Here is a 44401-nt window from a genome sequence, read left to right as displayed (position 1 = left end):
GGCGCCGCCGCCCGCCGCGCCCGCGCCTTCGGGAGCGTCGCCGCTGCCCGCCGCGCCGCCGCCGGGTCCCGCGAGCGCCCCGGCGCCTAATCCCGCCGCGCCGCAGGTCCGGGTGGAGAACCTGGGCCAGGCCGGGATGTTCGTCTCCGGACCCGAGTCGGTCTCCGAGTTCGTCACGCGCGCCACCAGGGTAATCGCCTGGGCGGACGCCACCCGGCACGGCACCGCGAACGGCCCCGGCGAGCCGCCGCCGGTCGAACCGGAACGGCCGGGTTCGGACGGCTCCGGCAACAACGTGCTCGGCGACATGGCGCGGCACAGCCGGTCGGTCACGCTCGACCTGCTGGCCGCGGGCAACCGCATGTGGCAGCGCAAGGAGCAGGCCCGCTACGAAAAGGCCTACGCGGAGTGGCAGAAGGCCTACGCCGAATGGGAGAAGCGCGAGGCGGCCCGGATGACCGCGGGCACCAAGCAGCCGAACCCGTTCATCCTGCTGGTCGGGGAGGCGAACACCGGCCAGCGCCGGTTCACCCGGGCGCTGAAGGCGTCGCTGACCGAAGCCGAGGTCGGGTTCGACAACGCCGAGTTCTTCGACTGCGTCGCCCTGCTCGCCGAGTACGGCGACGACCCGGTCGAGCGCTCGGTGCCCGCGACGATCAACGAGATCGAGAACGGCGGCTCCGCGCTGATGCTCGCGGAACGGGTCGACGCGCTCTTCGAGAAGGACGTCGCCGGCACGATCCGCCTGCTGCGCCGATACGCGCGCGACCAGGACAGCTGCCGGCTGATCGTGCTGGACGGCACCGAGAAGGTGCTCGAACAGCTCAGCACCGAGGCCCCGGACCTGGTGCAGACCATGCTGCAGTACCGGCTGCCCCGGTTCGACCGGCCCGCCGAGGCGGCCGCGCTGCTCGACGTCCTCGCCCGGGAACGCTCGTTCGGCCTGCCCGCCGACGTGCGCGACCGCCTCGCCCCGCTGGCCGCGGAACCCAGCGCCCGCACGGTGGAGACGCTGCTGGACGCGGCGTCGCGGCAGGCGATCAGCCGGGGCGCGACGCCGGGCAGCCGGATCGAGATCGGCCACCCGGACATCGAGCCGCTCGTCGCCGCGGCCGGCCAGCGCGGCGGATCCTCTATCGAGGAACTGCTCGCCGAGCTGGACGCGATGATCGGCCTCTCCGCGGTCAAGCAGCGGGTCCGGTCGCTGACGTCGGAGATGGAGATCGACGCGCGGCGCCGGGAAGCGGGCATGAAGGTCGCCGTGCGCAGCCGGCACCTGCTGCTCACCGGGAACCCGGGCACGGCGAAGACGACCGTCGCCCGGCTGCTCGGCAAGATTTACCGGGCGCTCGGCGCGCTTCCCAAGGGCCATGTCGTCGAGGTGACCCGCACCGACCTGGTCGGCGAGTACGTCGGCGAGACCTCGCTGAAGACCCGCGCGGTGGTGCAGCGGGCCGTCGGCGGCGTGCTGTTCCTCGACGAGGCGTACAACCTCGTGAACGACAAGGACGACGACTTCGGCCGGGAAGCGGTCGCGGAACTGCTGGTGCAGATGGAAAACCACCGCGAGGACCTGGTGGTCTTCGCGGCCGGCTACCCCAAGGAGATGGACGCCTTCCTGGAGTCCAACTCCGGCCTGCGCTCGCGGTTCGCCGGGTCCATCGAATTCCCGGACTACTCCAACGACGAGCTGGCGCAGATCTTCCGCGCGATGGCGAAGAGCCAGGGGTACGAGCTCTCGGAGGACCTGCTCGCCGCGCTGCCCGAGGCGGTCCGGCGGATCCCGCGCGGCCGCGGCTTCGCGAACGGCCGGTCCGCGCGCGTGCTGCTGGAAGCGGCGATCGGCAAGCAGTCCACCCGGCTGACCACCGACGGCGGCGCGGACCTGGTCACGCTCGTCGCGGCCGACCTGCCGCAGCCCGGCGAGTCCGGAGTGGGCGCGGTGGACGACTCCGGTCCGCGGCGCAGCCTGCCGGAGCTGCTGGCCGAGCTGGACGCGATGATCGGGCTCGATTCGGTGAAACAGCGCGTGCGGTCGATGGTGGACGAGATGGCCGTCGACGCGCGGCGGCGGGAAGCGGGCATGAAGGTCGCCGTGCGCAGCCGGCACCTGCTGTTCACCGGCAACCCGGGCACGGCGAAAACGACCGTGTCGCGGCTGGTCGGGCAGATTTACCGCGAGCTGGGCGTGCTCCCGTCCGGGCACCTGGTCGAGGTCGGCCGCGGCGATCTCGTCGCCGAGTTCACCGGCCAGACGGCGCCGAAGACCCGCGAGGTGTGCGAACGGGCCGCGGGCGGCGTGCTGTTCATCGACGAGGCGTACAACCTCGTGCGCGACGACAACGACGACTACGGCAAGGAAGCCGTCACCGAGCTGCTGGTGCAGATGGAGAACCACCGCGACGACCTGGTGGTGTTCGTCGCGGGCTATCCCAAGCAGATGGACGAGTTCCTCGAGTCCAACCCGGGCCTGCGGTCGCGGTTCTCCGGCCGGATCGAATTCCCGGACTACACCAACGAGGAACTCGCCGGGATCTTCACGGTGATGGCGAAGAGCCAGGGCTACGAGCTGTCGGAGGACCTGCTCGCGGCGCTGCCCGAGGCGATCCGCCGCATCCCGCGCGGCCGCGGCTTCGCCAACGGCCGGTCCGCGCGCGGCCTTCTGGAAGCCGCGATCAGCAGGCAGTCCAGCCGGCTCGCCGCCGCGCCGGACACGCCGCCGGACCAGCTGGCCGTGCTGGTGGCCGCGGACCTGCCGGGCGAGGCGGGGGTCGCGGTCAGCGACGACGCCGGGCCGCGCCGGGGACTGGACGACCTGCTGGCCGAACTCGACGGCATGATCGGCCTGGACGGCGTGAAGGAGCAGGTTCGCGCGCTGGTCGCGGAAACCCGGCTGGACGCGCGGCGGCGCAAGGCCGGGCTGCCGGTCGGCGCGCGCAGCAGGCACCTGGTGTTCACCGGCAATCCGGGCACGGCGAAGACGACCGTCGCGCGCCTGATGGGGCAGATCTACCGCGAGCTGGGCGTGCTGCCGTCCGGGCACCTGGTCGAGGTCGCGCGGCCGGACCTGGTGGGGGAGTACATCGGCCAGACCGCGCCGAAAACCCGCGAGGTGTGCGAACGGGCGATCGGCGGGCTGCTGTTCGTCGACGAGGCCTACACGCTGGTCCAAGGTTCCGCGTCGGGCGCCGACTTCGGGGCCGAGGCGATCGCGGAACTGCTGGTGCAGATGGAAAACCATCGCGAGGACCTCATCGTGATCGCGGCCGGCTACCCGGCGGACATGGACCGCTTCCTCGACGCCAACGCCGGCCTGCGGTCCCGCTTCGGCGCGACCGTGCACTTCGCCGACTACGACAACGACCAGCTGGCGGCGATTTTCACCGCGATGGCGGGCAAACAGGGCTACCGGCTCGACGCCGCGCTCACCGAAGCGCTGCCCGGGTTCATGGCCGGGCTCGACCGCGGACCGGGCTTCGCCAACGGCCGTTCGGCCCGCGGCCTGCTCGAACGCGCCATCCGGGCGCAAGCGATGCGGCTGGCCGGCCCGGACGTCGACCTCGAAGCTCTGGACGACGCGGAGCTGACGCTGCTGACGGTCCCGGACCTGTCCGCCGCGGAGTGACGCGGGCCGGGACTCGCGCCAGGCAGCTCGGCAGGTCCGTGAAGGACTCCTTGCGGGAATCAGATTCCCGCAAGGGGCCCCTCACGGACGGCGGACGCCAGCCCGAGAGCCGCGTCGGCGCACCTCGACCGCGTCCCCAGCGTCGCCGGGCGCCCCGGCCTCGGCGGAGCGACCCGGCCGGAGAAGGCCGCGTCACCGCACTGGGCGACGCCGTCGCGGAGCGGTCCGCACGCGACGGCTACCCTGAACGTCGTGCCTTCTCCAGCCGCTGACTCCGCTCGTGCCCGCCGTGTCTCCCTCGTGACCTTGGGCTGCGCCCGCAACGAGGTCGATTCCGAGGAGCTGGCGGGCCGGCTGGCCGCGGGCGGCTGGGAACTGGCCGCCGAACCCGAGGACTCCGACGTCGTCGTGGTCAACACGTGCGGGTTCGTCGAATCGGCCAAGAAGGACTCGGTCGACACGCTGCTCGCCGCCGCCGACACCGGGCGCAAGGTCGTCGCGGTCGGCTGCATGGCCGAGCGCTACGGCAACGAACTCGCCGACAGCCTGCCCGAGGCCGACGCGGTGCTCGGCTTCGACCACTACGCCGACCTGTCCGCGCGGCTGGACGACGTGGTCGCCGGCCGCGCGATCGCCGCGCACACCCCGTCCGACCGGCGCAAGCTGCTGCCGATCAGCCCGGTGCGGCGGCCCGCCGCGGCGGCCGAGGTCGAGGTGCCCGGGCACGCGCAGCACGGCTGGGGCCCGCGCGTCCTGCGCACGCGGCTCGACGATTCCCCGGTCGCCGCGCTGAAGATCGCCTCCGGCTGCGACCGGCGCTGCTCGTTCTGCGCGATCCCGTCGTTCCGCGGGTCGTTCGTGTCCCGCCAGCCGGACGAGATCGTCGCCGAAGCGGCCTGGCTCGCCGAGAACGGCGCGAAGGAACTGTTCCTGGTCAGCGAGAACTCGACGTCGTACGGCAAGGACTTCGGCCGCGACGGCGCCCGCGCGCTCGAACTGCTGCTGCCGCGGCTGGCGGAGATCGACGGCATCGAGCGCGTCCGCGTCTCCTACCTGCAGCCCGCCGAAACGCGGCCGCAGCTGGTGAAGGCGATCGCGACCACGCCGGGGGTCGCGGACTACTTCGACCTGTCCTTCCAGCACTCCAGCGAGCAGGTGCTGCGCCGGATGCGCCGGTTCGGCTCCACCGATTCGTTCCTCGCGCTCACCGAGCAGATCCGCGAGTACTCGCCCGAGGCGGGCATCCGCACCAACGTGATCGTCGGCTTCCCCGGCGAGACCGAGGACGACCTCGCCGAGCTGGAGCGGTTCCTCACCGGCGCCCGGCTGGACGCGGTCGGCGTCTTCGGCTACTCCGACGAGGACGGCACCGAGGCCGAGACCTTCGACGGCAAGCTCGACCCGGCCGAGGTCGCCGAGCGCGTCGCACGCGTTTCGGCGCTGGTCGAGGAGCTGACCGCGCAGCGCGCCGAGGACCGGATCGGCACCTTCGTGGACGTGCTCGTCGAACACGACGGCACGGACGGCGACGACGCGGTCGGCCGCGCCGCGCACCAGGCCCCCGAGGTCGACGGCGAGTGCGTCATCCTCGAGGACGAGAACGCCGAGCCGCTCGCGGTGGGCGACCTCGTCCGCTGCGAGGTCGTCGACTCCGCCGGCGTCGACCTGGTCGTCCGCCCGGCGCCGGACGCCGGCCGGTGAGTGCCGCGCCCAGCGGGGCAGGCGAGGGCGTGCCCCGCGCCGCGTCCGAGGGCGGGGACCGGCTGCCCGAGGCGACCGAGGTCCCGACGCTGAACCTGGCGAACCTGCTCACCATCTCGCGGCTCGTCCTGGTCCCGCTGTTCGTCGTCGCGCTGTTCACCGGCCACGGCGAGGACACCACGTGGCGGGCGATCGCCACCGGGCTGTTCGCCATCGCGTCGGCGACCGACCAGGTCGACGGCTGGGTCGCCCGCCGCTACGGGCTCATCACCGACTTCGGCAAGATCGCCGACCCGATCGCGGACAAGGCGCTCATCGGCGCCGCCCTGATCGGGCTCAGCGCGCTGGGGGAGCTGTCCTGGTGGGTCACGATCGTGATCGCGGTGCGCGAGATCGGCGTGACGCTGCTGCGGTTCTGGGTGATCCGGCACGGCGTGATCCCGGCCAGCCGCGGCGGCAAGGCGAAGACGATGGCGCAGATCGTCGCGATCGTGACCTACCTGCTGCCGTTGCCGGCCGGCGCGGACCCGGTGCGCTGGGCGCTGATGGGCCTGGCGGTCGCGCTCACCGTGATCACCGGAGTCGACTACCTGATCCGCGCGATCCGGTTGCGCGCCGCCGGCCGGCGCGCGATGGGCGCGTGATGACCGAAGCGCGCGAACTCGTCGAGACCCTCACCCGCCGGGGGGAAACCGTGGCCGCGGCGGAGTCGCTCACGGCCGGTCTCGTCTGTGCCACGCTCGCCCAGGTGCCGGGTGCGAGCGCGGTGCTGCGCGGCGGGCTGGTGGTTTACGCCACACCGCTGAAAGCTTCGCTCGCCGGCGTCGACGAGCAGTTGCTGGCCGAGCACGGTGCGGTGCACCCGGAGGTCGCCGCACAGCTGGCCAGGGGCGCGCGGGAGCGCTGCGGGGCGACCTGGGGACTCGGACTGACCGGCGTCGCCGGGCCGGATCCGCAGGACGGCGTGGCCCCGGGAACGGTGTACCTCGGGCTCAGCGGACCGGGCGTGGACACGGTGCGTGAGCTGGCCGAGACCGGTGACCGGGACACGATCCGGACGTCCTCGGTGCGCGCCGCGTTCGCGCTGCTCCGGGAACAACTAGACTGAAAACGGCGTTCGCCCTTGGCGTACGCACGTGTCAAGTCCTGCACTCGGGGCACCGCTCTGGGTAACGTAGGAGGCACCAGTTCGGGAAGGGAGGCGCGTGATGACCGTGCTGTTGCGCGAGGCGATCGGTGATCGGCTCCGTCATGCCCGCACCAACCAGCGTCGGACGCTGCGTGACATCTCCCGCGCCGCCCGGGTGAGCCTCGGCTACCTCTCCGAGGTCGAGCGCGGCCAGAAGGAAGCTTCCAGCGAGCTGCTGGCATCCATTTGCGAGGCGCTGGAGCTGCCGCTGGGCGAGCTGCTGCACAAGGTCGCCGCGGACGTGTCGGCCCTCGACAAGGTCGAGGTCGCGCCGGTGGCCGAAGAGGTGGAGACCGCTCCGAAGGAGACCGTGCCCGACCGGGGCGAGGCCGGGTTCGAAGGCGGCCGCCTGGTGTCGGAGCTGATCGGCGACGACCTGTCCGACCTGCGGCTCCAGCCCGCGCCGCGGATGAACACGACGTTGCGGACCACGATCGGCGCGCCGAAGCTGGCGTCCACGATCGCGGCGTAACGCCGGCGCTGCTTCGCTGCACGGCCCCGGGGAGATCTCCCCGGGGCCGTCGGCGTGCGCGGGATCCCCTGCGGGCCGGTCCCGACCGGCGGTCAGGGCTGACCCTGAATTCCCCCGGGGTCGCCTGGAACGGCGGAGGCCGACCTGACACGATGGAACCCAACGCCGGGGTCGGTACGTTGTGCGACTAGGGGAGCGACGCCCCGCCCCGAAGCAATCAGGGCCCGTGGGACGCAAGAAGGCAGGCGGAGGAGATGGCCAACCCGTTCGTGAAGTTCTGGAAGTACATGATGGCGGCGTTCTCGTCGAAGATCGACGAGCACGCCGACCCGAAGGTACAGATCCAGCAGGCCATCGAGGAGGCGCAGCGCAACCACCAGGCGCTGACGCAGCAGGCCGCCTCCGTGATCGGCAACCAGCGGCAGCTGGAGATGAAGCTCAACCGCCAGCTCGGCGAGGTCGAGAAGCTGCAGGCCTCGACGCGCCAGGCGCTGGTGCTGGCCGACGAGGCCCGCGCCAAGGGCGACGAGGCGAAGGCCGCGCAGTTCGAGACCGCGGCGGAGAGCTTCGCCGCGCAGCTGGTCACCGCCGAGCAGAGCATCGAAGACCTGAAGACGCTGCACGACCAGTCGCTGCAGGCGGCCACGCAGGCCAAGCAGGCGGTCGAGCGCAACGCGACGATGCTGCAGCAGAAGCTGGCCGAGCGCACCAAGCTGCTCTCGCAGCTGGAGCAGGCGAAGATGCAGGAGCAGGTCTCCGCCTCGCTGAACCAGATGAGCCAGCTGGCCGCGCCGGGCAACACGCCGTCGCTGGAGGAGGTCCGGGACAAGATCGAGAAGCGCTACACCACCGCGCTCGGCTCGGCCGAGCTGGCGCAGAACTCGGTGCAGGGCCGCATGATGGAGGTCCAGGAGTCGGCCACCCAGATGGCGGGCCACTCGCGGCTGGAGCAGATCCGCGCGTCGATGCGCGGCGACTCGGTCGCCCAGGTCACCGACGGCGGCGCGGGCGCGGCGGCGGCCAAGCCGGCCGCCTCGGGCGACATCCAGCGGGAGATCCAGGCCCGCGTGCAGGCGGAACAGGGCAAGAACCCGGCCTGACCGGCCGGGCGCGAGCGCAGGGGGCTGCGGGATGACCAAACGGCGGGACTTCAGCGAGTTCAACGCCAAGCTCGAGAAGCACATCGAGCGGTTGCCCGATTACGCCCAGCGCGCTCAGGAAAAGCTGCAGCGGTACTTCCCGCCGGCCGACGAAGCCGGCGGGAAGCCGCAGCAGAACGGCCGGACCCAGCGCGGTCCGGTGTCCCCGCCGCCGGTGCCGCGCCGCCCGTCGGCTCCGGCCGCGTCCGCGGTGTTTTCGACCGTCGCCGGACAGGTGCCCGCGGTGGCCGAGGTCCGGGCGAAATGGCAGCGCTGGAACGAGCCGAGCGCGAAGCACCAGCGCCGGATCCGCCGCACCTCGCGCGTGCTGACGCTGTGGGTGCTGGTCACGATCCTGCTCGGGATCCTCACCGTGCTCACCGCCACCGGCCTGCTCGGCGGAGCGGTGGCCGGTCCGGAAATCGGGCAGGCGGTGTTCTCCGGGTTCGCGACGCTGGTGTTCGGCACGTTCAGCGTCCGCACGGCGATGCGGTTGCGAGAGCTGAAAAAGGTCGAACTGCCCGCCGCGCCGAGCGGCCCGCCGCCGCTGCCGGCCGCCGGTTCGGCCGCGCGCGAGCCGATGGAGCGGCTGGCCGAGTCGGAAGCCTCGTTGCGCGAACTGCTGAAGCAGCTCTCGGTGCCGACTTCGCTGGGCACCACAGCCGTTCCGGAGGTGTCGGTCGCCGACGCCCGCGTGACGGCCGACGAGGCGGCCCGCGCCCTGCGCGGCCTGGCCGACCGGATCCAGGCGATCGAACGCGGCCGCGATTCCGCCCCGGAACGCGAACGTTCGGCGCTGCAGGCGGCGGTCACGAAACTGCGCGAACAACTCGACGACGGCCTCGAACGCTACGGCAGCCTGGTCGCCGCGGCCGGCCGCGCGGTGGCGGCGAGCAGCGACGGGATGGTCACGTCGCGGGAAGCACTGACGGACGCGACGGACCGGCTCGCCGGGCTGGCGTTGGCGCTGAAGGATCTTGGCTGAGCTGGCTGTTGGTTGCGGTGCCCCGGTTCCCCTGGGGTGAATCTTGGGGGCGCGGTTTCGCGGGGTTGGCGAGCTGTCCTGACCAGCCTGGATGGTCTGCCGCGATACCCGATCGCTGGGTCTGGTGCGGGCGGGTGGCTTCGCGGGGATTGTGGTGGGGTCGGTGAGTTGTGATGACCGGCTTGTCGCCGGGTGGTCCGCGGCGTGATGCCGGGTCCGTGGGTGGGTCTGGTGCGGGCGGGCGGCTTCGCGGGGATTGCGTTGGGGTCGGTGAGTTGTGATGACCGGCTTGTCGCCGGGCGGCCCGCCGCGCGATGCCGGATCCAGGGTGAGTTCGGTCCGGGCACGCGGTTTCGCGGTCACTGAATCGGCCCGGGTTGGCGAGCTGTCGAGCCCTGCGTGTCGCCGGGCGGTCCGCCGTACATTGGCGGATCGTGGGGACGAGTCTGGTCGAGGCCCGCGGAATTGTGCTGAGGTTGGCGATCTGCCATGACCAGCCTGGATGGCGGATCCCGGGGTGGGTCTGCTGCGGGCGCGCGGCTTCGTGGTCACTGAGGGAATCGCTGCGGGTTCAGCGAGTGCATCTCGGCGTTGGCGCGACACCGAAGGACCTTGGCCGAGCCGCTGGTCCAGGCACATTGCCGAACCAGGCCACCGGATAATCCGTCGCGCCACGCCCGGCCCCGGGGGTGAATGCGGTCCGGGCGCGTGCGTCGCGGCGACTGCGGGAAGCGCGGTGCCCGGCCCGGAACGCCGTCCTGATGGCCGAGTTTGGGATTCCGGTCGGCGCAACGGGACTGTCCGGCCGCGACGGTGCGTGAGTTTCCCCCGAACACCGCAACAATCGCGTAATCCGATCCTGCTGGTGACGGAAACGTCTGCGGTTTAACGTTTTTCTCATGAGGTCGGTGTTGGCACCCGCCAGGCCCGGCGTCGCGGGCTGAGGTTCGCGGCGCCGGACGTACACAGTGGACTCCTCCGATCCCGCCGAGGAAAGGACGCCCTCGTGACTACGCTCCCGCCGGAACCTGATCCTGTTCCCGTCCCTCCGCCCAGCTCGCACGAGCGGGTCCGCACCGCGTTCGAGCGGCTCGCGAAAGCCGACCGCCCCGAACTCTGGGTCTCGGTGCGCACCATGGAGGAAGTGCTCGTCGAAGCGAAAACCGTCGACGAACGCGTCCACGCCGGAGAAGACCTGCCGCTGGCCGGAATCGTCTGCGCGACAGACTCGGACGCCCCGCCCGCGCGCCTGATCGACGCCGGCGCGGTACTCCTCGGAACCACCGTCGCCGACCCGGAAAACGCGGCCGTCGGACTCGAGATCGTCGATCTGGCACTGAATTCCTCCGCCCGCGAGATCGCCGCCCCGCCCGGGGTGCTCACGCTCAAGCCGACGCGCGGACTGATCCCGGGGCCGACCGTTTCGGTGTCCGCGCAGCGCCTCGCGACCGCCCAGCGCGCCGTCGCGGCGATGCTCGGCCCCGATGGTCTGGACCCGGCAGTCCGCGAATGGCCCGCCGACGTCCGCCTCGCCGCCGGGCAGCATCCGCGCCTCGGCATTCCCGCCGAAGCCAGCCTTCCGCTGCCCGCGAGGAGGGTTTTCGACGTCGCCGCCGCCTCTCTGGAGGCTTCCGGGGCCGTGCTGGTCCCGGTAGACGTCAGCGCGCTTTACGGCGCTGGAAACGTCCTCGGCACCCGCTCTCTGCTGGCAGACCTGGACGCTCTGCTCCTGCCGACCGTCGGCGTCCAGGACACGACGCTCAACGCCTTGGACCTAGCCGCGGTGACCGTCCCGGGGGACCGGCGGCCGTACGGGATCACCATCGTGACGCGCGCGTTCGAGGACCAGATCGGGATCGACCTGGCGTCCGTGCTGACCGGGGAAACGTCGCCGGACCCGTATCCGTGCGAGAGCGTTGACGTCGTGGTGTTCGGGGCGCACCTGTGCGGCCAGCCGTTGCACGACGAACTGCACGGGGCCCGGTTCGGCGGCCTGGTCCGGACCGCGGAGAGGTACCGGATGGTCCTGCTCGACGGCGTCACCCCGCCTCAGCCCGGGGTGCTCCCCGGCTCGTCCGGGGTCGACGGCGAGCGCTGGCGCTTGTCTCCCGCGGCGTTCGGCCGGTTCGCGGCAGGCTTGGCCTCGCCGTTCGTTCTGGGCCCGGTCGAGCTGGACGACGGGAGTTCGCCGCTCGCGGTGCTGTGCGAACCCGCGGCCGCGGCGGGCGGGGAAGGCCTGGACCGGTACGCGTCCTGGCGCGGGTACCTGCGGTTCATCAGCACCGGAGGACCGCGGTTCGCCGGCTGAGGCGGGTGCCGGCACGGTGGGTTCGCTGCCGCGGCAATGGCTGGGCCGGGTTGCTCTCCGCCCTTGGCACACTGCTCGGGGCCGAGAGCGGCCGGGCGACGCCCCGCCTTCGTTCTTGACGGGCGCGTTTTCCGGTTGAGCAGCCCTTGGACAGCGGCCTTGACCGGTGCTGTCGAGACCTCTGTCGGGCTCAGGTCCGGCGGCTACCGGGCGGCGAGGCCGCGGCCGACGCGGCGGACCAAGCCCGGCCCGTGCAGGGCGAAACCGGTGTAGAGCTGGATGAGGCTGGCGCCGGCGTCGAGCATGCGGCGGGCGTCGTCCGGGCCGAGGATGCCGCCGACGCCGATGATCGGCAGCTTGCCCTCGGTCTTTTCGTGGACGAAGCGCACGACTTCCGCCGAGCGCTGGGTCAGCGGGCGGCCGGACAGTCCGCCGGCCTCGGAGGCCAGCGCGGCTTCGGCGGGGGCGATCCCGGCGCGGGAGAGGGTCGTGTTGGTCGCGATGATTCCGGCGACCCCGTGCTCCAGGCAGACTTCGAGGAGTTCGGCGAGCGCGTCGTCGGTGAGGTCGGGGGCGACCTTCACCAGCAGCGGAGTGCGGCCGCCCAGTTCGGCGCCGGTCTTGCGGAGTTCGGCGAGCAATTCGGCGAGCGCGGCTTTGTCTTGCAGCGCACGGAGACCCGGCGTGTTGGGGGAGCTGACGTTGATCGCGAAGTAGTCCGCGTAGGGGTGCAGGGTGCGCAGCGAGAAGCGGTAGTCCTCGACGGCTTCGTCCAGCGGTGTCACCTTCGACTTGCCGATGCTGATGCCCAGCGGGACCGCGGGTTTCCCGTGCGCGGCCAGGCGGTCGGCGAGGGCTTGGGCTCCGTCGTTGTTGAAGCCCATGCGGTTGATGACCGCGTCGGTCGCCGGGAGGCTGAAGAGGCGGGGCTTGGGGTTGCCCGGCTGGGGGTGCCGGGTGACCGTGCCTACCTCGACGAAGCCGAAGCCCAGGGCGGGCCAGGCGTGGAGGGCGCGGCCGTTCTTGTCCATGCCCGCGGCCAGGCCGACGCGGTTGGGGAAGGTCAGGCCCAGGACGGTGGTCGGGTCGTCGGTCCGGTACGCCCTGGAGAGCGGGCGGAGGGCGGTTCCGGCTCGGCTCAGCAGGGCGACGGTGCGTTCGTGCACTGCCTCCGGGTCGTGGTAGGCGAGCCGGTACATCGCGGGGCGGACGATCCTGTCGAAGAGCACGTCGTCCATGCTGCCGTATCGGGGGTGGGGTGGGTTGGGGCGGCTCGGGGTTCTGTGGTTTGGGTCGCGCGGGGCGGCTCGTCGCCCTGGCGGGCGACATCGCTTTTGAGGGGTGGCGTGGGCACCCCGAAGCCCGATTGTGCTGACGGTTCGGGGGTGCTTGTCAAGGCGGGAAAGCGTGCCTTGACAAGCACCCCCGAACCGCAGTTTGGCTTCGTATCGGGGTGCGGGGGAGGGGCTGGGTGCCTCGATTTTTGGGTGCGGCGGCTGCGGTTGGGGCGTGAAGGGCTCCTTGAGGGAATGCAAGGCGCTCGAGTCAGCGGAGGTGCGGTGAGGGAAGCGGGTTCCCCGCCCCCGGCACCTGGTGCGGGCTCGGAGCGGGTGAGGGCCAAGGCTCGCCCGGCTCCGCGGAACCTTCGGCGTAAGCGCCTCGCGAGTCAGTTTCCCTGGGCAGCTCCGGCTTTCCACTCGTCTTCCAACATGGCGTAGACCAGTTCGTCGGCCCATTCGCCCTTGACGATCTCGTTCTCCCGCAGGCGCGCTTCCTGGCGCATGCCCAGGCGCTCCATCAACGCCGCCGACCTGGTGTTGCGGCCGTCGCAGCGGCCGATGACGCGGTGCAGGCCCAGGTCTTCGAAGCCGAGGCGCAGGAGTTCGCGCGTTGCTTCCAGGGCCAGGCCTTTTCCGTGGTGGTCGGGGTGGAAGACGAAGCCGATCTCGCCCTGGCGGCGTTCGGCGCTGAGGTATTCGAGGTTGAGGTCGCCGATCAGCTGACCGGTTTCGGCGAGTTCCACGGCGACGGCGAGGAACTGGCCTTCCTCGGACAAGGTCGAGCTGTGGACGCGCTTCGCCAGCGCGGCCGCGGATTCGGCGCGGCTGCGCGGTCCCCAGTACAGGTAGCGGACGACGTCCGCGCGGGACTGGAACGCGTTCAGGGCATCGAGATCGTCGTCCCGGAACGGGCGGAGGAGCAGGCGTTCGGTGGTGATCGGGTAATCCGGCCTGAGCATCCTCCCAGCCTAGCGACTTCCGCGAGCCCGCCGGAACCGCCGCGGCGATCATCGGCGGACAGGGAAATCCCCGGGGCGCCTCCTGGACGCCGTCCGCGTCCAGGCCCGAGCCGGACCGGTGCTCGGGAACCCCGGGAATCCGGTGACTGCCTGGTATTCGTCAGCAGGCAGCACGTGAAGCAGGCGATGAGCCGAAGGTGGCTCTTGTTGTATCGCTGCTCAAAGTCCCAACACGTGCCATCCGCTAGCGGACAGCCACCTCACGAGTCCTGTGTGAATACAACTTAGGACCACCTCCTCTCTCGTGTACTGCCACGCTAACCGCGAACCTCGCGGTCCGGCAACATCATTTGCCCGGCGGTCCGCCGGCCGGGACGGGACCGGGCTGGCAGCGCGGGCAGCACCAGGTCGGACGCTGGTACTGGCCGTCGCCCTGCTGGCGCACCAGCAGCGGGCCGCCGCAGCGGAAGCAGCCTTGGCGGGTGCGTTCGTAGACCCACGTACGGCGTCCGCGGCGGAGGTCTCCGGTCGTGGCTTGTTCGTGCCGCCACGCGTTGGCGACGAGCAGCTTCCGGGCGAGCGCCACCGCGCGTGCCGTGTCCACTTCGGACACTGGGGTCCACGGGGAAACGCCGAGCAGGAAACAGATCTCGCATTTGTACAGGTTGCCGACGCCGGCCATGATCCGCTGGTCCAGCAGTGCGTCGCCGAGTTCGCGGTCCGGTTTCGCGGCGAGGTTCGCGGCGGCCCGCGCGGCGTGCTCGTCCGTCCACTGTGGATCCAGCAGGTCCGGGCCGAGGTGGCCGACGAGCGTGTGCTCCTCCGCGGTGGGCAGCAGTTTCAGGTCGTGCAACCGGAAACCGATCGCCTGGACGTCCTCGGTCCGCAGCACGACGCGCGCGTGATGAGGGGGCATCGGCCACTTCGCGCCCGCGGGCTGGATCTTCCACGAACCGTCCATCCGCAGGTGGCTGTGGAGCGTCAGGTCGCCGGAGAAGCGCGTGAAGAGGTGTTTGCCGACGGTGCCGACACCGCGCACCTCACGGCCCGCGAGGTCCACAGTGGCCAGTTCGGGATGCCGGAACTCCCCGCGCACCAACATTTTCCCGGCGAGCGCGCGGTCGAGCAGCTTTCCGGCCAGGAATACGGTGTCGCCCTCGGGCACGGGATCAGCCCGCGGTTTCCGACACTTCTGCCTGCACCGCTTCCTCTTCGGCGCGCACGCGGTGCCGTCCGGCGCGGTTGGAGCGCAGGATCTTGGCGAGAACCATGTTGAAAGTCAGCGCGATCTCTTGCGCGCCAGGGGAATGCCACTCGTGGATGGGGCTGCACGCGCCCTGTGCCTGCTGCACGGCGAGCCGGTCCGGGATGGCCGTCGGCATCACCAGCGAACCGAAGTTCTCGCGCAGCTCCGCGACCCGGAACTGGTGCTCGTAGGACCGCACGCGCAGCTTGTTCACCAGCACGCCGATCGGCCGCAGCGACGGATTGCTGTCCTCGCGGATCCGTTCGATCGCTTCGAGCGCGCGCTGCGCGCCGGCGACCGCATACATTGTGGGTTCGGTCACAATGAGCGCGCTGTCCGCCGCGACGAGCGCCGATTTGGTGAGCCGGCCGAGCGACGGCGGGCAGTCGATGATCGCCAGTTCGTACGGTTCCTCGCGCAGCGGATGCTGATGCAATTCGTCGAGGGCGCGGGAGAGGTTTTCCAGGCGGCGGCCGTCGGAGTCGGGTTCGTTGAGCGACTCCAGCTCCTCGGCGCCGACCAGCACGTCGATCTCCTCGCTCCAGACGCTGGGCGCGATAGCGCGTTCGAGGACGGCCCGCGCGGGCGTCTCGAGCACGTCGGCGAGCGTCGCGTCGGTGAACGGCGGGTCGAGCGAGGTGGTGGCGTTGCCCTGTGGGTCGAGGTCGGCTACGAGCGTGCGGGTTCCCCTACGCAGCGCGGCCGACGCGATACCGAGCGCGACCGTCGTTTTGCCGACACCACCCTTGAGGCTGAGAACGGCGACCGTGTGCACTCGACACAGCCTACGGGCCGCGCGCCGGGGCGGTAGCCCGGAAGGTGGCGAACGCCGCTGCGGCGCCCACGCGGGTCACGGCAAGTGACCGGCGGCCATTACCCTGTCGGCCATGAAGACCGACACCGTGGCCGCCCGGGGTTCGGGCGCTGTTCGCCGGGCGCTCGAGGCCGAACTGCGGGCCGCCCGCGCCCGCGGCGTGGAGCAGCCGGTCGTCGTCGACGTCGGCGGCGGGAGCGGCGGCTGGGCGGTGCCGTTCGCCTCGGCCGGATGCCTGGTCACCGTGGTCGAACCGAACCCGAACGCGCTCGCGACGCTGCGCCGCCGCGCCGAGGAGGAAGGCGTCTCCGGCCGGATCACGGTGATCGCCGACGACTCCGACGCCCTCGCCGCGCACGTCCAGGCCGGGTCCGCGGACCTCGTGCTGGCGCACGGCCTGCTGGAGGTCGTGGACGACCCGCGCGCGGTGCTCGACGCGCTCGCCGCGGCCGTCTCGCCGGGCGGCGCCGTGTCGGTGCTGGTGGCCAACCGCACCGCGGCCGTGCTGCATCGCGCGCTGGCCGGGCGGATCTCCGAGGCGCAGCAGCTGATGGAAGGTCCCGAGGGCATCGTCGCGGGGGACACCGTACTGCGCCGGTACGACAGTTCCGGGCTCACCGATTCGCTCGTCGCCGCCGGCCTGGAGGTCACGCTGCTGCAGGGCGACCGGGTGATCGCGGACGTCGTCCCTGGCGAGGTCCGCGAGGACGAACTGGCGGAGTTCGAGCTGCGTGCCGCGGCGGTGCCCGCGCTGCGCGATGTCGCGGGCCGGTTGCACGCCATCGCTCGGCGGGCTTGAGCCGCGTTTGGCGGGGTGCGCGCTCCTCGGGAGGGTGGTCGCCGGGGCTCGATCGTTCGGCGGGCTTGGTCGGTTTTCGCCGTCGCGGTAGCCGCTTCGGCGCGGTCCGGTGCCGCTCGTGCTGGTGGTCGGTTGGGCTGCGTGCCGCGGTCCGCGCTTGGCGATGCTCGCGCCACCCGTAAGCGTGGGTGCCGGGACTCGAATGCTCGGCGGGCTTGGTCGGGTTTCGCCGTCGCAGTAACCGCTCCGGTGCCACTCGTACGGGTTGTCGGTTGAGCTGCGTGCCGCAGTGGTGCCCGCGCTGCGCGACGTCGCGGGCCGGTTGCGCGTGATCGTCCGGCGCGGCTGATCGCGGCTGGCGGGGTCCGCGCCACCCGTCAGCGTGGTCGCCGGAACTCGATCGCCCGGAATTGTCGGTGGCGGCGGGTAGCGTCTCGCGGCGTGGGGAGAAATGCCGAACTGCCGAGCGGGATGGCCCGCTACCGCGTCACCACGGGCGCGACCGAGCTGCCGGACGACACCGGCTGCTCGATTCTGCACGTGGACATGGACGCCTTCTTCGTGTCGTGCGAACTGCGCACGCGGCCGGAGCTGGCGGGCAAGCCGGTCGTGGTGTCCGGCGGCGGCCCGCGTTCGGTCGTCGCCGCGGCGAGTTATCCGGCGCGGCGGTTCGGGGTTCGCTCGGCGATGCCGTTCGCCACGGCCAAGCGGCTCTGCCCGCAGCTGATCTGCATCCAGCCGACGCCCGGGCTGTACGGCGAGGTGTCGCGCGGCGTCATGGGGATTTTCCGGCAGTTGACGCCGCTGGTCGAGCCGCTGAGCCTGGACGAGGCTTTCCTGGACGTAGGAGGCGCGCTGCGGCGGCTGGGCACCACGCCGGGGGCGCTGGGGGCGCGGATCAGGGAGCGGGTGCAAGCCGAGCACGGGATCGCGTGCTCGGTCGGCGTCGCGAAGGTCAAATTCGTCGCGAAACTGGCTTCGGGGATGGCTAAACCGGACGGGATGGTGATCGTCCCCGCGGCCGAGACGCTCGACTTCCTGCACCCGCTGCCGGTGTCGGCGCTGTGGGGCGTCGGGAAGCGGACCGAGGAGCAGCTGCGCCAACACGGCTGGCACACCATCGCGGACGTGGCCGGCGCCCCGCCCGCCCGGCTGCGGCGCGCGGTGGGCCGGGCGGTCGGGGACCACCTGTGGGCCTTGGCGAACGGCCACGACGACCGGGCGGTGGAACCGGAGTCGGCGGAGAAGTCGATCGGCGCCGAGCACACCTTCGACGTCGACGTCCTGAACCGCGACGAGCTGAGTTTGGAACTGCTGCGCCTGTCCGAACGGGTCGGGGCGACGCTCCGCTCGCGCGGGCTGCGCGGGCGGACGGTGTCGATCAAGGTGCGGTTCGCCGATTTCCGCACGATCACCCGGGCGCGCACGGTGCTCTCTGCGACGGACGTGGCCCGCGACATCCACCGTACGGCGGTCGAGCTGCTGACCGAGCACGCGCCGACGGGAGCGGTCCGGCTGATCGGCGTGCGGGTGGAAGGCCTGGACACCGGCGACGAAGGGGAGCAGCTGTCGTTCGCCAGCGACGAACCGCGCTGGCGGGACGCCGAAGTGGCCGCGGACGTGGCGAGGCTGAAGTTCGGCTCGGCGGCTATCCGGCCTGCTTCGCTGCTGTCCCCTCGGGAGGAGTGAGGCTGGGATTGATCGGAGGAGCGCGGCTGGAGTTGATCGCTCCCCAGGAGGCGTGAGGCTGGGTTTGATCGCGGGCGGTCGGGGCGGCGTTGCTTGCACCAGAACGCAGAGGCGGCGACCAGTCCCGCCGGGCGGCGCTCGAGGTGCTGCCTGTTTCGGCGGGCTAGAGGTGCATTGCCAGGTTGCGCGGCCAGGAGATGCCGCGCTGCGGAGGCCGACCTGCCGATTCCCCGGACATGCGGCGGGTGCGAGGGCTCGACGTGCGCCGTGTTGGTGGCGAAAGGGAGTCTCTCGTGGGCGTCGAGCGTCGTGGTGAGGACCCAGGCTCGCCCGCACTGGCACCTACGTCCATGCGCTCGCTCGTGACTGCGGCATCGGGGCTCGGCGTGCTCCGGGTTGGTGGTGAAGGGGAGTCTCGTGTGGGCGTTGGGCGTCGTGGCGGGCACACCGGCGCGCTCGCCCGGCACCTATGTCCGTGTGTTCGGCCGCAGCCGCGTCGGGGGCTTGACGTGTGCGGTGTCGGTGCTGAAGGGGGATCCCGGGTCGGCCTTAAGCGGTCGGGCGAGCACCGCGGCCCGGGAGCTCGGCAGCTTGGCCGAGCTGACTCAACGTTGCTGTCCGCGTTCGGGAGCGTGGCCGGATTCAGGTGCCACTGGTGCTTCTCAAGACCGTTCGGCATCCGGGGCAGTGCCAGTCTCGCGTCGCGAGCGCTGGGTTGCTGCGGTGGGCAACCGACCGTCCGAGCGGCCTCGGCTCGGCCCGTCGCGGGTTCGTGCGCGCTGCACCGGGATAACAGTCACTGTCGTAACGAGGCGGTCGCGCGGGTCCCGCGGTCGCGCTCAGTGAGCAGGCTCCGGGTTGTCCCGGACGGTGGGGAATTGCCGATCCGGGTGCCTGCCAGGTGAAAGAATGGCAGAGGGTATCGATCGGCGGAATCTCGGCGCGGACGAGGCGCCGGCGGGGCGAGTGGTCGGCGTTGGCGCCGTCTCTCTCCGTCACGAGGGACCCCGTGCGGGGGAGGCCGACGGAGCGGCGCGGCGGCCTGGGCTGCGCCGAAGGGGGTGACTTCCGTCGCGGTGACGCACTGTCAACCCGCATTGTGCGGGATTTCCCCCGATTCGATCATTTCCGGATCGGGGATCGGGTAGTCGGCAGAGCGCGGGGCTCGTATCCTGGACAGTGCCACCCCGCCTGGGGTTGGCTGTTGGGTCCAGGACGTTGCGCGGCCCGGCGCCCGCGACAGCTGTGCCGGAGGAGGAAAGATGCCACTCTCCGAGCATGAGCAGCGGCTGCTCGACCAGATCGAGCGCGAGCTCTATGCCGAGGACCCCAAGTTCGCATCCACGGTGCGTGGCACCCGGTTGCGCCGACCCGCGCGCCGTCGGCGCATCCAGGGGATCGCCCTGTTCGTGGTGGGCGTCGCGCTGCTGGTGCTCGGTGTGGTGATCCCGGTGCTGCGGGTCGCCGACGTGCCGGTGGTCAGCGTGCTCGGGTTCCTCGTGATGTTCTTCGGGGTCATGATGGCCGTGACGTCGCTGCGCCACAGCGACAGCGGCGGCAAGAACAGCCATGACGACGGAGGGGGCGGGGGCAAGCCGTCCGGCCGCAAGAGCTCCTTCACCCAGCGCATGGAGGAACGTTTCCGCCAGCGCTTCGAAGGCCAATAGCACGTCGGCGAATCCGCGCTTCTCCCCTCGGGGCGGAGCGCGGATTCTCGTGCTCGGGCACGGGCTGCATCGTTTAACGGGACGCGGATTCCCGAGCCGTGCGACCCGGCCGCGTCACGGTCGCGTCGCTCGACGACCAGGTCCACCGGCACGCCGAGCGCCGCACCGGTCCGCTTCAGGAACGACAGCGGTGCTCCGCGACGCCCCGGGCAGCCGCACGGCCGCGTTGGCACCCGTGCTGACCACCGCGGTGAGCAGAGCGCGGTCCGGCGAAAGACGGTTCGTCCTGGTGCTGCGCGCACGTCGCGGGGCCTGCCAGAACGTTGTCGTGCCCATTCGGGGTTCCGGCAGGCGGGAGAAGCAGCTCACCGCCGTCGGCGCAGCACCGATCGCGGGAACAACCGTCCCCGCATCGACAGCGGAGCCGTCCGGCGCAGGCTCTCCTGCAACTGCCCGAACGCGGGCTCCAGCGTCGGATCCGGCGCGGCTTCGCCGCTGTACCAGCTGCGTTCCACCGCGCCCAGCACCGTACGCAGAGCCTCCCGGCCGGACTCGTCCAAGCGGTGGCGTTCGGCGATCTTCCCGCCTGCCACGCGGACCGTGTCGCTGTCGGAGATCGGCAGGTCCCGGTCGGCGCATTCCGCCTTCAGCTCGCGCCACGCCGCGGCGGCCGCGCCGGGGGCGTGCGTCGCGATGGTCTGGAGGTGGCGGCGGCGCACCAGGTCGCGGATCGCGGCCGGGCCGCCGGCCGCGGCGAGGACCACGACTACCGCCGCGGCGAACCACCACGACACGGTCCCGGCCAGCAGACCGAGCGCGGCGACCAGCAGGGCAGCTCCCGTCAGCGGCAGCCACAACGCGGCCAGGTGCAGCGGAGTCGGAGCGGTGACGGGGTTTCTGACCAGCACGTTCCCGTCCGGCGTGGCACCGGGCGGGACCCCGGACGGAGCCAGGCCGGGACGGGCGCGCCGGCGCAGGAAGTACGACGTGGCGACGGCCGCCGCGCCCAGGACCGCCAGGGCCAACGCCAGCCAGGTCAGCCAGCTGTCGTCCGGAGTGGCGGCGGCGGGGGTGGCGGGAGCGGCCTGGTCGTGGGACTTGTCGGTCGACGCGCCGGTGGACGGGGAGGCGGAGCGCGGGGCCGTCGGGACGTCGTCGGTCGCGTTGGACTGCTGCGGGTTCTGGGTGTTCTGCTGCAGGTACGGCGGGACGATGCCGCGGCCGTCGGCGAGAGGTGTCGGGTCGAAGCTGACCCAGCCCTTGTCCCCGAAGTACGCCTCGACCCAGGCGTGCGCGTCCTGCGAGCTGATCGACTGGTAGTCGCCCTTGGACACGCCCGGGGTGAAGCCGATCGCGACGCGCGCGGGGATGTGCGCGACCCGCAGCATCACCGCCATCGCCGACGCGTATTGCTCGCAGTAGCCCCGTTTTCCCTTGAGGATGAAGTCGGCGAGCGCGTCGGCGTCGGTGGCGTCGGCGGTCTTCGTGTCGTACACGAACCCGTTCTGCGCGCTGAAGTACTGCCACAGCGCGGTCGCCCGGTCGAAGTTGTTCGTCTTGCCCGCGGTCAGCTGCTCGGTGAGCGTGGTGACCCGCCGGTCGACCTGGCCGATCCGCGTGTACAGCGCGGGGATCTCGTCGGATTTCGGTGCGGCGTCGCGCAATTCCGCGGCGGTCGGCTCCTTCAGCGACGCGGTTTCCACGTAGGTCGGAGCGGGTTCGCTCTGCGTGGTGAACACCGAGCCGCTGACGCGGTCGTACAGCCACTGCGGCGGCACGCCCCGGAGCGCGCGCGGCGCGCCGTAGATCGGCAGCCAGTTGTCGACCCAGCGCGTCGGCTGGATCTGGATCTGCCGCGACACTCCGGTGCCGTCGTCGCCGGGCGCGGCGGGCAGCGTGCTGTTCGCGAGCACGCCGGTCTGCGCCTGGCCGCCGGCGCGCAGGCCCCAGCCCTTGTTCGGGGTGTAGGTGTCCAAAGTGAACGCGCGCAGCAGCCGCCGGTCCGAGCCGAGGCCGCGGACCTGGAACAACTCGGTGTTCTGGCCCTGGTCGAGCAGCCCGCGCAGCTGGGTGAACGGCGCGATGCCGAAGCCGCCGGTGCCGTCGCCGTCGCCGCCCGGGCCGGAGCCGAACGGGATCTTGCCGACGGTGCCGACCATGGTGATCCCGCCGCCCAGCAGGCCGAGCACGATCGCCGAGCTGACCACGGCGACCGGGGCCTGCATGAGCCGCAGCGTGCCGCCGGACCCGGGGGCGTCGCGGTTGCGCCAGCGGCGGTGCCGGTGGTTGCCGTCCAGCGCGAGCAGGCACGCGAAGGCCCCCGCGCCGAGCACGAACGTCCACCACGGCATCAGTTCGTCTGACAGCGCGGCGGGCACCGCGTACACACAAAGCAGCACGAGCCCGGTCGCCGCGGGGGCCGCCGCGGCGACGGCGAGCGTGTCGACCAGCACGGCGACCAGGCCGATCGCGATCGTGACCAGGCACAGGATCGGCTGTGTGCTGTCGACCGGCGGCAGGCCGGTCCGGATCTGCTCGGCCGCCGCGGTGAGCGTCGCCCGCAGTTCGCCGAAGGCGGTGGGTCCCGGGAAAATCGTGAGCACGCCCTGGGTGGTGAACGCCCCGGTGATCAGGAAGAGCAGCACGAGCAGCTGGCCGAACCCGGCGACGACCGTGGGCGCGCGCAGCGACCGCAGCGCCAGCCCGGTGCCCGCGACGAGCACGACCGCCACGAAGAGATAGCCGAACCAGGCCCAGCCGGAGACGACGCTGGTCAGCGACGTCGCCGCGCACAGCGTCGCGAGCCCGGCGGCGATCGGCGGCAGGACGCTGCTCCGCCACGCGGGCGGGGGCTCGGACGGCTGCGGCGTCGGGGTGTGCGGGATCGGCGGTGCGCCGGACGGCCGGGGAGCGGTGGTGGTCATCGGTTCCCCCTGCGTGCTCGGACGCGGCGATCCCGGCGGAAACCGCGAGTGCCGCGCCCGGCGGCGGTCGTCGTGGTCATCGCGTCCCGCCGATCACCGTCGACCGATGGGTGCCCGCGCGGCAGAGCAGGCCCCACACCTCGGGCATCGGCGTGTGCGGACCGGCCACGACGACGCCCCAGCCGGCCCCGCGCAGCAGCTCGGCCGACTCCTCGGTCGCCGCGGCGAGGTGCTCCGGCGAGGCCGAACCCGCCCAGGCCGGGGTGTCCAGCAGGACGGCCAGACTGCGGACGCCGCGCGCCCGGTACCGCGTCAGCTCGTGCACCGATTCCGCGCTCACCGTGCCCAGGATCGTGATCAGCTCCTGCCCTTCCGCCGGGTCGTGGCCCAGCGTCACGTCTCGCTGGTGCGCGGGCTGGAGCGCGGCCAGCGCGTCGAGCACCAGATTGTCGTGGCCTTCGCCGCCGTCGGCGGGGGAGTCGGCCAGCGAGACGCCGTGTTCGGTCACCAGCCGGACCCGGTGGCCGGTCCGCCGCAGGTGCAGCGACACCGACGCGGCGAACGACACCGCCCACTCCAGGCTCGCTGTCGGGCCGCTCCCGTGGTGCGCGGCCGCGCGGTGGTCCAGCAGCACTGTCGTGCCGCCGCGCCAAGGACGTTCCTCGATGCGGACCATGATCTCGTCGCGGCGCGCGGTCGAGCGCCAGTGGACCTTCCGCATGTCGTCGCCGGTGCGGTAGTGCCGCACGATCACGTCCGGCTCGCCCTGCCCGGAATGCAGCCGCACGCTCCCGTCGTCGCCCGCCCCGGCCCCGGCGCCGCCGGGCAGGCCCCACAGCGGCACCACGCGCGGCACGACGACCAGCCGCGAATGGCCGATCAGCTCGCGCTCGAACTCGCACAGCCCGAACGGGTCGGTGATCGTCGCGCGCAGCGGCCCGACCTGCTGGATGCCGCGCATGCCCGGCCGCAGCGGATACCGCAGCAGCACGCGGCGGTCGTGCGGCAGCCGTTCCACCACGAACCGCGGGCGGGAGCCCAGCGCGTACGGCACGCCGTCCTCCAGCAGCACCTCGCCGCCGGGCAGCCGCCCGCTGCGCCACAGCTCCAGGTCGACCTCGCCGGTCGAGCCGGCCGCGATCCGGTCCGGACGCAGCGAGCGCGCGGCGCCGAGGCGCAGCCGGGTCGCCGAGATGTACGCGGCGACCAGCAGCGGCAGGGCGACGACGAAGACCGCGACCCGTAGCAGGTCGCGTTCGTTGAGCACCAGCGAGCACACCGCGGCCGCGATCCCGGCGGCGAGGAGGCAGCGGCCTCGGGTGGTGAGGCCGGAAAGCGCGCGCAGCATGCGGATTCCCTAATCGGGTAGCGGGACGCGCCTCAGCGGGCCGAGCCCTGGGGGACGGGGACGCGGTGCAGCACCGCGCGGACCACGTCGGTCGCCGAACGGCGGGCGGCGTGCGCCTCGGTGGTGAGCACCAGCCGGTGCGCCAGCACGGGCACGGCGACCGTGTGCAGGTCGTCGGGCACCACGTAGTCGCGCCCGGACAGCGCGGCCTGCGCCCGCGCGGCCCGGACCAGGTGCAGCGTCGCGCGCGGCGAGGCGCCGAGCCGGATCTCCGGCACCTGCCGGGTCGCCGCCACGACGTCGACGGCGTACCGGCGGACCTCCGGCGCGATGTGCACGCCGCGGACGGTCTCGATCAGCCGCAGCATCGTCTCGCCGTCGGACACCGGGGCCAGGTCCGCGAGCGGGTTGTGCCCGGAGTGCTCGTCGACCATGGCCAGTTCGGCCTGCTGGTCGGGGTAGCCGATGGACACCCGCGCGGTGAACCGGTCGCGCTGGGCCTCGGGCAGCGCGTAGGTCCCCTCCATCTCGATCGGGTTCTGCGTCGCGATCACCATGAACGGCGCGCCGAGGGAGTACGTGCTGGTGTCGACCGTGACCTGGTGCTCTTCCATGCACTCCAGCAGCGCGGACTGGGTCTTCGGCGAGGCCCGGTTGATCTCGTCGCCGACCACGATGTTCGCGAACACCGGGCCGGGCCGGAACTCGAACTCGCCGGTCTGCCGGTTGTAGATGGACACGCCGGTGACGTCGCTGGGCAGCAGGTCGGGCGTGAACTGCACGCGGCTGACGGTGCAGTCGATCGAGCGCGCGAGCGCCTTCGCGAGCGAGGTCTTGCCGACGCCCGGCACGTCCTCGACGAGCAGGTGACCCTCGGCCAGGAGGGTCACCAGCGCGATCCGGATGACGTCCGGTTTGCCGACGAGGACGCGTTCCACGTTCGCGGCGATCCGGCGCGCGGTGTCGTGCAGTTCGCCGAGCCCGGCCGCCGGGACCCGCGCCAGCCCGTCCGCGGACTCGACCGCCGGGTACGGCGGCTCGCCGGACCCGTTGCCGTGCGGTCCGGCGGGGGAAGCGGACTGGATTCGCGACGTCACTCGACCTCCTGGTGGCGCGATGGCTGGACGGGAACCGGCGGGGATGCGCGCCTGTCCAGCGTTCTCCCCAGTGTGTCAAACCCGGGAGAGCTGGGCGGCGGAACCCCGAGATCGTTTCATGGTGACGCCCAGCCACCCCGGCACTCCTTCTTACGGGTGATTATGAGGCATTTTCAGGTGATCCCGCTGACCGTATGCACTGTCGTATGCTCCGCAACGAAGTCGCCCGACCACGGTTCGACGTCGGAAGAGGTGCAATCCGCGCATGAGCGAGGCCGAGGCGGAACGGAAAGCCGGGCTCCCGGGGCTGTCCGGCGGCGGCCGGTTCGCGGTCACGCCCGAGCTGGCGTCCGCGACGTACGCGAAACTCGGCGAGCTGCAGGACGTCGTGGGCGAGATGGTCCGCGAGGCGGCGGTGCTCGGCCGGTCGGTGCCGCTCGGCGGCGGGTACGCCGGCGAGGTCGGCGCGTTCATGGCGAAGTACGGCCTCGGCCGGGACGGGTCGGCGGTCGACCAGCTCACCGCGTTCGGCAAGGAAATCGCCGGGCTGAAAAACCGCATCGGCGGCGCGCTGGAGAAGTACCGCGACCAGGACAGCGAAGCCGCCGAGGGCGTGGACTGCACCGGTGGCTGACCGTTTCGCGGCGCGCGCCGCGCTCCTGCCTCTCGCCGGGCTCGCCGTGCTGTCGCTCGTTTCGTGCGGCCGCATGCCCGGCCTTTCGCACGCCGCCCCGGCGGACGGCGGCCCGCCGCCTCCGACGTCGTCCGCTCCTTCGCTGGCGAAGCTCGACCCGTGCACGCTGCTCTCGCCGCAGGACCGGTCGTCGGCCGGGCTCACCGGGCAGGGCAAGCCGAAGACGATCGGCGAGGCGCGGGCCTGCGACTGGACGGTGCCCTCGACCTTCGGCGTCACCGTCACGCTCGACGAAACCAACGGACTGGCCAACCTCGACCTCTCCGACGGCAAGCGCACCAAGAAGGACGTCGGCTCGCACCAGGCGGTGCAGGTGTCCGGCCGCCGCGGCACCTGCGCGGTGCTGCTCGACGTCGGCGGTGCGCACAGCGTCCAGGTCGACGTCAGCAACGCGAGCTTCGCCGACTCCGAACTCGCCTGCCGGCGGGCGAGCGACGTGGCCGGACTGCTCGAGCCGAAGCTGCCGTGAACCCCGTGCGAGGAGGAAAGTCGTGACCGACACCCCGGCCCCCGAGCCGACGGCCCGGTACGAAGCGTTCAGCCACGCGGCGCTGGCCGCCCAGGCGGTCGACGGCAACGACCCGGCCGCGGCCGGCGAGGCGGGCGCCCGGTGGGCCGGGCTGGCGCAACGGCTCGAGGACTCGATCGGCGGGCTCGTCGCGTTGTCCGCCGGCAGCCAGGAAACCTGGCAGGGCGACGCCGGCGACGCGATGCGGAAGGTGCTCGGCAAGGCGTCGGACTGGCTGGCCGAAACGTCGGTGGTGTCGGCGAAGGTCGGGGAAGCCGTGCAGGGGCAGGCGGAGGTCGCCGCCCGGGCGCGCGCGGACATGCCCGCGCCGGTGGACTTCGACCCGGCGGCGATGATCCGGTCCGCCGCGGCGAGCGGGGACCTCGTGCGGCTGGCCGGGCTGTCGGCGGCGATGGACGAGCGGCGCGCCGAAGCCGAGGCCGCCCGGCAGAAGGCGATCGACGTCCTGCGCACCCGGGACACGGCGCTGCGCGGGCTCCTGCCCGAAGGCGAGTTCCCCGCGGTCCCGCCGCTCGGCACGGGGCCGGCTTGATCAGCCTGTCGGCGTCCGCGTTCGACATCGTCTGGGCCGACCTAGGCCTCGCCGCCCCGCCCGCGCCGCTGGCGGTGCGCAGCGTGGGGGAGACCGCCGCCGACCGGTCCGCGATCCGCGCGGAGGTCTACCGCAACCTCGGCGAACGCGGCCTGTTCGACGGCCGTCTCGACGCCGCCTTGGAGAACAGCCTGCGCGTGCTCGCTTCGGCGGACCGGTATGTGGAGTGCGAGGCGCTCGCCGACATGACGGCCGACGAGCCGTTCCGCGCGGTCGCCGCGCTCCGGGGCCGCCACGCGGTGCTGGCCGTGCAGCCGGCGCGGACGATCGGCGTGCGCGACATCGGGGAGAGCGAACTGGCCTCGGCGATCGTCGACGTCCTGCCCGAACTGTCGGCCGGACCCGGCTACGGCGTCCGGCTGCCCGCGGCGGGCGAGCCGCCCGGCGGCGCGCAGGGGGAGGAGCTGCGGGCGATCCAGTCCCGGCCGGTGTACGCGGCGGGCCAGTTCACCGTCCACGTCCGCGACCGGGCGGGCAAACTGGCCCGGACCGGCGGGCTGACGTGGTTCGACACCGACGCCGGGGCCTATTCGGCGGCCTGCTCGCCGGGGCGCGGCGGGCAGGACTGGGTGACGGTGTCCCCGGTGGACAGTCCGCGGCTGGCCGAGCGGGTGATGGAGCTGGTGCCGGGCTGAGCCGGTCAGAAGTGGACGGTGGCGGCGCGCGCCGGTGTCGAGAGTGGACGGTTCCCCGCCTGTCCCCATCCGGCCAGCCCCACGTCGCCCCACCGGGCCCGGCGCGCCGTCCCCCACTCCCTCCCACCGGGCTCGGGCCGCCGTTCCCCACCCAGCCCCACCGCGCGCCAGATCGGCTCCCCACAACGCCCCCACTGGCCCCCACTGCGGCTCCCACCTGGCCCCACGGCGGCTCGCCACCGGCCGCCACGCCGGTTTTCGCAGCGTCCCCACCAGGCCCCACCGGTTCCCCCACCACTCCCCACTCGTGGTCCCCACGCTGCCGAAACGCGGACGTTTCCGGCCTTCCGAGGTTGCGAGAGACCCCGGTGCGGGGGATCTTCGCCACGGTCCCCCCACCGCGCCCCCACCTCGACCCACCTCCGTGACCTGCGCAAACGCGCCACCCGACGGAGTGGCACGGTCTCCGGACGCGTTGACTGTGGTGAAAAGTGGGGTACGGTGGTGCGCAGTGGGGCGGAAGGGAGCCCCCGAGCCGGGACCGGGCGGGGAGCCAACCGGATCCGGTAGGGAGGTGGAGGCCGGTGTTCCTCGGCACCCACACCCCGAAGCTGGACGACAAAGGGCGGCTCACGCTGCCCGCGAAGTTCCGCGAAGCCTTGGCCGGCGGGCTGATGGTCACCAAGGGGCAGGACCACTGCCTCTTCGTCTTCCCCCGTGCCGAGTTCGAGCAGATGGCCAGGAAGGTCGCCGAGGCCCCGTTCACGAACGAGGCGGTGCGGGCCTACCAGCGCTACCTGTTCGCCGGGACCGACGAGCAACGTCCGGACGGGCAAGGGCGCGTAGCCATCGCGCCGGAGCTGCGCCGGTACGCGGGGCTCAACAAGGAGTGCGTGGTGATCGGCGCGATCACCCGGCTCGAGATCTGGGACGCCCAGGCGTGGCAGGGCTACCTGGACGAACACGAGGACAGCTACGCACAGGCTCGGGAGGAAGTACTGCCGGGCGTCTTCTAGGAGGCGCCCCGGGCGCACCTGCGTCGTCGGGGGACGCGGGAACGCCGTTCGACGCGGATGCCGTGAGGCCTCTGTCCGCTCATTGACCCTGGCGCACCTTCCCCGGTGCCAGGTCAGCAAGCGGGCGGGCAGGGACCTGACGGCATCCGCCGCATCTTCCCCGGTTACGCACGCGGCAGAAAGGGGGAAGACATGACGGACGCAGCCGAGCACGTTCCGGTGCTGCTGGACCGCATCGTCGAGCTGTTCGCCCCCGCGCTCGCCGACCGCGACGCCGTCCTGGTCGACGCGACCGTCGGCCTCGGCGGCCACTCCGACGCACTGCTGTCGGCGTTTCCCCGCCTCCGGCTGATCGGGCTGGACCGCGATCCCGCCGCGCTCGAGCGCTCCGCGGAGCGGCTCGCGCGGCACGGCGACCGCGTCGACCTCGTGCACACGGTCTACGACGGACTTCCCGAAGCGGTGTCGCGGCTGGGACTGTCCCGAGTGGACGGCATCCTGTTCGACCTCGGCGTCTCGTCGATGCAGCTCGACCGCGCCGAACGCGGGTTCGCCTACTCCCAGGACGCGCCGCTGGACATGCGGATGGACCCGACCACCGGGTTCACCGCGGCCGACGTGCTCAACACCTACCCGCCCGGCGAGCTGATCCGGATCCTGCGCGACTACGGCGAGGAGCGCTTCGCGCAGCGGATCGTCCGCGCCGTCGTGGCGGAACGCGAAAAGGAACCGTTCGCCCGCAGCGGCCGGCTGGTCGAACTGCTCTACTCCGCGGTCCCGGCGGCGAGCAGGCGCACCGGCGGGCATCCGGCGAAGCGCACCTTCCAGGCGCTGCGGATCGAGGTCAACGGCGAGCTGGAAGTGCTGCGCCGGGCCCTGCCCGCGGCGCTGGGCACGCTGGCGATGAACGGCCGGATCGTCGTCGAGTCCTACCAGTCCCTCGAGGACCGGCTGGTCAAGCAGGCGCTCGCGGAACTGGCGAAATCCCGGACGCCGGAAGGGCTTCCGGTGGAACTGCCCGGGCACGGGCCGGAACTGAAGCTCCTCACCCGGGGAGCGGAGAAAGCCGGCGAGAGCGAGATCGAGCAGAACCCGCGAGCCGCCTCGGTGCGGCTGCGCGCAGCACAACGGATCGGAGAGCCGCGTTGACCGCACCTACGAAGTCCCGCCGCTCGTCGTCGACCGCTGCGGAGCGGGCACCGCGGAACACCGTCGCCGAGACCGACGCTCCGGCGCGGCGGCGCACGACGGCGGCGGAGCGCGCCTACGCCCGCCGGGCGCAGCGGGCCGACCTGCTGCGGCAGCGCGCGCCCAAAAAGCCGGTGGCCGAACCGGAAACCGTCGAAACGAAGACGGTGCGCACGCGGTTGAAGCTGCGCTGGCCGCGGTCGCGCGCGTCCTTCGTGCTCGTGATGATGGGGCTGCTGGCGATCGGGGTCGCGGCGACGCTGTGGTTCACCACGCAGGCGATCGCCGATTCCTACCGGCTCGAAAAACTGCGCACGGACAACGCTTCCCTGATGGAGACGAAGGACCGGCTGGAGCGTGAGGTCGCGAAGGCCCAGTCCCCGGCGTCTCTCGCGCCTGCGGCCAAGCAGCTGGGCATGGTGCCCGGCGGCGACCCGGCGCGCATCGTCGTCGGCAAGGACGGCAAGACGACCGTCGTCGGCGAACCGAAGAAGGCCCAGCCGGACGAGCAGGACGCGGCCGCGCCCCCGGCGCAGCAGCCGGCCGCTCCGCCGGAGGGCGGCATCGAAGGAGACCTCTCGGGCACGCCCGCGGGGACCTCGGGAGGGCAGTGATGGCGGCAGGCGGCAACAGCCGTTCCCGGGCGGCGGGCAGCGCGCGGCGGACTTACGCCGCGGGCACCCGCCGCGCGGTCGCGAAACGGGGCAACGGCGGACAGCGCAGCCGGTTTTCCGCGGTGCGCATCATGCTCGTCGTGCTGATGGTGGTGGCGGGCGCGAAACTCGTGCAGGTGCAGTGGTTCGAGGCCCCCGCGCTGTCCGCGGCGGCCGAACGGCAGCGCACCCTCACCATCGACATCCCGGCGCAGCGCGGGTCCATTGTGGACCGCAACGGGGCGAAACTGGCGTTCAGCGTGGAAACCCGCACGCTGTCGGTGAACCTGCGGGCGCTGCACAAGTCGATGGACGAGTACGCGAAGAAGTACCCGGACAAGGGCCGCAACTTCGAAACCGAGGTCGCCGGCGCGGCGAAGCTGATCGCGCAGAAGCTCCCGCACCTCACCACCGAGGCCGAACAGCTGGCTCTGCTGCACAAACAGCAGTCCTTCACCTACCTCGTCGACAACGTCGAGCCCTCGGTGGCCGACCAGATCGTCAAGAAGTACGCGTGGATCAGCGTGGAGAAGCGCGCCAAGCGCGAGTACCCGGGCGACACGCTCGCGTCGAACATCGTCGGCCTGGCGAACTGGCGGATGGACGACCCCGACGTGTCGAAGCACAACCTGCACGGCGTGATCGGGCTGGAGCAATCGCGCGACGCGGACCTGGCCGGCACGCCCGGCCGCGAGATCGTGAACACCCAGAACGGCAACGACAACCTGTACCTGCCGGGCACCGAGCACGTGCTCACCGCCGCGGTCCCGGGCTCCGACCTCCAGCTGACCATAGATTCCGACCTGCAGTTCGAACTGCAGCGCCAGCTGAGCGACTACGTCGCGAAGGCGAACGCCAAGGGCGGCCAGGCGGTCATCATGGACGCGAAGACGGCCGAGGTGTACGCGCTGGCCGATTCCAGCACGTTCAACCCGAACGACCCGTCCACGATCCAGCCCGACCTGCTCAACAACCGCCCGGTCACCACGCCCTACGAACCCGGTTCGGTGAACAAGGTGGTCACCGCGACCGCGGCGATCGACAACAAGATCGCGACGCCCACCTCGACGCTGGAGGTGCCGGGCTCGATCAAGATCGCCGACCGGACGGTGCACGACGCGTGGTCGCACGGCACCCAGACCTTCACCACGACCGGCGTGTTCGCGAAGTCCTCCAACGTCGGCACGCTGGAACTCGCCCAGCAGGTCGGCCCGGACCGGTATCTCGAGCTGCTGAAGAAGTTCGGCATCGGCCAGAAGACCGGCATCGGCCTCCCCGGCGAGAGCTCCGGCTACGTGCCGCCGCGCAAGGACTGGTCGGCGTCCACGTTCGGCAACCTGCCGATCGGGCAGGGCCTTTCGATGACCGTGGTGCAGATGGCCGGGATGTACCAGGCGATCGCGAACGACGGCCTGCGCGTCGAACCGCGGATCGTGAAGGCGAAGAAGAACCCGGACGGCACGGTGACGCCGGAAGCGCCGCCGAAGACCGAGCGCGTGGTGAGCCCGGAAACCGCGAAAACGGTGCGGGACATGCTGCGCGCGGTGGTGCAGAACGCGAAGAGCCCGAACGCGGGCACCGCGCCGTCGGCCGGGCTGGAGGGCTACCAGGTCTCCGGCAAGACCGGCACCGGCCAGCAGATCGACCCGCGCACCAAGGCCTACAGCTCGAGCCTGGCGAACATCACCTTCGCCGGGATCCTGCCCGCCGACCACCCGCGGTTCGTCGTCGGCATCCGGCTCGACGCGCCGGACACCACCCTGCCCATCGGGCATTCCGCGGGCCCGCTGTTCCACTCGATCGCGTCGTACCTGTCGCAGCGGTACCAGATTCCGCTGTCCGACGGCCCGTCGCCGGTGGTGCCGCTCGTCCTCGGCTGACCGCCCGCCGGTCCGGGAGGGGAACTCCGAGGGAATCTGTTCCCTGGGGTTCCCCTCCCGGTCGTTCGCGGCTCCGCGCCGCGGCCGATCGTCCACACGGGCCGGTGGCGAGCCGGGGAAAGGCTTGCGCCGCAACGATCTTGACCGCCCCGCCTACCACATCCCCGGCGAGCGCGCGCGTTCGCCGTACCGCGTTGGGTCACCCGGATCCGGCCTCGGTAACCTCTCCGGCGTGTCCGTGTCCTCGTCCCAGCCCCGAAGCGGGCCCGCTGCCGCGTCGCTGCCGGACAGCCCGGTCAAAGCGGCCGCCGCGCCGCCCCGGCCGGCCCGGATCGACCCGGTCCCGCTGGCCACGCTGCTCGCCCGTGCGGGAGCCCGGCTCATCGCCGACCGTCCCGAGGCCGCCGACCTCGCCGTCACCGGCGCCACGCTGCGTGCGCAGCACGTGCTCCCCGGCGACCTGTTCGCCGGGCTCCCCGGAGCCCGCGCGCACGGAGCCGACTTCAGCGAGCAGGCCCTCGCCGCCGGTGCCGCGGCCGTCCTGACCGACCCGAGCGGAGCCGATCGGCCCGCGCTGCGCGACGCGCCGGTGCCGGTCCTCGTGCATCCGGACCCGCGCGCCGCGCTCGGCGAGATCGCCGCGTGGATCTACGGCGAGCCGTCGCTGCACCTGTCCGTGCTCGGCGTCACCGGCACTTCCGGCAAGACCACCACCTCTTACCTGGTCGACTCGGGCCTGCGCGCCGCCGGGCGCACCACCGGCCTGATCGGCACGGTCGAGACCCGGATCGCCGGCGAGCGGCTCGCCAGCGGGTTCACCACGCCCGAGGCCCCGGACCTGCAGGCGCTGCTCGCGGTGATGCTGGAGCGCGGCGTCACGCACGTGCCGATGGAGGTGTCCAGCCACGCGCTGGCGCTCGGCCGGGTCAACGGCACCCGGTTCGCGGTGGGCGCGTTCACCAACCTGTCGCAGGACCACCTCGACTTCCACAAGGACATGGAGGAGTACTTCGCCGCCAAGTCGCTGCTGTTCGACGGCCGGTCCACCACCGAGGTGGTCGTGGTCGACAGCGCGTGGGGACAGGCACTGCTCACTCCGCAGACGGTGACCGTGTCGATCGAAGCCGGGGCCGACGCGCTGTGGCGGGCCGCCGACATCGAAGCCACCCCGGCGGGGGAGCAGACCTTCACGCTGCTCGGGCCGGACGGGCTCAGCCGCGCGGCGAAGATCCCGCTGCCGGGCGCGTTCAACGTCGCCAACGCGGTGCTCGCGGCGGCGATCCTGGACAGCGCGGGCATCGAAGCGGACGACATCGTCGCCGGCCTGGCCGCGGTGGAGGTGCCCGGCCGGATGGAGCGGGTGTACCTCGGCCAGGACTTCACCGCGGTGGTCGACTACGCGCACAAACCGGCCGCGGTGGCCCAGGGCCTCGACGCCCTGCGCGCCCGCACCGAGGGCCGGGTCATCACCGTGCTCGGCTGCGGCGGCGACCGCGACACCGCGAAGCGCCCGATGATGGGCGAGGCCGCGGTGCGCCGCAGCGACGTCCTGATCGTGACCGACGACAATCCGCGTTCGGAGGACCCGGCCGCGATCCGCGCCGCGATGCTGGCCGGGGCCCGCGCCGTCGGGCCCGCGGCGGGCGGCGAGGTGCTGGAGATCGGCGACCGGCGCGAGGCGATCGCGCACGCGGTGTCGCTCGCCCGGCCGGGCGACATCGTCCTGATCGCAGGCAAGGGCCACGAGACCGGCCAGGAGGTCCAGGGTGTGGTGCACCCGTTCTCCGACCGGGACGAGCTGGAGGCCGCCATCCGCAAGCGTCTCGAGGTGACCGCGTGATCGAGCTGAGCCTGGCCGAGATCGCCGACGTCGTCGGCGGCCGGCTGCACCGCACCGACGGATCCGCCGTCGTGACCGGCAGCGTCGAATTCGACACCCGCCAGCTGGGCCCGGGCGGGCTGTTCCTCGCCCTGCCCGGCGAACGCGTCGACGGGCACGACTTCGCCGCGAAAGCGGTCGAGGCCGGCGCGGTCGGCGTGCTGGCCGCGCGGGAGGTCGACGCCCCGGCGATCGTCGTGCCGCCGCTGCCGCCGGGGCAGGCCAACGCCCGGTCGGTCGCGCTGGCCGGCGACACCGACGGCTCCGGCGCCGCCGTGCTGGCCGCGCTCGCCAAGCTGGCCCGGCACGTCGTCGACCGGCTGGCCGCGGGCGGGCTGACCGTCATCGGCGTCACCGGCTCGTCCGGCAAGACCTCGACCAAGGACGTCATCGCGCAGCTGGTCGAGCCGATGGGCCCGACGGTCGCGCCGCCCGGGTCGTTCAACAGCGAACTCGGCCACCCGTGGACCGCGCTGCGCGCCGACGCGTCGACCAAGTTCCTCGTGCTGGAGATGTCCGCCCGCGGCGTCGGGCACATCGCGGCGGCCGCCGAGACGACCCCGCCGCGGATCGGCGCGGTGCTGAACGTCGGCAGCGCGCACGTCGGCGAGTTCGGCTCGCGCGAGGGCATCGCGAAGGCCAAGGGCGAACTGGTCGAGGCGCTGCCGGAAAACGGGCTCGCGGTATTGAACCTGGACGACCCGCTGGTCGCCGCCATGGCGAGCCGCACGAAGGCCCGCGTCGTGGGCGTGGGGGAGTCGGCCGGGGCGCAGGTCCGGGCCGCCGACATCACCGTCGACGACGAAGCCCGCCCGTCCTTCCGGCTGATCACGCCCGAGGGCGACGCCGCGGTGACGCTGCCGCTGCACGGCGAGCACCACGTCGGCAACGCGCTGTCGGCCGCCGCCATCGCGCGCGAACTCGGCGCGACCACCCAGGAGATCGCGCAGCGGCTGTCGGCGCTGCAGCGGCGCTCGGAACGCCGGATGGAGGTCGTCACCCGCGCGGACGGCGTCACGATCCTCAACGACTCGTACAACGCCAACCCGGAATCGGTCCGGGCCGGGCTCAAGGCGCTGGCCTCGATGAGCCGCTCCGGCCGTCGCGCGTGGGCGGTGCTCGGCGTGATGGGCGAGCTGGGCGAGGACTCGGTGACCGCGCACGACGCGATCGGGCGGCTCGTGGTCCGGCTCAACATCGAGAAGCTCGTCGTGGTCGGCCAGGACGCCGCCGCCATGCACCAGGGCGCTCTGCAGGAGGGTTCCTGGGGCGAGGAGTCGGTGCTGGTACCCGATGTCGAGGCCGCAGTCGCCGTGCTGCATGATCAGCTCCGTCCCGGGGACGTGGTGCTGGTCAAGGCGTCCAAGGCCGCCGGTCTCTGGCGGGTGGCCGAAGCGCTGCTGGCCGATCCCGGGAACTCCTCCTCCTCGAACTCCGAACGCTCGAACGGTGGTCACGCGTGATCAACATCATGATCGCGGCCGCGGCGGGTCTGCTGGTCTCGATCCTGCTCACGCCCTACCTCATCCGGGTCTTCTCGCGGCAGGGCTTCGGCCAGGAGATCCGCGAGGAAGGCCCGCAGGGGCACAAGTCGAAGCGCGGCACGCCGACCATGGGCGGCGTCGCGATCATCATCGCGATGGTCGCCGGCTACTTCGTCGCGCACCTGATCACCTGGATCGGCAATTCGCGCTCGGCCGCGCCGTCGGCGTCCGGCCTGCTCGTGCTGATGCTCGCGGTCGGGCTCGGCCTGGTCGGCTTCCTCGACGACTTCATCAAGATCCGCAAGCAGCGCAACCTCGGGCTGAACAAGACCGCGAAGCTGGTCGGCCAGCTCGTGGTGACCGTCCTGTTCGCGGTGCTGTCGCTGCAGTTCAAGGACGCCCAGGGGCTGACCCCGGCGTCGCAGAGCCTGTCCTACGTCCGCGACCTGGCGCTGATCACGTTCCCGTCGGTCGTGTTCGTGATCTTCTGCTACATCGTCATCTCCGGCTGGTCGAACGCGGTGAACTTCACCGACGGCCTCGACGGCCTGGCCGGCGGCGCGGCGGCGATGGTGCTCGCGACGTACGTGGTCATCTCGTTCTGGCAGGCCCGGCTCTCCTGCTCGACCCAGCCGCTCCCGGCCTGCTACGACGTGCGCGACCCGCTCGACCTCGCGGTCGTCGCGGCCGCGGCCACCGGGGCCTGCATCGGGTTCCTGTGGTGGAACGCCGCGCCGGCGAAGATCTTCATGGGCGACACCGGGTCGCTGGCCCTCGGCGGTCTCGTCGCCGGGCTGTCCATGACCACCCGCACCGAACTGCTCGCGATCGTCATCGGCGGCCTGTTCATGGTCGAGATGATCTCGGTGGTCACGCAGATCGCGGTCTTCCGCACGACGCGGCGGCGGCTGTTCCGGATGGCGCCCTTCCACCACCACTTCGAGCTGGCCGGGTGGGCGGAAACCACGGTGATCATCCGGTTCTGGCTGCTCTCGGCGATCTGCTGCATGTTCGGGCTCGGGCTGTTCTACAGCGAGCAGCTCAACTTCGGAGGCTGACCTTTGCAGCTTGACGGCAAACTCGTTCTGGTCGCGGGCGCGGGCGTCACCGGCAAATCGGTCGTCCCCGTGCTGCGCGAGCTGGGCGCTCGGGTCACGGTCACCGACGGCAACGCCGAGCGGCTCGCGGAGCTGGACGGCCTGGACGCCGAACTGGTCCCGGGCCTGAGCGAACCGCCCGCGGACACCGCGCTCGTGGTGACCAGCCCGGGCTGGCGGCCGACGTCGCCGCTGCTGGTCGCGGCGGCCGAGGCGGGCGTCGAGGTGATCGGCGACGTCGAGCTGGCCTGGCGGATCGGGCGGCTGCGCGAGCATCCGCCGGCGTGGCTGGTGATCACCGGCACCAACGGCAAGACGACGACGGTCGGGATGCTGGAGTCGATCCTGCGCGCGGCCGGCGCGGACGCGGTGGCCTGCGGAAACGTCGGCTACCCGGTGCTCGACGCGGTCCGCGGCGGGCACCAGGTGCTGGCCGTCGAGCTGTCGAGCTTCCAGCTGCACTGGTCGTCCACGATCGCGCCGGACGCGTCAGTGGTGCTGAACCTCGCCGAGGACCACCTCGACTGGCACGGTTCGATGGAGGAGTACGCCGCGGCGAAGGGCCGCGTGCACGACCGGTCGCGCGCCGTCGTGCACAACGTCGACGACCCGTGGTCCACGCGGATCGCCGAGGACCACGCGCCGGACAGCGCCCGGCGGATCGGGTTCGTGCTCGACACCCCGCGCGCCGGGGAGCTGGGCCTGGTCGAGGACCTGCTGGTGGACCGGGCTTTCGGAGCCGACCCGCAGACGAGCGCCGAGGAACTGGCCGAGATCGCCGACGTGCGCCCGGCCGGGCCGCACAACCTCGCGAACGCGCTCGCCGCGGCCGCGCTGGCCCGCGCGCACGGCGTCTCGCCCGCGGCGGTGCGGAAGGGGCTGCGCGCCTACGAGCCCGCGCCGCACCGCGCGGTGGAGGTCGCGGAAGTCGGCGGCGTCCGGTACGTCAACGACTCGAAGGCCACCAACCCGCACGCCGCGCTCGGCTCGCTGCTGGCGCACGAAAGCGTGGTCTGGATCGCCGGCGGGCAGCTCAAAGGCGCGTCGGTGGACGATCTCGTCGCCGCGGTCTCCGGACGGCTGCGCGGGGCCGTCCTGCTGGGCGCCGATTCCCCCGTGATCGAAGCCGCTCTCGCGCGACACGCGCCGGATGTCCCGTGCAACCGCCTCCTTCCGGGTGACGATGAGCCCATGACTGCGGCGGTGAATGCGGCCAGCGCCCTGGCTCGTCCTGGTGACGTGGTGCTTCTCGCGCCCGCCGCCGCCTCGCTGGACATGTTCGCCGGCTACGGAGCGCGCGGCGACGCGTTCGAAGCCGCGGTGCGTGCTCTGGCCGACGGCGCGGCGGGGGCGGCGGATGACAGTCGTTGACGGAGACAAACCCCGCCCTCGGCGCGTCCGCAAGGAAAGCCCGTTCGTCGCGCTCCGCACCGCGCTGACCGCGTGGCTGTCCCGGCCGCTGGCGTCCTTCCACCTGATCCTCGCGCTGACCGGCATCCTGACCGTGATCGGCGCGGTGATGGTGCTGTCCGCCTCGTCGGTGGCGTCCTACAACCCGAAGACCGGCAGCGGCGTGTACTCGCTGTTCTTCCGGCACCTGATGTTCGTCGCGATCGGCGGGGTCGTGTTCTGGCTCGGCCTGCGGGTGCGGCTCGAGCGCATCCGCAGGATGTCGGCGACGATCACCGTGCTCTGCCTCGGGCTGCTGATGCTGGTGCTGACGCCGCTCGGGTCGACGGTGAACGGCTCGCAGGGCTGGTTCAAGCTGGGCGTGTTCACCTTCCAGCCGGTGGAGGCGGCGAAGGTGGCGCTGGCCTTCTGGGGCGCGCACATCCTGGTGATCAAGTACAACGTGCTGCACCAGTGGCGGCATCTGCTCGTCCCGGTGGTGCCGGTGGCGCTGCTGATGTTCGCGCTGGTGATGCTGCAGCCCGACCTCGGCGGCACGATCACCCTGGCGGTGGTGCTGCTCGGCCTGCTGTGGTTCGCCGGCGCGCCGAAACGGCTGTTCGGGGTGATCCTGGCCGGCGGCCTGAGCGGCGTGCTGGTGCTGGCGATCATCGCGCCCTACCGGCTCGCCCGGGTGATGTCGTTCCTGTCGCCGGACGCGGACACCTCGGCCGAGGGGTTCCAGGCGAACCAGGCCAAGCTGGCGCTCGCCGACGGCGGGCTGTTCGGCAAGGGCCTCGGGCAGGGCGCGTCGAACTGGGGTTACCTGCCGAACGTGCAGAACGACTTCATCTTCGCGCTGATCGGCGAGGAACTCGGCTTCGTGGGCTGCGCGGTGGTGCTGGCGCTGTTCGCCGGCGTGGCCGTGGTCGGCCTGCGCATCGCCACCCGCAACATCGACCCGTGGATCCGGATCGTCGCGGGCACGCTGACGGTGTTCCTCGTCGCGCAGGCGGCGATCAACATCGGCTACGTGGTCGGGCTGCTGCCGGTCACCGGCGTCACGCTGCCGCTGATCTCCTACGGCGGCACGTCGCTCGTGATCACCATGCTCATCATGGGCGTGCTGGCCAACGCGGCGCGGCACGAACCCGAGGCGGTGGCCGCGCTGCGCTCGCACGGGCCGGGTAAATTCGGACGCCTGCTGCGGCTGCCCGCGCCCGATCCGTACCGCCCGCCGTCGACCCGCAAGGGAACGCGCGGCGCGGGGAGCGGGACGAAGGCGGCCCGGCCGGCGCCGCGTGCGGCCCGGCCCGCACCGGCACAGGAACGCCGCCGGTCGGCGCGGCGGACTACAGCGAACCGCGGTGCCCGGAGCACCGCGAACCGGAGAGGTCATTGGTGAGCAAGCCCGTCAAGGGAACGCAGCGGTCGGCAGCGGGCCGGGCGCCGGTCGTCGTGGTCGCCGGCGGGGGCACCGCCGGTCACATCGAGCCCGCGCTCGCGCTGGCGGACGCCGTGAAGCGGCTGCGCCCGGACGCCGAGATCGTCGCCCTCGGCACCGAACGCGGCCTGGAGAACAAGCTCGTGCCCGCGCGCGGGTACCCGCTGGAGCTGATCCCGCCGGTCCCGATGCCGCGCAAGCCGACGCCGGAGCTGCTCCGGCTGCCGCTGAAGGTGCGCGATTCGGTCCGCCGCACCCGCGAGGTGCTCGACCGGGTGCGCGCGGACGTCGTGGTCGGCTTCGGCGGCTACGTCGCGCTGCCGGCGTACCTCGCCGCGCGCGGCCGCACGCCGATCGTGGTGCACGAGGCGAACAAGTCGGCCGGGCTGGCCAACAAGGTCGGCGCCCGGTTCGCCGCCCGCGTCGCGGTCGCGGTGCCGGGCACGCCGCTGCCGAAGGCCGAGGTGGTCGGCATTCCGCTGCGCCGCTCGATCACGTCGCTGGACCGGGCCGCGCTGCGCGCCGAGGCCCGCGAGTACTTCGAGCTGGACCCGGACGCGCCGACGCTGCTGGTGTTCGGCGGTTCCCAGGGCGCGGCGTCGATCAACTCCGCGGTGTCCGGCGCGGCCAAGGACTTCGCCGAGGCCGGCGTCGGCGTGCTGCATGCGCACGGGCCGAAGAATTCCCTGGTGGTGCAAGAGTTTCCGGGTCGCCCGGCCTACGTTCCGGTGCCGTACCTGGACCGGATGGACCTGGCCTACGCCGCGGCGGACGCGGTGGTGTGCCGGTCCGGCGCGATGACCGCGGCCGAGGTGTCCGCGGTCGGGCTGCCCGCGGTGTTCGTGCCGCTGCCGCACGGCAACGGCGAGCAGGCGGTCAACGCCCAGCCCGCGGTCGACGCCGGGGCCGCGCTGATGGTCGCCGACGCGGACCTCACCGCGGAAAAGGTCGCCGAGCTGGTGATCCCGCTGGTGACCGACGCCGACCGGGTCGCGGCGATGAGCGCGGCCGCGGTCGGGCTCGGCCACCGCGAGGCCGACGAGACCCTCGCCCGCATCGTTTTGGAGGCCGCCGGTGCCTGACACGCCCGAACTGCCCGCGCAGCTGCGCCGGGCGCACCTGATCGGGATCGGCGGGGCCGGGATGTCCGGCATCGCGCGGATCCTGCTCGCCCGCGGCGCGGCCGTGTCCGGGTCGGACGCCAAGGAATCGCGGGCGCTGCTTTCGCTGCGCGCGCAGGGCGCGACGCTGTTCGTCGGCCAGACCGCGGACAACCTCGCCGAGCTGGCGCAACCGCCGTCGGCCGTCGTGGTGTCCACCGCGATCAAGGAGACCAACCCGGAACTCGCCGCGGCCCGCGAACGGGGCATCCCGGTGCTGCACCGCGCGCAGGCGCTGGCCGGGCTGATGGCCGGGCACCGCGTCGCGTGCATCGCGGGAACGCACGGCAAGACGTCGACCACGTCGATGCTGACCGTCGCGCTGCAGAACTGCCGGATGGACCCGTCGTTCGCGATCGGCGGCGACCTCAACGAGTCCGGGGCCAACGCCCACCACGGCGAGGGCGGCGTGTTCGTCGCGGAAGCCGACGAGAGCGACGGTTCCTTCCTCACCTACACGCCGTCGGTGGCGGTGGTGACGAACGTCGAGCCCGATCATCTCGACCACCACGGCACCGCCGAGGCGTACGTGAAGGTGTTCAGCGACTTCGTCGGGCAGATCGAGCCGGGCGGGCTGCTGATCGTGTGCGCGGACGACGAGGGCGCGTCCCGGCTGGGCGACGAGGCCGCCGCGGCCGGCGTGCGAGTGCGGCGTTACGGCCGCGCCGCTTCCGGTGAAGGCGACGTGCGAGTGCTGGACTACACGCCCGCTCCGGACGGCGGCGTCGTGCGGATCGCGCTGGACGGCGAGGAACAGGACCTGCGGGTCGCGGTGCCGGGCGAGCACATGGCGCTCAACGCGGTCGCCGCGCTGCTCGCCGGGCTCGAACTGGGCGCGCCGCTGGACGGCATGGCCGCCGGGCTCGCCGCGTTCGGCGGGGTGCGCCGCCGGTTCGAGTTCAAGGGCCGCGCGGGCGACGTCCGCGTGTACGACGACTACGCGCACCACCCGACCGAGGTGGCCGCGCAGCTGCGCGCGGTGCGCACGGCCGCGGGAAACGGACGGGTCGTCGTGGTGTTCCAGCCGCACCTGTACTCGCGCACGCAGACCTTCGCCGCCGAGTTCGCCGAGGCGTTGTCTCTGGCGGACGAGGTCGTGGTGCTCGACGTGTTCGGCGCGCGAGAGGACCCGGTGCCGGGCGTGACCGGCGCGCTGATCGCCGACCGGGTGACCGTGCCGGTGCACTACCAGCCCGCCTTCGACGTGGCCGCCGGCCTGGTCGCGGACCTCGTCCGGCCGGGCGACCTGGCGATCACCATGGGCGCGGGCGACGTGACGCAGCTCGGCCCGGAGATCCTGGCCGAGCTGGACCGGAGGGCCGACCGAGCATGACCGGGACCCGGCAGCGCCGTCGCTCGCCCGCGCCGCGCGCGGGCGAGGAACAGCGTGCTGCCCTGGCCCGGGAACGCCGCGGGCGGCGGTCCGAGGAGGAGCGCCGGCGCACCCGGGCCCGCACCTCCGCGCGTTCGGGCCGCGCGGCGCGCGCCGCCGCCCGGAAGTCCCGGCCGACCCGCGGCAAGGAGATCCGCCGCCGCTGGGTCGCGCTGCTGACCGTGGTCACCCTTGTGGCGCTGGGGTATCTGCTGTTCTTCAGCTCGCTGCTGTCGGTGAAGACGATCGAGGTGCAGGGCGCGAAAAGCGTGTCGGCGGACCAGATCCGCGCGACCGCGGCGGTGCCGCCCGGGCAGCCGATGCTGCGCGCGGACGTCGACGGGATCCGCGACCGGGTGGCCCAGATGCCGGGCGTCGCGACGGTCGAGGTGTCCCGGTCGTGGCCGACGACGCTCGAGATCGCGGTGACCGAACGGACCGCGATCGCGTTCTTCGACAGCGGCCCCGGCGGCGACGGGGTGCACCTCGTCGACGGCGGCGGGGTCGTGTTCAAGACGGTGAAGACCCGGCCGGCCGGGCTGCCCGAGCTGAAACTGCCGAAGGTGTCGGCGGACGATCCGGTCACCCGCGCGGTCACCGCGGTCCTGCGGGTGCTGCCCGAGCAGCTGCTGAAGCAGACGACGACGGTCACCGCGCAGACGCCGGCGAGCGTCGAATTCACGCTTTCCAACGGCAAGACCGTGCGGTGGGGGAACGCGGAGAACACCGATCGCAAGGCGAAGGTGTTGGCCGCGTTGCTGACGCAGCAAGGGAAGATCTACGACGTGTCCGCGCCGGAGTTGCCGACCATCACCTCCTGAGCGCCTTCGCCGGCCGCTTCGGGGGTTTCGTGGCGCGGATTTCTCGTATGCCGTACGCTTGATGTGTTCGTACGCCATACGAGAAGGTGGGGGCATGACGGTTCTGGTGACGGGTGCGACCGGCAGCGTCGGACGGCTGGTGGTCGACGAGCTGGTGGCTCGCGGCGTGCCGGTGCGCGCGTTGACGGTGGATCCGGAGCGGGCGGCGCTGCCGGAAGGGGTCGAGGTGGTGGTCGGGTCGCTGGCCAAGCCTTCGACGCTGCCGGCCGCGCTGAACGGGGTCGAGGCGGTGTATCTGGCTCCGTATGCGCGGACTGTTGCGCGGTTTTGCGAGCTGGCCGGGGAGGCGGGGATCCGGCGCGTGGTCGCGTTGTCCGGGGCGAGTATCGGAGACGAGCATCCGGCGTCCAGCGGGCATGAATACGCGGCAGTGGAGGCCGCGGTGGACGCTGCCGGATTCGATCGGACCTTCGTGCGCCCGGGGGCTTTCATGAACAATTCGCTGGGGTGGGCGTCTTCGATCCGGGAACGCGGCGAGGTTCGGCTGGCTTATCCGAAGGCGACGCAGACGCCGATCGATCTGGCGGATATCGCCGCGGTGGCCGCGCACGTGCTGAATTCGGACGGGCACGTGGGGCGGACTTACGAGCTGAGCGGGCCGGAGGGGATTTCGTTCGCGGAAATGGTTTCGGCAATTGGGGATGCGCTGGGGAAGCCGGTTCCGGTGGTGGAGGTGAGTCCGCAGGAGCAGGTCGCGGAGTGGGTGGCGGCCGGGTATCCCGAGGAGATCGCTTCGTGGCTGCTGGGGATGTACGCGTATACGGCGGAGAATCCGCAGAAGCCGACCGGGGTGGTGGAGGAATTGCTGGGGCGGGCTGGGGTTTCTTATGCGGAGTGGGCTCGGGCTAATGTGGCTGCGTTTTCCTGAGGTCCGTGTCGGGGGCTGCTCGTCGCCTGGCGGCGACATTGCAGGCGGGTGAGTGGCGTGGGGCACCCCGAAGCCCGATTGTGCTGACGGTTCGGGGGTGCTTGTCAAGGCGGGAAAGCGTGCCTTGACAAGCACCCCCGAACCGCAGTTTGGCTTCGTATCGGGGTGCGGGGGTGGTGTGGGTGCCTCGATGGTTGGGTGCGGGGGCTGCGGTTTGCGGGGGCGCTTGTGTCAACGGCGGCGTTGGGTGCGGGGGTGACCGGCCGGGTGGTCTGTGAAGGGCTCCTTCAGGGAATCTAAGTCCGTGAAGGGGCCCCTCACGGGCGGTGGCGGGTGTGAGGGGAACCCTGACGGAAGCTGCTTCCGTGTTGTGTCTCGGTTGATCTGTCGCAGGGTTG

The 44401-nt window shown here is 72.2% G+C and carries 35 protein-coding genes; 28 read left to right on the top strand and 7 right to left on the bottom strand.

Annotated features, from left to right (window positions below; genetic code table 11):
* The 8 genes from L942_RS20670 to L942_RS20635 form a co-directional block, all read left to right on the top strand.
* A partial coding sequence (locus tag L942_RS20670) for an AAA family ATPase (RefSeq protein ID WP_158684499.1) occupies window positions 1-3625 on the top strand: 3625 nt, incomplete at its 5' end.
* Between the two features lie 252 nt (window positions 3626-3877).
* Entirely contained in the window at window positions 3878-5326 is a 1449-nt protein-coding gene (rimO, locus tag L942_RS20665) for a 30S ribosomal protein S12 methylthiotransferase RimO (protein WP_037362836.1), read from the top strand.
* Window positions 5323-5970, top strand: a complete 648-nt coding sequence (gene pgsA, locus L942_RS20660) for a CDP-diacylglycerol--glycerol-3-phosphate 3-phosphatidyltransferase (protein ID WP_037362833.1) — start codon at window positions 5323-5325, stop codon at window positions 5968-5970. The genes rimO and pgsA overlap by 4 nt, the downstream gene beginning before the upstream one ends.
* Window positions 5970-6434: a CinA family protein gene (locus L942_RS20655; protein WP_037362830.1), complete on the top strand. Its 465-nt coding sequence runs from the start codon at window positions 5970-5972 to the stop codon at window positions 6432-6434. Before pgsA ends, L942_RS20655 begins: the two co-directional genes overlap by 1 nt.
* Window positions 6435-6534: 100 nt before the next feature.
* Complete coding sequence (locus L942_RS20650) at window positions 6535-6987, top strand: helix-turn-helix domain-containing protein (RefSeq protein ID WP_037362828.1); 453 nt, start codon at window positions 6535-6537, stop codon at window positions 6985-6987.
* Between the two features lie 254 nt (window positions 6988-7241).
* Window positions 7242-8087, top strand: coding sequence for a PspA/IM30 family protein (locus tag L942_RS20645; protein WP_037362825.1), 846 nt, complete (start codon window positions 7242-7244; stop codon window positions 8085-8087).
* A 31-nt stretch (window positions 8088-8118) separates the two neighbouring features.
* Entirely contained in the window at window positions 8119-9111 is a 993-nt protein-coding gene (gene pspM, locus L942_RS20640; protein WP_037362822.1) for a phage shock envelope stress response protein PspM, read from the top strand.
* A 1006-nt stretch (window positions 9112-10117) separates the two neighbouring features.
* Complete coding sequence (locus tag L942_RS20635) at window positions 10118-11419, top strand: allophanate hydrolase-related protein (RefSeq protein WP_037362819.1); 1302 nt, start codon at window positions 10118-10120, stop codon at window positions 11417-11419.
* Between the two features lie 203 nt (window positions 11420-11622).
* Here the strand turns inward: L942_RS20635 and L942_RS20630 are convergent, their stop codons facing one another.
* The 4 genes from L942_RS20630 to L942_RS20615 form a co-directional block, all read right to left on the bottom strand.
* Entirely contained in the window at window positions 11623-12648 is a 1026-nt protein-coding gene (locus tag L942_RS20630) for a quinone-dependent dihydroorotate dehydrogenase (protein ID WP_037362848.1), read from the bottom strand.
* A 437-nt stretch (window positions 12649-13085) separates the two neighbouring features.
* Complete coding sequence (locus L942_RS20625; RefSeq protein ID WP_037362816.1) at window positions 13086-13658, bottom strand: GNAT family N-acetyltransferase; 573 nt, start codon at window positions 13656-13658, stop codon at window positions 13086-13088.
* Window positions 13659-14004: 346 nt separating this feature from the next.
* Window positions 14005-14823 carry a DNA-formamidopyrimidine glycosylase family protein gene (locus L942_RS20620; protein ID WP_037362814.1) on the bottom strand — a complete coding sequence of 273 codons (819 nt, stop codon included), beginning with the start codon at window positions 14821-14823 and terminating at the stop codon, window positions 14005-14007.
* 4 nt (window positions 14824-14827) lie between these two features.
* Window positions 14828-15679 (bottom strand): ParA family protein, encoded by an 852-nt coding sequence (locus L942_RS20615; RefSeq protein WP_037362812.1) that lies wholly within the window; start codon window positions 15677-15679, stop codon window positions 14828-14830.
* A gap of 112 nt (window positions 15680-15791) precedes the next feature.
* Here L942_RS20615 and L942_RS20610 point away from each other — a divergent pair, with 112 nt between their 5' ends.
* The 3 genes from L942_RS20610 to L942_RS20600 all read left to right on the top strand — a co-directional run bounded on the left by L942_RS20610 (window position 15792) and on the right by L942_RS20600 (window position 19873).
* Window positions 15792-16517, top strand: a complete 726-nt coding sequence (locus L942_RS20610; protein ID WP_037362810.1) for a methyltransferase domain-containing protein — start codon at window positions 15792-15794, stop codon at window positions 16515-16517.
* 471 nt (window positions 16518-16988) lie between these two features.
* Window positions 16989-18206, top strand: a complete 1218-nt coding sequence (gene dinB, locus L942_RS20605; protein WP_037362808.1) for a DNA polymerase IV — start codon at window positions 16989-16991, stop codon at window positions 18204-18206.
* A 1262-nt stretch (window positions 18207-19468) separates the two neighbouring features.
* Window positions 19469-19873, top strand: coding sequence for a DUF3040 domain-containing protein (locus L942_RS20600; protein ID WP_037362805.1), 405 nt, complete (start codon window positions 19469-19471; stop codon window positions 19871-19873).
* A 365-nt stretch (window positions 19874-20238) separates the two neighbouring features.
* Here L942_RS20600 and L942_RS20595 read toward each other — a convergent pair whose 3' ends face one another.
* From L942_RS20595 to L942_RS20585, 3 genes are all read right to left on the bottom strand, one after another.
* Window positions 20239-22797, bottom strand: coding sequence for a transglutaminase family protein (locus L942_RS20595; protein WP_037362803.1), 2559 nt, complete (start codon window positions 22795-22797; stop codon window positions 20239-20241).
* Window positions 22798-22873: 76 nt separating this feature from the next.
* Window positions 22874-24145, bottom strand: a complete 1272-nt coding sequence (locus L942_RS20590; protein ID WP_037362800.1) for a DUF58 domain-containing protein — start codon at window positions 24143-24145, stop codon at window positions 22874-22876.
* A gap of 32 nt (window positions 24146-24177) precedes the next feature.
* Window positions 24178-25242 carry an AAA family ATPase gene (locus L942_RS20585; protein ID WP_037362797.1) on the bottom strand — a complete coding sequence of 355 codons (1065 nt, stop codon included), beginning with the start codon at window positions 25240-25242 and terminating at the stop codon, window positions 24178-24180.
* Window positions 25243-25507: 265 nt separating this feature from the next.
* Between L942_RS20585 and L942_RS20580 the strand changes: the two genes are divergently transcribed.
* The 17 genes from L942_RS20580 (at window position 25508) to L942_RS20500 (ending at window position 44003) form a co-directional block, all read left to right on the top strand.
* Window positions 25508-25876: a hypothetical protein gene (locus tag L942_RS20580; protein WP_037362794.1), complete on the top strand. Its 369-nt coding sequence runs from the start codon at window positions 25508-25510 to the stop codon at window positions 25874-25876.
* The gene (locus L942_RS20575) at window positions 25869-26405 is read left to right on the top strand and encodes a DUF3558 family protein (RefSeq protein WP_081655149.1); all 537 of its coding nucleotides are present in this window, start codon (window positions 25869-25871) and stop codon (window positions 26403-26405) included. The genes L942_RS20580 and L942_RS20575 overlap by 8 nt, the downstream gene beginning before the upstream one ends.
* A gap of 22 nt (window positions 26406-26427) precedes the next feature.
* On the top strand, window positions 26428-26997 hold the full coding sequence (locus tag L942_RS20570) for a PPE domain-containing protein (protein WP_037362791.1): 570 nt from the start codon (window positions 26428-26430) through the stop codon (window positions 26995-26997).
* A complete protein-coding gene (locus L942_RS20565) occupies window positions 26994-27692 on the top strand; it encodes an ESX secretion-associated protein EspG (protein WP_037362788.1) in 699 nt (232 codons plus the stop codon). The genes L942_RS20570 and L942_RS20565 overlap by 4 nt, the downstream gene beginning before the upstream one ends.
* A 584-nt stretch (window positions 27693-28276) precedes the next feature.
* A complete protein-coding gene (mraZ, locus tag L942_RS20560) occupies window positions 28277-28708 on the top strand; it encodes a division/cell wall cluster transcriptional repressor MraZ (protein WP_009080393.1) in 432 nt (143 codons plus the stop codon).
* A gap of 192 nt (window positions 28709-28900) precedes the next feature.
* Window positions 28901-29857, top strand: coding sequence for a 16S rRNA (cytosine(1402)-N(4))-methyltransferase RsmH (gene rsmH / locus L942_RS20555; protein WP_037362786.1), 957 nt, complete (start codon window positions 28901-28903; stop codon window positions 29855-29857).
* Window positions 29854-30510: a hypothetical protein gene (locus tag L942_RS20550; RefSeq protein ID WP_037362784.1), complete on the top strand. Its 657-nt coding sequence runs from the start codon at window positions 29854-29856 to the stop codon at window positions 30508-30510. Before rsmH ends, L942_RS20550 begins: the two co-directional genes overlap by 4 nt.
* Window positions 30510-32429, top strand: coding sequence for a peptidoglycan D,D-transpeptidase FtsI family protein (locus L942_RS20545; protein WP_037362781.1), 1920 nt, complete (start codon window positions 30510-30512; stop codon window positions 32427-32429). Before L942_RS20550 ends, L942_RS20545 begins: the two co-directional genes overlap by 1 nt.
* A 280-nt stretch (window positions 32430-32709) precedes the next feature.
* Window positions 32710-34269, top strand: coding sequence for a UDP-N-acetylmuramoyl-L-alanyl-D-glutamate--2,6-diaminopimelate ligase (locus L942_RS20540; protein WP_037362842.1), 1560 nt, complete (start codon window positions 32710-32712; stop codon window positions 34267-34269).
* A complete protein-coding gene (locus L942_RS20535) occupies window positions 34266-35771 on the top strand; it encodes a UDP-N-acetylmuramoyl-tripeptide--D-alanyl-D-alanine ligase (protein ID WP_037362779.1) in 1506 nt (501 codons plus the stop codon). The genes L942_RS20540 and L942_RS20535 overlap by 4 nt, the downstream gene beginning before the upstream one ends.
* On the top strand, window positions 35768-36850 hold the full coding sequence (gene mraY, locus L942_RS20530; RefSeq protein WP_037362777.1) for a phospho-N-acetylmuramoyl-pentapeptide-transferase: 1083 nt from the start codon (window positions 35768-35770) through the stop codon (window positions 36848-36850). Before L942_RS20535 ends, mraY begins: the two co-directional genes overlap by 4 nt.
* A 3-nt stretch (window positions 36851-36853) precedes the next feature.
* Complete coding sequence (murD, locus tag L942_RS20525) at window positions 36854-38260, top strand: UDP-N-acetylmuramoyl-L-alanine--D-glutamate ligase (RefSeq protein ID WP_037362774.1); 1407 nt, start codon at window positions 36854-36856, stop codon at window positions 38258-38260.
* Window positions 38247-39683: a putative lipid II flippase FtsW gene (gene ftsW, locus L942_RS20520; RefSeq protein WP_037362839.1), complete on the top strand. Its 1437-nt coding sequence runs from the start codon at window positions 38247-38249 to the stop codon at window positions 39681-39683. The genes murD and ftsW overlap by 14 nt, the downstream gene beginning before the upstream one ends.
* The gene (gene murG / locus L942_RS20515) at window positions 39680-40804 is read left to right on the top strand and encodes an undecaprenyldiphospho-muramoylpentapeptide beta-N-acetylglucosaminyltransferase (RefSeq protein ID WP_037362772.1); all 1125 of its coding nucleotides are present in this window, start codon (window positions 39680-39682) and stop codon (window positions 40802-40804) included. Before ftsW ends, murG begins: the two co-directional genes overlap by 4 nt.
* Complete coding sequence (gene murC, locus L942_RS20510; protein ID WP_037362771.1) at window positions 40797-42215, top strand: UDP-N-acetylmuramate--L-alanine ligase; 1419 nt, start codon at window positions 40797-40799, stop codon at window positions 42213-42215. The genes murG and murC overlap by 8 nt, the downstream gene beginning before the upstream one ends.
* Window positions 42212-43075, top strand: coding sequence for a cell division protein FtsQ/DivIB (locus L942_RS20505; RefSeq protein ID WP_037362769.1), 864 nt, complete (start codon window positions 42212-42214; stop codon window positions 43073-43075). The genes murC and L942_RS20505 overlap by 4 nt, the downstream gene beginning before the upstream one ends.
* Before the next feature lie 94 nt (window positions 43076-43169).
* Entirely contained in the window at window positions 43170-44003 is an 834-nt protein-coding gene (locus L942_RS20500) for an NAD(P)H-binding protein (protein ID WP_037362767.1), read from the top strand.
* Window positions 44004-44401 lie beyond the last annotated feature (398 nt).

Origin of the sequence: Amycolatopsis orientalis DSM 43388 (genome assembly GCF_000411975.1) — a bacterium.
Taxonomy (GTDB): domain Bacteria; phylum Actinomycetota; class Actinomycetes; order Mycobacteriales; family Pseudonocardiaceae; genus Amycolatopsis; species Amycolatopsis orientalis_D.
This window is presented reverse-complemented; position numbering and strand designations above follow the sequence as displayed.

Excerpts from the sequence above, each read along its gene's own strand:
- L942_RS20650 (WP_037362828.1), top strand. The coding sequence starts at position 6,535 with ATGACCGTGCTGTTGCGCGAGGCGATCGGTGATCGGCTCCGTCATGCC.
- dinB (WP_037362808.1), top strand. The coding sequence starts at position 16,989 with ATGGCCCGCTACCGCGTCACCACGGGCGCGACCGAGCTGCCGGACGAC.
- L942_RS20545 (WP_037362781.1), top strand. The coding sequence starts at position 30,510 with ATGGCGGCAGGCGGCAACAGCCGTTCCCGGGCGGCGGGCAGCGCGCGG.
- L942_RS20590 (WP_037362800.1), bottom strand. The coding sequence starts at position 24,145 with ATGCTGCGCGCGCTTTCCGGCCTCACCACCCGAGGCCGCTGCCTCCTC.
- rsmH (WP_037362786.1), top strand. The coding sequence starts at position 28,901 with ATGACGGACGCAGCCGAGCACGTTCCGGTGCTGCTGGACCGCATCGTC.
- L942_RS20645 (WP_037362825.1), top strand. The coding sequence starts at position 7,242 with ATGGCCAACCCGTTCGTGAAGTTCTGGAAGTACATGATGGCGGCGTTC.
- L942_RS20595 (WP_037362803.1), bottom strand. The coding sequence starts at position 22,797 with ATGACCACCACCGCTCCCCGGCCGTCCGGCGCACCGCCGATCCCGCAC.
- L942_RS20580 (WP_037362794.1), top strand. The coding sequence starts at position 25,508 with ATGAGCGAGGCCGAGGCGGAACGGAAAGCCGGGCTCCCGGGGCTGTCC.
- L942_RS20610 (WP_037362810.1), top strand. The coding sequence starts at position 15,792 with ATGAAGACCGACACCGTGGCCGCCCGGGGTTCGGGCGCTGTTCGCCGG.
- L942_RS20500 (WP_037362767.1), top strand. The coding sequence starts at position 43,170 with ATGACGGTTCTGGTGACGGGTGCGACCGGCAGCGTCGGACGGCTGGTG.
- L942_RS20505 (WP_037362769.1), top strand. The coding sequence starts at position 42,212 with ATGACCGGGACCCGGCAGCGCCGTCGCTCGCCCGCGCCGCGCGCGGGC.
- pspM (WP_037362822.1), top strand. The coding sequence starts at position 8,119 with ATGACCAAACGGCGGGACTTCAGCGAGTTCAACGCCAAGCTCGAGAAG.
- L942_RS20655 (WP_037362830.1), top strand. The coding sequence starts at position 5,970 with ATGACCGAAGCGCGCGAACTCGTCGAGACCCTCACCCGCCGGGGGGAA.
- L942_RS20600 (WP_037362805.1), top strand. The coding sequence starts at position 19,469 with ATGCCACTCTCCGAGCATGAGCAGCGGCTGCTCGACCAGATCGAGCGC.
- ftsW (WP_037362839.1), top strand. The coding sequence starts at position 38,247 with ATGACAGTCGTTGACGGAGACAAACCCCGCCCTCGGCGCGTCCGCAAG.
- L942_RS20625 (WP_037362816.1), bottom strand. The coding sequence starts at position 13,658 with ATGCTCAGGCCGGATTACCCGATCACCACCGAACGCCTGCTCCTCCGC.